Raw genomic sequence first — 57,671 nt, 5'->3', positions numbered from 1 at the left:
TATGCCACGCGAGCGGCAGTGATAGAAGATGAATTCGGAAAACAATAATGTATAAATAGAATAATGGCCACTTTCCAAATCATTCGAAGTTGTGAAAGTGGCGTTTTTTTATTGAGAGGCAGTGTCTTCATTTAAGAGGTCTTTAATATATCGTGTCATTTCTTCTTTCATAGAGGGATCATTGAGCGCAAAATGTAAGGTTGTTTTGACAAAACCAATCTTTTCACCGACATCGTAACGCGTGCCGTCAAATTCATAAGCATACACAGAATCATCTTGATTGAGACGTTCAATGGCATCGGTTAATTGAATTTCACCACCTGCACCGACATCTTGCGTGTCCAAATATTTGAAAATCTCAGGGGTCAGGACGTATCTTCCCATAATTGCTAAGTTAGAAGGCGCAGTTCCTGGAGCCGGTTTTTCTACGAACTGGCTTACTTTATAACGTCGGCCTTGTTTTGTTTTAGGTTCTACAATACCATAACGATGGGTTTCTTCGTATGGTACTTCTTGAACGCCTATAACAGACTTTTGTGTTACTTCATATTGCTCGATTAATTGCTGAATCGCAGGTGTTTCAGACTGAACAATATCATCACCTAATAAAACGGCGAAAGGTTCATCGCCAAAAAATTGTCGTGCGGTCCATATCGCATGTCCCAACCCTTTTTGTTCTTTTTGACGAACGTAAAAAATATTTGCTAAGTCGGTGGAGTGTTGGACTTTTTCAAGTAAATCTAACTTACCTTTATCTTTTAAGGTGGATTCGAGTTCTTTTTGATTGTCAAAATGATCTTCAATGGCACGTTTATGCTTTCCAGTAACGATAATAATATCTTCGATGCCAGCTCGTGCCGCTTCTTCAACGATATATTGAATCGTAGGGGTGTCGAGAATAGGGAGCATCTCCTTTGGCATTGCCTTTGTGGCAGGTAAAAATCTTGTGCCTAGACCTGCAGCTGGAATGATTGCTTTCTTTATTTTTGACATAAAAAAATAGCCTCCTAGCTCAATCTTTGTCATTAATTCCATTATAGTATAAAACTATGAGAATTACTAAAGGGAGCTAGAAGGCATATCTTATTCTAAATCATTGAATAAAGAAGTCGGTTGTTTATAAATATAAATGACTTTGAGTTGTGTCGGTGGCACCTTAATTTCTAAGGGGCCATTATTAAAATCATGAATACAAATATTTTTTCTTAAATGTTGCGTTTGTTGAATGTCTTGAATATGTTGTATTGGAATGTAAGTTTGATCATCAAATTGTATCAAATTCCGGATGTTCATTGTTTCATCATCATAAGTCCGAATAATGACCAAATGTTTATCTCGAATAAAATCACTTGAGAGTTGATAGTAGGTGGGTTCATTTTGAAATTCTCTTTGACCGCCTAGCGTATTTGGCGTCAAAAAGATTGTATAATCAATATCTGTTTGTTTGTACATCGTATGATGCTGAATTTTAATATAATTATCTGTAAAAGGATGTAACAACTCTGAGATGAATGGCAACATCGTTTGCATATGGCGTGCGGTCAAGTAACCAAACTTATTCGTGTCGTCTGTTACTAACGGGATATTCATCGAAGTAAATGTTGGTGCCGTATGCATCATAAAATGCAACCAATCGCTAGGTTGATGACTGATATTTTTGTAAAACAATTTTTCAAACGCTGTTGATGTCAACCCGATTAAGGATAATGATGGCACGGATTTTTGAAGAGATGGATAGCTCATCAATTGTTGCCATTCATGCGTCATATGTTGGAAAGAGGTACTCGCATAAAGCTCATCATTGATAAAGTCGTTCACATCAAAAGTGTAGCCTGAAATGGTCGTATTAAGTTTTTGCGCTTCTTCTAAAAAAGCATTTCGGTGATGAATCACGTCATGTGAGACGAGTAATTCGACTTCATATGTGTGAAATACACGAGCTAAGCGTTCTGATAAATAATCAATATCTTTAAATGTTAAAAAGCGCATATCAAACAATACGTTAACTTTAGGTAGCGCATGAGTTAAGGTAGGAATGTAATGTAAGAGCTTTTTCACCCCGTTTAAAAATTGTACTTCGAGTAAGTCAAACTCATAAAGTGAAGCAATCTTAAAGCTAAAATGTAAATGATGTGCGTTCATAAATTGAATGAGATGTTCTAATTGCTGACCTTTATTATGGGTGAGTGTCACATGTGATGCTTCTTCAAAATATAAGTAGTGCGGTTGTTTGGCGAGAACGTCTTGCATCGAATCGAAAAATTGTTGATAATGCCATAAGTCCTCCAAGCGATTCAAAGCGACTCTTATTTTAGGTAATTTAAATCTTGAGGGCTGAAGGATGGCATCAAGATCCAATTGAACTTTAGCCCCTTGTGTATGCGCTACAAATTGTTGATAGAGTCGTTGGAAAATATCTGAATTTTTTTGATGTATGACTATTTTTGAATTAACATTGGCTTGTGTTTTTTTATAAGTATAAGGACTTACGCCAATGTAATTTTTAAATTGTTTAGAGTAATTACTGTAATTTGAAAATCCAAAGTTCTGCGCAATATCATAAATTGAGTCATTATTCCATAGTAAATGTGGTAAGGATAAACTTAGCTTTAAAGTGACGGTATAGCTTTTAAAATTAAACCCGAGTTGTTCATTAAATAATATAGAGATGTAAGATGAAGACACAAAAAAACGTTGTGCTAAATCTTGAAGGGTGATTTTTTGTTCAATCTTTTCATGAATAATATTAAGGACATTGATGAGCATGTCAGATTCAACATGCATGTATGGTAAGTATACGGTATCACAAGGAATGTAGCATTCTTTTAACATCAATTGAATGAGCGTATGTAACGTCTTAGATTGGTGTTCTGGGTTGTCATATATTAGCATAGACTGAATGTGTTCACGGAGTTGTTCATGTGCGTACAGTTTTGTATCATCAAAAAAGCCATTCATAAAATTAGACTGAACATCCATTAATAAATGGAGGGGGAGTGTTACTTTTATTAAAGCTTTTGCATGATGAATTTTAACCAAGTCACTATGATTAATAATGGCAACTTGGTAATATTGTTCTTTATTTAATCCGTTATGTTGAATTTTTAACTTTCCATCGAGAGAAAAATACAATTCTACAGCATTAAAGCAACGATATGAATCTGATTGAAATTGTTCAAATAATTCAATATGAACGCTTTGCATGTATGTGACCTCACTTACTCAAAATGTATTCTTTTGGATGACGTAGTTTAAATTTTTGCTATAAATAATTTGTATTATAGGACTTAATATATTGATAAACAATATTCTCTCTTTTATTTTAATTTTTTCAGTACTTATTGATATAATTAGACATATAAACTTGACGTTCAAGTTAAGATAAGGATTATTTATTAAATTTGGATATAAAAAATAAATATGGAACTTCTATACGGAATGATGGAAATTGAATTTTAGAATAATGTATCTAAAATTAAGTTTTTGATGTAAGATTAAAGGCATTTGAGGAATGAAAACGAAGTGCAAGATGTCTAGATTTTAGTTTGTATTTTATAGAGAAGGCAAATAGCGTATTAAAGTAATATTTATGCAGCGAATTAAAAGTGATTTCTACGAGAAACTATCGTTGCGTGTGGCTATTATATATCATCAACGCACAACATAAGGTGAAAATTAAGCATATGGGATGCTGATTTGGAAGTTGGGAAAGAGATAAGCGAGAGGAAATAGCTGTTTTAGTGAAAAAATAACGAATTGGGAACGGCCCCAATTCGTTATTTTTATTTGAGCCGGTTACTGTGCCATAATAGAACTGAAGTTACAATGACTAAAACGAGCGAAATCGCAATGACGATAATCCAAGATAAACCTGATTGCGCATCAATTGGTAATGGCACGTTCATTCCAAAAAAGCTGAAAACAAGTGTCGGTAATGTCAGTAACACGGTAAAAATAGTTAATGTTTGCATCGTAGTATTTAATTGGTTTGAGAGCAATGAAGCATAGGAATTTGTCATACTCTCAACAATACGTAAATACAATTCTGTTGTTTCTATCGCTTGTTGATGTTCATTTAAGACGTCTTCCAACAACTCATCATCTTCAGAAAATCGCTTTAAAGTGGATATTCGGTACAACTTTCGATGAGTTGAGGCATTTGTCTTGAGTGATGCAATAAAATAAACAAGGCTTTTTTCAATTTCACTTAAAAAGTAAAGACGTAGATTTGTGACACGCTTTTGTAATTTAACATCGACTTGCAAACGTTCTTTATTAAGTAAGCGTAGTGCACGGTTAAACTCAGAAGACATTTCGTATAATAAATTTAAAGCAAAACGACTTTTGAACTTGAGATTAATACGTTGATAGAGCAAATGATCAAAATAATCAAAGTTGCGACTACAAATGGTAATGATCACTCCTTTACCGATAATAATCCCTAAGGGGGCAGTATGGTAACTTTTAATTTCATATTGATCATCTTTTAAAATAGGAAAGTCGCTAATAATAAGTGAATATCCGCTTTCATCGTTTTCAATACGTGAACTTTCCTCACTATCGAGCGCATCTTCTAAAAAGTCTTTTGGAAACGGAAAGTATTCTAATAAGGCCTGACTTTCCTCTTGCGTAGGTTTAACGACGTTAATCCATTGGGCATGAGACCATTCACTTGTTTCCACAATAGATAAATCTTCATTGTTACGATAGGCTTTAATCATGAGTGTCTCCTTCTTCATGGTTTGATTTTAAGTGACGTATATCTTGAAAGCCTTGCCTCACTTCTGCAAAGCCTTCCATTATGTCGTACCAATTCTCACCACGGGCATTTTTTATCTTTTTAAATAACTCACTTTGAGCTTGGTTTAACTTTGCAATCAATGCTTTACCTTTTTCTGTAGGATATAAACATTTTAGTCGTCGATCCCTAATATCTGGTTCTTCGTAAATCAAATCACTTTCTTTTAATAACTTTAATGTCGCATGTGAACCTTGTTTTGAAATCTCTAAGTTCTCAAGTAGTTTTTTAATTGTAATCCCTGGAAGTTTATTAATGAAAAACAAAAAGCGGTGATGTTGTCGGCTTAAACCGTATTCCTTAATGATATCATCCGCAGTTTCTGTAAAAGTCATATAGGCATAATAAAATAATAAGAGTTCATAATCATTTTGTTGGCTCATAATCGACGTCCTTTTTTTCGATAATGATTTTATTATAATGGAGTTTACGCTTGGTGTCATGGTAAAGTCGTAGGATTTTTGATTTTGGATTGTGTATTTTATGTAACTAATGTAAACTCAAAAGATGTGTCATATTTATAGTAAATTGTTAGTTAAGACGAATGACTTCACATTATTAGTGGCATAATCCACGCAATGTAATCATTTTTTACGTAATCTTAACATTAAATTTACAAATATAAGCGATAATCGAACTATAAAGCTTAATAGAGGTGAAATAATGGAAATGTCGGTTATGGAAGTCATCTTTTCCTTTTTAGGCGGTTTAGGGATTTTCCTTTACGGTTTAAAAGTTATGGGAGATGGGCTTCAAGCTTCAGCAGGAGATAGGCTACGAAATATTTTAAACAAGTTTACTTCGAATCCTATATTGGGTGTCATCGCAGGGATTGTAGTAACAGTTTTAATTCAAAGTAGCTCAGGAACAACAGTGATAACAATTGGACTCGTCACAGCAGGTTTTATGACATTGAAACAAGCCATAGGGGTCATTATGGGCGCCAATATTGGTACGACTGTCACAGCTTTTATTATTGGTATTGATTTAGGAGAATATGCAATGCCAATATTAGCACTTGGAGCTTTCTTAATCTTTTTCTTCAAACGATCTAAAGTGAACAATATCGGCCGCATATTATTTGGTTTCGGTTCTTTATTCTTTGGTTTAGAGTTTATGGGCGGTGCTGTAAAACCTTTAGCAGAGTTAGATGGATTTAAGCAATTGATGCTGGATATGTCGTCTAATCCATTACTTGGAATATTTGTGGGTACGGCATTAACAGCCGTCGTTCAAAGTTCAAGTGCAACGATTGGTATTTTGCAAGAGTTCTACCAACAAAACATGATCAGCTTAGATGCTGCGATCCCTGTGTTATTAGGAGATAACATTGGTACAACGATTACAGCCGTACTAGCAAGCTTAGCAGGCTCACTTGCAGCAAAGCGTGCTGCATTCGTACATGTTATTTTCAACGTGATTGGTGTCATCATCTTTTCAATCTTTTTACCTATCGTCACCCATCTGGTTGGGTTGTTACAAGAAACGTGGCATTTAAAACCAGCTATGGCAATTGCTTTTGCGCACGGTGCATTCAACGTGACAAATACATTAATTCAATTGCCGTTTGTGGCAGTGCTTGCATGGATTGTTACTAAGATTGTTCCAGGTAAAGATATAACTGAAGACTATAAACCGCAACATTTAAATAAAGACCTTGTTTACCATGCGCCTGGCGTGGCTTTACAAGAAACACAAAAGGAACTACAAAATGTAGGGAATATTGTGACTTCAATGTTTGATGACGTGAAACATACGTCAAAAGTTGACAAAAAGCTTGTCAAAAAACTAGAACAAAAACATCAAGCGGTTGAAACCATCAACGACAGTATTCGCAGTTATCTCGTTCGAATTTCGACTAAAGATATCAATAAAGGAGATGTCGAACGCTTAGCCGTGATGTTTGATGTGAATCGCTCAATTTTAAAAGTGGCCGATTTGATTAAAGAGTATGTTGAACAAATTGACCGCAAACATCAAAAAGAGATTTATTTAACAGATGATGCGCAACGTGGCGTTGAAAAGTTACTGCATCATGTTACGGAATCTTTTGATAAATCGATTGAAATGCTAGACGTCTATGACACAACGAAAAAAGATGAAATCGTCGAGCGCAGTCGAGAATCATTTAACATTGAACATAAATTACGTAAAGGGCACATTAAACGTCTGAATCGTGGGGAATGTTCGACTGATGGCGGTTTAATCTACATCGATATGATTGGAGTATTAGAACGTATCGGTTACCATTCACGAAATATTTCTGAATCATTAGTAGGATTAAATGATGACGTACCTACAGATGAAGAAATTGCGACACATGAAATATAAAATTTCAAGAGACTTGACTCACAAAAAGTGAGGCCAAGTCTCTTTTTTACAATTCTTTGAACGTTATTAAAAGTTATTGTTTTCAATAAAGGGTTTGATAAAATTGTGCTTATGTGAACTTTAAGGGGGGTTAAGATGAAGCATTTTCAAATGTACATAAAAGGGTTGCTTTTTGTGTTTATGCTCGTTTTTGGGATAGGAGGGCAATTCAATGTCGCGTCCGCGCATGCATCACTTGAACATGCAGAACCGTCAGAAAAAGCCGTTGTCTCTTCTTCACCAAAAGAAATCAAACTTGAAATGAGCGAACCGGTCAATACGACCTATACACATCTAACGCTGTACAATGATCGAGGAAAAGAAATCAAAGCGATTCAACCCAATGAAAAAAACTATTCCAAGGTGATTACGTTTTCTACAGAGGAATTACAAGAGGGGACTTATCTTGTGGAGTGGGAAACGGTGGCACAAGATGGGCATGATATGAAAGGACACTACCTCTTTTCAGTGGGGCATGAGACGGCCTCTTCAGTTGAGCCGACCTCTTCGCTTTTAACGGATACAACATTTTGGTGGGGCGCCATGCGTTTTATTTTGCAAAGTCTCTTACTCGTACTTGTGGGATTCCATGCTGTGAATCGTCTCATGGAAAGACAAGAATTACCAACTTATTCCATCAAATCTCGTGCGATGACGTGGATTTTATTTATGGTGACCTTAGCCACAGGAATTTTGTATTTAATGACGTTACCGCAACAAGTGATTAATGAGATTCTGACGCTTAATTTTGGCACGTGGAAACAATTTCCATTTATTATTTCAGTCGTTGCGCTTATGACACTCATCGTTTTATACGCTTTACGGAATATGGAAAAAATTTGGTATGATTTGATGCCGATTTTAATCATCATAGCGATGGCGATTTCTGGACATGTTTGGGCGCAAACGTATCCGATATATTCCATTCTTATTCGCTCATTGCACCTATTTGCAATAGCGTTATGGTTAGGGAGTTTAGTCTATTTAGTATTTTACATATTTGCACGACATCGTCATTCATATGTACTAATTTTGAAAGATATTTTATTTAAACTCAACGTGACTGCAGTGACAACGATTATTTTAACAGGTTTACTCATGACGTTAGATTTAACGTCTTTACCACGTTTATTAAGCCATTTCTCGACGTATAGTGGTTTATGGTACACAAAACTTATCGTGACTTTTGTGATGATGGCACTAGGAGGCTTCCAAACGTTTAAAGTCATGAAAAATAAAAAATCCATACATGGGCCATTACTCTATATTGAACTCGGATTAGGAATACTTTTAATTCTTGTCGGCGTTGTGATGAGTCAAATTGAGATTTTATAAATGAAGAGGTGGACAAATTGAAAAGTTTAAAGATGATTGGTAGTACTATTTTTGCGAGTATTTTATTAGGGACATTTTCTCAAGCGGAAGCGCATGTGACGTTAAATCCAAACCAAAGTGAACCGGGATCATATGATGAATATAACGTGCGTGTTCCAGTTGAACGCTCAGTGCCAACGATGAAACTTGAACTAGAAGTCCCAGATGAGCTCTCTTTATCTAGTGTAGAACCTGTACCAGGTTTTAAACATTCTTTTAAAAAAGACAAAAAAGACAATATTAAAAAAGTGACATGGGAAGCGACGGGAAAAGGAATTGGAGAGCATGAACATGTCGATTTTCCTATTGTGGTTGCTAATCCCGAAAAAGAAGGCGAGTATAAATGGAAAGCTATTCAAACATATAAAGATGGTAAACAAGTAAAATGGGTCGAAGATAATCCGGATAGTGAGCATCCGGCTCCCGTAACGGAAGTTAAAAAAGGAAGCGGTGATGGCAGCGGGCATTCACATCATCAGGAAGAAGAGACCAAAGCACAATCACAAGCGGTTAGTCCAGCACTGTGGATCGTTTCAATATTAGCCTTAATTTTATCGCTAGTAGCCTTATTTAAACGTTATTTACCTAGAAATAAAGACAAATAATTGACATTGACACGTCTTTGGGGAGTCGTCATAATGAATGTGAATAAGATTGGAGTTGAATCCTAAATGAAACGTATTTTGTACACATTCATGTTTTATACGACACTCGGCTTACTAAGCGGTTTTGCGTATCGTGAAATTACAGTTCATTACAATTTTACGGGTGACACACAGATGAGTGTTATGCATACCCATCTACTCACATTAGGAATGTTTATGTTTTTAATGTTAATCCCTATCGAAAAACTCTTTAAAATCAGTAGTTATTATCTGTTTAATTGGTTTTTCATCATTTATAATATCGGGGTACTTGTGACGGTAGGCATGCAGTTTACAAAAGGATTTATGCAAGTTTCGCACCAAACCATATCACCAAGTCTTGCTGGTTTTGCAGGCATCGGACATGTCACAATTACAGCAGGATTTATTTTGTTGTTCTTTTTATTAAGACAAGCGATTTTAACAGAACCTCGTGACGGCGAACCTCTCGTAAAACGAAAAAAGAAGAAAAAATAATGATGAAACATGAGAAAGCGTGGCACAGACTTCTTATCCAAGAGGTTTGTGTCACGCTTTTTTTGAAAGTAGATGAAATTTTAAGAATGGTATGTATAATGATAAGACATTCCTCTTGAGAGAGGTTCAGTCAAGCGAAAGCCAAATTGTGCGTATAAATTTTCAGCTGGATGATCTGCGATGAGGCTAACATAGGTGCCGGGAAGCTTAATGTTGTCGATATAGTTCATGATGTCTTGCATGATTTGTTTGGCATAACCGTGACCTTGATAATGGGGATGCACCGCAATATCGATAATTTGAAAAGCTGTGGCGCCATCTCCAATAATACGTCCCATTCCGATGAGTTGTGTATCGTCATAAAGCGTTACCGTATGCCAAGCGTGTTGTAGACCTATTACCGCTGCCTCAAGACTTTTTTCACTGAGCCCGCATACTTTACGTAAAGCGCAATAATCTTCTGGCATTGGAATGTGGTGGGTAAGCTGTACCGACATTGTTAATCCTCTCCTTTATTTAGGTAAAAATGCTTTGTTAGCCTGTTTGAAAACAGGGTTATGGCTAGACACATAACCTTCTTTTGGGTCTTGTGGGCTAATATAATTTTTAGCGCTATTCGCCGCATGACCGGCATCACTAAAGGCACTTGTGATGAGATGAATTTTTGCTGGGTGTTGTAAAATATCGCCACATGCAAAGACACCGTCAATATTGGTTTTAGAGTTGCCGTGACCTTGAATATAAGTGTGATCTACCATATTAATTTTGAGTGAAGCCTCGTTCAATAACTCGAGTTGGCGATCAAAACCATGGCTAATAATCACTTCGTCAGCTTGGACTTTTATCTTTTCCCCTGTGAACAGGTGCGTTAACGTAACCTTCTCAATCAAATGGGAAGCGTTTGATGGGCTTTCTAAGTCGGTAATCATCATATTCGAATGACATTTCACCTTTAAAGACTTCAAATTTTGCATCGTCGCTTCATGACCGGAGACGTCGTTACGCCGATAGACCAATGTGACTGATTGCGCAATAGGTGCGAGTGCTTCTGCCCAATCAAGCGCTGTATTGCCTCCTCCAGAAATCAAGACGTTTTTGCCTCTGAAATGCTCATATCGAGGGACTACATAGTGTAAATTCGTGAGTTCAAATCGATGGGCATGTTCAATTTCAAGGCGCTGGGGCTTAATAATCCCAGCACCAATCGCAATGATGACAGATTTTGAAGTATAAACTTTCCCAGATTCAGTGACGACTTCAAAATGATGCTCGGCCATTTTTCTTATATCAGTGACTTTTGTTTCTAAAATAACTTCAGGATTGAAATGTAGCCCTTGTTCAATAATATCTTGTGTAATGGCTTCACATGTTTTAGGTGCCACACCCCCAATATCCCAAATTATTTTTTCGGGGTATAAGCGCATTTTTCCGCCTAGTTTCTCTTGAGCGTCAATGATTTGCACGTCCATTCCACGTAATCCTGCGTAAAAACTGGCATATAAACCAGCAGGGCCGCCCCCGATAATTGTGACATCTTTCATAATGATTCCCTCATTTCTTATAGTGCTTTTATTATCTTATAAATGAGAATAATTATCAATGAAGAGACTAAAAAAGCATCTGCCTACTTCACCCGAAAGTGAAAGGCAAATGCTTTGTCTAATTATTTTTGTACAGATTGACCACGTAAATCCGCCTCAATTTGTTCTAAGCTGCGACCGCGTGTTTCCGGTAAAAACTTCATTACAAAGAAGAATGCAATAATACCAATAACAGCAAAGATGAGGAAGACTTGTTGGACGTTTAAAACACTGCTGATAATTGGGAACAAGTAAGCTACGAGTAAACTTCCGATAGATAACACAAGTGCTGCAATCCCTGTTGCCGCACCACGTGCACGCATTGGGAATAACTCTGGTAACATTACCCATAATACTGGACCCCAAGAAAGGCCAAAGAACACGATAAATAACGCTAAGCAAACAATGATAATCCATACGGAAGCATCAACGCCTAAAAGCCAAATCAGTAAACTCATCGCTAATAATGAGAAGACCATGCCTAAGTTACCCATCATTAACAATTTCTTACGGTCAATTTTATCAATGATTAAAATCGCTACAATTGTAACGAGTACATTCACTACACCGATACCTACAGTACTTAAAATAGATGCGGAGTCACCGAGACCCGCTTTATGGAAAATCGTCGGTGCATAGTGAATAATCGCATTAATTCCAATCAATTGTTGAAGTAAAGCAAACACAGAACCAATAATAATTGTTGTACGTAACCATGGTGATTTCAAGACATCCCAAGTGCTTTCTGAAATAGAACTGATTTTTTTCATGTTCGCAATTTCGATATCGATTTCATGATCAGGATATGTGAGTTTCATCACATCACGTGCTGCTTTTTCTCCACGTTTTTCTAAAAGCCAACGTGGACTTTCAGGCATAAAGATAACACCTATCATTAAGATAAAAGAAGGGACGACAGCTAAACCTAACATCCAACGCCACGCTTCAAAGGGTGATAATGCATAGTTGACGAGGTATGAAGATAAAATCCCAATCGTAATCATAAGTTGGTTTAATGAACTTAAAGAGCCACGCGCATCGGTTGGCGCAAGTTCAGATAAATACACAGGAACAATAGCTGTTGAACCCCCAACAGCGAGTCCAATAATGAAACGACCTAAAACAACGATTTCAACCGTTGGTGCTAAAGCGAGGACGAGTGTGCCAACAATAAAAATGATAGAAATTATAAAGACAAGACGACGACGTCCTAATTTTTCTGATAAGGGTCCGCTAAATCCGGAACCAAAAATAGCACCAAATAACATTGAAGCAACCACGAGTCCTTGCATACTTGGTGTTAACGGAATGTCATTTTTCAAATACAATAACGCCCCTGAAATGACGCCCATATCATACCCATAGAGCAATCCGCCTAAAGCTCCAATAAAGAATATAAGCTTTTTATTGATTTTCATCAGGTAACCTCCAATTAATTCAGTATGGATATAAGTATACGCTTTCAACAATAATACGTAAATTATAATTTTCCAACATATGAGAATAATTAGTGTTTTATTTTATCGAATTTATGACAATTGAAAACGCTAAAAATAAATACTTTCGTTTGTTAGATGTATGAAATGAAAAAGTGAAACACAAATGATATTAAAAGTGCCCTCAAAATAAGTTATGAAAACTAATGATGAGGGCAAATATACGTGGTTTAAGTTGTCATTTTAACGACAATACGACCATGGATTTGATTATCTTTTAATGCTTGGAGATGTGTTTCTAGCTCTTCAAAAGGTACAACTGTTTTTATGTCATGTAACTGTTGTGGTTTTAAATCAGTAGCTAAGCGGCGCCATAGAAGAAGACGACGTTTCATTGGGAAATTCACCGAATCAACGCCTAATAGTTTCACGCCGCGTAAAATGAATGGGAATACAGAACTTTGGAAATCTACACCACTCACATTCCCGCTTAATGCAATCGCACCATGGGGTAAAACATGTTTTAAGCATTCTCCTACAGTGGGCCCCCCTACTGGATCGACAATCGCTTGCCATTGTGATGATTGAAGCGGTTTTTCTGTAACTTCTTCTAAACGGTCGATGACTTCACGTGCACCGAGTGATTTTAGCCAATCATACTGTTCAGTTTGACCTGAGCTTGCGGTCACTTTATAGTTTAGCGTATTGAGCATCATTGTAGCGAGCGCACCGACGCCTCCAGTTGCACCTCGGACAAGCACAGGGCCACCACCAGAAGTGATTTTATTATCTTCTAATAATTGAATCGAAACGGCTGCAGTAAATCCTGCCGTACCGATAATCATCGCTTCTTCTAATGTTAGTCCTTTTGGAAGTGGCACAAGCCAATCTCCTTTTACACGTGCGATTTCACTATATCCACCTGCATGCGCAACACCTAAATCATATCCAGTAGCAATGACTTCATCACCTTCTTTAAATGACGGATGATGTGAATCAATGACAACCCCGGCAAGGTCGATACCCGGAATCATCGGGTAATTGCGAATGATTTTGTTATCATTTTGTACTGATAACATATCTTTATAATTTAAACTTGAATAATGCACCTGAATCGTTACGTCACCTTCAGGCAAATCAGACATGGTTAATGTTTTAAAGGAACCTTTGATATTTCTGTTTTGCTCATTTAATACATAAGCTTTAAATGAATGTGTCATAAGCAACCCCTCTCAAATTTTTACTTTCACACTTTACCATTTAAAATAGTGTATGACAACGATGTTGCAACATAATTTACTTTCGAATATAGTTAGGCAAAAGAATGAAGGGGATGAAAACATGGATTTTAAAATTAGAAAAGTAGAAACACATGAGATTGAAATATTAAGAAGGGTCAGTATAGAAACATTTCATGAAACTTATGCTGAAGATTATGATGAAAAATTATTTCAAGACTATTATCAAGATGAAATGTCGCACGCACAATTGTTAAAAGAATTGGAAAACCCACAATCTGTGTTTTATTTTGTATTGTACCAAGAGGAGATTGCCGGTTATTTCAAAATCAATATTGGAGAAGCACAAACAGAACCTTTTGGGGTAGATTATGCAGAACTACAAAGAATTTATTTATACCACTCATTTCAACGTATGAAATTAGGCCAATATATGTTTGAACAAGTAAAACAAATCGCAAAACAACTCCATAAAACCTACTTATGGTTAGGAGTGTGGAGTGAAAATCATGCAGCTATCGCATTTTATGAAAAACAAGGACTGATGAAAATAGGGGAACACGAGTTTAAAATGGGGGACCACGTAGACATTGATTGGACGATGGCACTTAAATTGTAAAAGTCTTCAGATAAATTTATAAAAAAATGTTATAATACAAACGAAAGTAATTTTTTTATCATAAAGGAGGCACAATGTTGTGAAAAAATGGTTAGCAAGTTTTATGGCACTGTCTTTGATTTTAGCTGCGTGTGGTCAAACCGATGACGATGAGACAAAGAAAAATGATTCCTCTTCATCTAAAACGGAACAACATCCATCTAAAGACCATTCAAAAACTAAGGATAGTAAAGACAAAACAACAAATGAAAAGGCGACATCCCAAGAAGATGAAAATCAAGCAACTTCTGATAGTTCTGATCACCAAGAAACAACGCAAAGCAACTCCAGTTCTCCTCAGTCCACACAAGACAATCAAAATATGAATCGCACAGAACAACATCAATCAAATTCTAACGCTTCAAATCAAGAGAATACACAACAGGGTCAATCCTATGTGGCGCCTTATCACGGACAAAACGTTGTTCCTGTGGCACAAAATTTAGCGCAAAATCCTGTAAATCAACAACAAGCATTAAAACAACTTCCGAATTTCCAAACGTCATTAGATGTTGCACAAAAAGAAGTGACAGCTTTAAATGGACAACAAAATCCGTACAATGATTATGCTATTCAAGGCGAAGGTGAAAAATATCATTATATTTTTAGCTTTTTAAATCAATCGCAACCCGGAACATATATGATTGTTACCGTCGATCAATCTGGAAATCCTCGTATTATTGATCCTGCATATCGTCAATAATATTGGAAACAATCTTAACAACGGGGAAGGATATTTCATCTTTCCTCGTAATTTTACATATCGCATGATACATAACGCTCTATACTTGAGGGTGTCGTTTTAAAGGAAAAGAAGGGGGAGCGTTGGGCATTTTCAACGTTGCCATTCTAAAATATTAAGCAAGTTACAGGTACTTTTTACACGTTCCATTCTAAATTAATTGAATTGTAAAAATAGTGTAAAAAGGGGCTAAAAAAATGCCTTCAACCTATTGAATTGTGTACAAAGCAATGGTATATTCTATATGTGAAATAATTCACATTAAAAAGTAAGTAATGACACAAATATAAAACAAAGGAAGATGATTTAGGATGTTAGTTCACAGTTATGATCCATTTCAAAACCTTGCAATTTCTGCATTAATTGCAAGTATCCCCATTATACTATTTTTACTATGTTTAACCCTATTTAAAATGAAAGGGATTTACGCAGCGATTACAACATTAGCTGTTACAATCGTTATCACATTATTTATATTTAAACTTCCAGTAGGCAATGTCTCTGGTGGTATTATTGAAGGTTTCTATCAAGGTATTTTACCTATCGGTTTCATCGTAATGATGGCAGTTTGGTTGTATAAGTTAACGACAGCAACGGGTCAATTTTCTGTCATTCAAGATAGTATTACGGCGATTTCGGAAGACCAACGTATTCAATTATTACTTATCGGTTTTGCCTTCAACGCATTTTTAGAAGGTGTTGCTGGTTTCGGTGTGCCGATTGCGATTTGTGCCGTATTATTAATTCAATTAGGATTCAAACCTTTACAAGCAGCGATGCTTTGTTTAGTGGCAAATGGTGCTGCAGGTGCTTATGGTGCGATTGGTATACCAGTAGGTGTTGTTGACACATTAAATTTACCTGGTGGCATTACAGCATTAAGTGTGTCTCAAGCCTTAAACTTAACATTACCTATTTTAAGTATTGTAACACCATTCTTATTAGTCTTTATTATTGATGGTTTTAAAGGCATTAAAGAAACGCTCCCTGCAATTTTAGTCATGGTCATTCCATTTGTAGCGTTACAAATTATTTTCAACCAATTTTTAGGACCTGAACTCGTAGATATTATTCCACCACTTGCAGCAATGGGGGCGTTGGCTTTATTCTCTAAAAAGTTCCAACCGAAACACATTTTCAGACTCAATGAAAACGAACAACATACAACGACAAAACATGCTTTCAAAGACATTGTATATGCATGGAGTCCATTTATCATATTAACAATTTTAGTATTAATTTGGAGTTCTAAATCTTTCAAAGGTTTATTCCTTGAAGGTGGCGCACTCTCGTTCTTAAACATTCAATTTCCAATTCCTGGCACAATGAATGATGTGACAAACCAACCTGTCATGTTAACATTTAACATCATTGCACAAACAGGTATGGCATTATTAATTGCAGGTATTATTACGATTTTACTTTCAAAACAAGTGAATTTTAAACAAGCGTTCTCTCTATTAGGAGAAGCCTTTAAAGAATTATGGTTACCAATTCTTACAATTTGTTTTATTTTGGCAATTGCCAAATTAACAACATACGGTGGTTTAACAAGTGCAATGGGACAAGCGATTGCTAAAACAGGTGTCATCTTCCCATTCTTATCACCTATTTTAGGATGGATTGGGGTATTTATGACAGGTTCTGTTGTGAATAACAATGTTCTGTTCGCACCAATTCAAGCTTCAGTAGCACCTCAAGTGGGTACGAGTGGTGCATTACTTGTAGGGGCTAACACAGCGGGTGGTGCGATTGCGAAATTAATTTCACCACAGTCTATAGCGATTGCCACAGCAGCTGTTAAAGAGGTTGGTCAAGAATCAGCATTATTGAAAATGACACTTAAATACAGTGTAGGTTTACTCGTCTTCTTCTGTATTTGGACACTGATCTTATCTTTCTTCCTTAGCTAATTAAAAAAGGGTTCGGACAATGATTCGTCCGAGCCCTTTTTGGCTCTCTGTCAAATTGAACTGGTCATATTAAATTAAGGAGTTAGGCAATGATGGATTGCTTAACTCCTTTTTTCGTTATGCGAGCATAACGTCTTGAACATTTATGCCATGACATAATCAATGACTTTTTTGAACTGATGATAAATATGGTCTGGTGAATAATATTCTACGGTTTTATAAGCATTTGAAAGGACAGGTCCAATTTGTCTAGCATGATGCATCTCAATGACTTCAAGTATTTGATGCGCAAGTTTTTCGGTGCTCTTTGCCGGCACGAGAAACCCATTTTGGCGATGTGTGATGAGCGACTCAGGACCAGTATTGCCATCAAAACTGATGACGACGCTTCCTTGATTCATCGCTTCTAAAATCGTCATGCCGAAACCTTCATTTCGCGAGGGCACTACTGTAATTTTACTCATTGCGATTTTCGTACTTAATTGATCGGTCGTAGATTTGAGAAAAATTAAATCTTGTAATTGGGCGTAGCCGATATGTTGCGCTAATGCTTCTTTTTCTTTACCATCTCCGTAAATATCTAACGTATAGCCATAATCTCTTAGCTCATCTTGAATGTTGTAGATGGCATCTACTAATAAATCAAACCCCTTTTCGTATTCAAAGCGCCCAGCAGCTATAATTTTGTTCTCTTTCATTAATTTGAGACGCTTTTCATCTATCATGTTGGAGACGACAAAAATAGGGGTATTGACGGAAGATTGATAACGTTGTCGATCACTTTCAGTTAATGTCGTCACGGCATCTAATCGTGCATAGCTTTCTTTAATTTTTAATTTAAGCGCAGCCGAATGCGCATCGAAGTTCATATGTTCCATCCCAATCGTTTTTTGCGAGGCATGGGCATATTGCGCAATTAACAGATTATGACTAGGACGCGTACCGACTAAAATATCACTTTGGTGATGTTGAATCGCAGAGATGATTTTTTTCTCAATATAGCTAGAATACTGCTCGAAGCCTGGCTCAAGCTGGGTTAAAATTTTGGGCTTAAGAAGAGGGGTATATTTACGAATACGGTTGGCGAGAAGCGGTATCGTGTTACGTGGATGAAGTTGATAATTGACAAGCGTTTGAACTTTCACACGTTCATCTAAAGGAAAATAAGGCTTAGATTTATTGCAGAATATAGAAATAATCGTGACCTTATGACCTTGTCGCACTAATTGATTCGCTAGATTCGTAATTGTTTTTACAGTGCCACCGACCGCATAAATATTATGCATTAAAAAAGTGATAGACTTCATGACGCATCCCTCAATTTGTATATTTTAAGTTTATTATAGCATGCATAATTTCATAGGTGATAATAAAGTGCGATTAAATTGTATTGAGGGATATATAAAGATAAGCTTGCCTTTTTAATTCACCAGAATAGGTATATAATAAAGTTAATGCATGATAAAATAAAAAGACAATAGGGGCATTCGTTTTGTCCATATAGGGATCACTTTGTGAAAGCGAGCAAGCACACAAATGCGCCTTTTAAGCTGAAAACGCGTTTTATATAGCGATTCACAAGGTTTGAACCATAAGGGGACAAATGATGACTAAGATTCAAAACATGATGATAAAAAGGGGGACTGGATTGTTGTGGAAAATTTACATAACAAGACAGATGTAGTACTTATCGGCGGAGGCATTATGAGTGCTACATTAGGTGTATTATTCAAAGAATTACAACCAGAATGGGACATCAATGTATTTGAAAGATTAGACAGTTGTGGTAAAGAAAGTTCAAATGTATGGAATAATGCAGGGACAGGACACTCTGCTTTATGTGAGTTGAACTACACAAATGAAATGCCAGACGGCACGATGGATATCAAAAAGGCAATTAAGGTCAATGAACAGTTTCAAATTTCTAAACAATTTTGGTCTTACCTTGTTAAAGAAAATAAATTGAAAGATCCACGTGCTTTTATCCGTCCAGTACCACATATGAGTTTCGTCACAGGGGATAAAAATGTTGCGTTTTTAGACGCTCGCGTCAAAGCATTAAAGGAAAATGTCCTGTTTAGTGGTATGGAAATCACTAAAGACAGAGACACCTTACAACAATGGGTGCCATTAATGATGGAAGGTCGCTCAGATGAGGAGCCAGTCGCTGCAACACGTGATGAATCAGGGACGGATGTAAACTTCGGCGCATTAACAACTCAATTAATGCAACAACTGAAAAATAAGGGCGGATCTTTATATTATGAGCACGAAGTTCAAACATTAAAACAAAATAAAGATGGCTCATGGCGCATCAAAATTAAAGATTTAAAAGAAGATAAAACCTTCACTGTAGAATCCCGTTTTGTTTTTATTGGCGCTGGGGGTGCAAGCTTACCATTATTACAAAAAACACATCTTCCAGAGTCTAAACATATCGGTGGCTTCCCAGTAAGTGGCTTATTCCTTGTTTGCAAAAATCAGTCGATAGTGAACCAACATAAAGCAAAAGTATATGGCAAAGCTAAAGTCGGCGCACCGCCAATGTCTGTGCCACATTTAGATACAAGATACATTGATGGTGAGCGCGCCCTCTTGTTTGGACCTTTCGCTGGTTTTTCACCAAAATTTTTAAAGACTGGGTCTTATTTCGATTTAATCAAGTCAGTAAAACCAAACAATTTAGGCACGATGCTTGCAGCAGGTGCTAAAGAAATGGGCTTGACTAAGTATCTTATTCAACAATTGATGTTAAGTCACTCAGAACGTATCGAAGAATTGCGTGAGTTTGTTCCTGAAGCAAAAGAAGAGGACTGGGAAGTTGTTGTGGCGGGTCAACGTGTTCAAGTGATTAAAGATACAAAAGATAAAGGTAAAGGGACATTACAATTTGGAACTGAAGTCATTACATCTGAAGATGGCACGCTTGCGGCATTACTTGGGGCTTCTCCAGGTGCATCAACAGCTGTTGCAGTCATGCTAGATATTCTGCAAAGTGCATTTAAAGAAGAGTTCAAGCAATGGGAACCTAAAATTAAGGAAATGGTGCCATCATTTGGAAAAGAGTTAACAAATGAAGTAGAACTTTTCAAATCTTTAAATCATGAAATTTCTCAACAACTTAAATTAAATGAAAAAGGTAGTTTATTAAGTTAAACCTCCCATAAATAATACGAAAGCGTGATTTACGGCACGCGCAATGAGAAAGCCATCCAAATTTATCAGAACATAAATTTGGATGGCTATTTTATATTATTTTAACAAAGGAAGTGTTAATGTGAACGTCGTGCCTTCTGATGGACGACTTTGAACAGTGACCGTTCCATGATGGTGCTTCATAATATCTTGGGTAATGGCCAATCCTAAACCATTACTATCTGTGTGCGCTGAAGATTTATAAAAACGTTCAAAAATATGAGCTTGTGTTTCTTCAGTTATTCCTGGTCCATCGTCGGTGATGGTAATGACGGCTTGATTAAATGTATCTTTGAATAAATTAATTTCGATAGTGCCTTCCTCTTCTGTATACTTAATGGCATTGCGCACAATGTTTTCAATGGCCTGAATAATTAATCGTTCATTACCTCTTAAATGGACAGGCATTAGATCATGCATTAAAACGATATTTTTGTAATCTAGCATGTATGAGGCATGTTGGATAATATCTAAAATGACGGTTTTAAGGTTGATGTCATCGTCAAATGTCAAATGCGCATCGTTATCTAATTCGGATAATAAGAGTAACTGACGCGTGAGTTGACTGAGACGATGCGTTTCGTCATAAATTTGTTTGATATATTGCGCACGTTGCGTTTTAGACGATACAGATTGAAGCTGACCGAGCAAATGATGAATATGTGTTAAAGGTGTTTTAATTTCATGTGAGACATTTTGCACAAAATGTTGGCGCATATCATCAAGCTGTTTTAAAGAAAGGCGCATGGAATCAAAATGACTTTGTAGAACGCCAATTTCATCTTGACGTGTTTTGGCGATAGGGGTTTTAAAATCCCCATCCATCATACGTTGCGTCGCAAATTTGAGTTGTTTGACGGGTTTTACGATGGAGTAGGTAGACCAAACGACAAGACTCATTGAAAATAAAATAAGCAATAGTAACAACACAAATAAGAAGATACGAAACTCTCCTAAAGCATGGCCCACATCTTGACGCATAAACACAGCATACGTTTTATTTTTAGTATGAAACGAGGTGCCCACCGTATTACGCGTTTCATTATCAAAAAAACCGGTAATGACAGGGTTAAAAGGACGCTCTTTAATCCCATGATAATCTTGGCCTTTTAACACTTGGTCTACGGCCCTAGCATCTAAATTGTCCTTACGAAACGGCTGACCGTAAAATCGGCTTTGATGATGGGTATCATAAACTTTTAATTGATAGTTGAGTTGACCTAAAAGCTGAAAATATGCATCTAACTCTTTTTCATTAGAAGCGCGATCATAATCATGTGCATGTTGGAGTGTCCTCATTAACTTTGCATCATTTTTTTCTTTTAACTCAAAATGATAATAAATGTTACTAAGTAAAAAACTGGCTATAGCGCTAATGATCATTACCGTAATCGTGTATAGTGCAACGCGTGAGTATAAGGATTTAAGCATCGGCAGTCACCTTATACCCGAGGCCACGCACGGTTTCGATATGTACGTTCGCGCCTAATTTTTTTAAGCGTGTGCGTAGACGTTTGACATGTACATCGACGGTACGCGTATCCCCTTCATAATCAAATCCCCAAATTTTTTCAATTAACGTTTCTCTTTCAAACACTTGGCGTGGATAAGATACAAGTAAACTTAATAACGCAAACTCTTTATTCGGGAGGATCATCCCTCTATTATTCACTTTGACTTCAAGTTGTTTTTGATCAATTTCAAGATTGCCTAAACGTAAATAGACATGCGTTTGAATTTGATAACGACGCAAAACAGCTTTTATTCTGAATAAAAGTTCTGCCACTTCAAAAGGTTTGGTGACATAGTCATCAGTACCTGCTAAAAAAGCACGCTCTTTATCGGTTAGAGCGTCACGCGCAGTAAGCATAATGACAGGATAATTATAGTCATATTTCAATATTTTACATAATTCGAACCCATCCATATGGTCCATCATGATATCAACAATGGCAATGTCTATGTCATGATGCATCACATAGTCTTCCGCTGCCTCACCACTCGGTTGAGTAACGGCGTGATAGCCTTCTTTTTCAATATGCGATGCGACATATTCTAGAATTTCAGGGTCGTCATCGACAATAAGGCAAGTGACTGACATCGGTTGCTCATCCTTTCCAGTCGTTTTTTATTCATCTTACCATATTCGAAGGTCATCGTTGAAAGCGCGCGAGTAATTGCTTAGATTTTGCTCGTGATAGGGTCGCTTTAAATTTATTTTTACCAGTTCATATTGAGTTCATACTTTCTTTCTATACTGTGATTACGATATTAAAGAGAGGGAGTTATGTTATGAAAATCGCACTGAATGAGCTTAAATTTTATAAATTCAAGTATTTACTCATTACCTTTATCGTGATATTACTCGCGAGTATGGTATTGTTTATCTCCGGTTTAGCGAAAGGATTAGGACGTGAAAACATTTCATTGATTAATCAATTTAAATCAGAACAATTTGTGATTCAAAAAGACGCGGATCAACAAATTCAACGTTCAAATATCAATCCTCAACAACAACAAGAAATTGAAAAAATAGTGAAGTCTGAGCCACTTAAAGCGAGCATGTCGACAGCAGAATATAAAAATACCAATAGTGATCTGTTATTTGCCTCGATGCAAAAAAGTGAAACACCTGCTTTAAAAACAGGTCATTTACCAAAAAACGAGAATGAAGTTGCATTAAATAGCAAATTAGAAGGTGAAGGTCTTCAAGTCGGAGATAAAATTAATATAAAAGGGAAAGAGGAATCACTCAAAATTACTGGATTTTTCGATCATGCGATGTATGCGCATACGGATTTGGCAGTTGTAACAGATGCAGGTTTAAATCGAGTGACGGGGGATAAGTCGCCAACTTCGATGTACTTTTTAAATCATGTGAGTCATGCGGACCAACAAAAATTGAAAGACATCCAAGGAATCAGTGTAGTCAACAAAGAAGCGCTAACTGATGGCATTCCAAGTTATCAAGCAGAACAAGCCCCACTCAACATGATGATTGTCAGTCTATTTGTAATCACAGCGATAGTTTTAACGGCCTTTTTCTATGTGATGACGATTCAAAAAACATCCGAAATTGGTATTTTAAAAGCGATAGGGATTAAAACAGGTCACTTATTAAGTGCACTTTTAATCCAAATATTATTTGTCACATTACTTGGTTTGGTCATTGCTTTAGCATTAATTGCGACATTATCCGCCTTTATGCCTGTGACTATGCCATTTCACCTAACACCACAATTGATGGGATTAATGGTCGTTGTATTTATTATCGTGGCCATCGTTGGTGCATTGCTATCACTCGTTCGTGTACTTAAAATAGATCCGATTGAAGCGATTGGAGGCGGAAACTAATGAGTTTAAAAGTGAAACATCTTACAAAAAGTTTTGGCAAAGGTGAGGCACAAACACAAGTTTTAAAGGGCATTGACTTTGAAGTACAGCCTGGAGAATTTATCATTTTGAATGGCGCGTCTGGTTCGGGAAAATCGACGTTGTTAAGTATTATTGGCGGATTATTGTCACCTTCAGAAGGACAAGTGATTTTAAATGGTGAAGACATGAGTCAATTATCATCTAAAGCCTTAACGGCGAAACGTTTAAAAAACATTGGCTTTATTTTTCAATCTTCACATTTATTACCTTATTTAAAAGTGAAAGATCAACTCGTCTTAGTTGGAAAAGAAGCGGGGTTGGCAAAAAAAGAAGCAGAAGAACGGGCCAAACAATTGTTAGAAGATATTGGGTTAAGTCATCGTCTTATTTCCTATCCACATATGCTTTCAGGAGGGGAAAAACAGAGAGTGGCGATTATGCGTGCTTGGATGAATGAACCGCAATTGTTACTCGCGGATGAACCGACGGCAAGTTTAGATGCTAAACGTGCGACAGAAGTGGTTGAAATGATTAAAAATCAAGTGAAAACAAAAGGAACGATTGGAATTATGGTAACACATGATGAACGTTTATTTGAGTATGCGGATCGTATGTTGTATTTAGATGAGGGAAATATCGTTTCAAAATCATAGTGAAAAAGACCCATAGGCGTAACAAGAGATACGTTTTGCCTATGGGTCCTTCTTTTATTTGTGTATAGGACCCCCTGGGCCGACAGGTAAGCCTAGAAAATACCAAATGAGTAAGAAAGCCGTCCAAAAAATGGATAAGAATATTGTGTAAGGCATGAGACTAGAAATAAGTGAACCTAGCTTCATATTTTTATCGTACTTTTGCGCATAGGTGAGCAATAAAGGTAAATAGGGCATCATAGGTGTGATGGGATTCGTTACTGAATCTCCTACGCGATAAATCATTTGTGTAAATGCGGGATGAAACCCTAATAAAAGTAGCATCGGTACAAAAATGGGTCCGAGTAATGCCCATTTGGCAGAGGCGCTACCGATTATTAAGTTAATCAGACCACTTAAAATGAGTAGGCCTAAGATTAATACGACACCATTTTGATTTTGTAAACTTTCAGCGCCCTTCACCGCAATAAAGATTCCTAAATTACTCCACGTTAAAAACGCTAATAACTGTGCTGCAAAAAAGACAATCACGATGAAGTTACCCATTGAAGCCATTGAATCTGTAAGCATTTGTCCAATATCTTTTGAGCTTTTAATGGAACCTGATTTAAAACCATACACGAGGCCAGGAATGACAAAGACAAGAATAAGGATAATACCAATCCCATTCATTAACGGCGCATCTTCAATCAGACTCCCGGTTTTAGCATTACGTAACCAACTATGTTCAGGTAATGCTAAAAGTGCTATTGCTACCAAAGTAAGGATGAAACTGATGTTGGCCCAACGTACCGCCTTGGCCTCCTTAGGCGTGATAGTGGTGTTTTCAAATGATTCCGTATCATCGATTTGTGAAGCGTCATACGGCCCTAAATGTGGGATAACAATCTTTTTCGTTACATACCACAAAATAGGAAGAAGAAAAAAAGTACTCGCTGCAATGAAATACCAGTTCATTGCAACATTCATTTTAATATTTTTATCGATTAAATGTGCAGCCGGTTCTGTAAAAGCATAAACAAGTGCATCTTGCATGCCAATGAATATATTCGCTGCAAAGCCCCCTAAGGTTGCCGCATATGCCAGTGCTAAACCTGCCACAGGATGATAGCCGAGTTTCATAAAAATCATAGCGACTAAAGGGGGTAAAACGATAGGCGCTGCATCGCCCGCGACATTTCCAATCATTCCTACAAATATAATCACCGGTAAAATAATTTTTTCAGGGGCAATGGAAACGACGTGAATCATTAGTTTATCGAAATAGCCACTTTTTTCAGCCATCCCAATCCCTAACATGACCGCTAAAACGATGCCGAGGGCAGGGAAGGTTGAAAAGTTTTTGACCGCATCATTTAAAAACATCACAAAGCCGTCATGACTTAAAATATTTTTGACTGAAATTGTTTCTTTCGTACCTGGATGAACCACGCGGGTATCAAATTGAGAAACAATCGCCGTCACGATAGCTAAAATAACACACAAACTAAAAAACAATATGATAGGGTCTGGTAGTTTGTTGCCAGTTTTCTCGACAATGTTTAAAAATCGCGTCATCAAAGATTTCTTTTGAACAGTGTTACTCATTACATCCCCTCCATTTTGATGGATTGGGTAGAGTATAACAAAAATCAATGACAGTGAACATATATTTTCGGAAAATTAAGACAAAATATACAAGAGCCGAATCAATACTATTAGACTACCGAAGCTCCACCATAATAAGGCATATTTAAACAATAAACCGCAATAATCTCTTATTAAAGAACGTGCACGAAAAACAATAGGTGAACTTGCGCCATACCCAACAAGTGAGAGGCCTTGTTGTTGACCGATTTTCAACGCACGTAAGATATGAAATTCACTCGTCACACAGACCCCTTTTTGATGAGGAAAAAACGGCTTTGAATAGGCCATGTTTTCGACTGTATTAGTCGATTGATCCTCCATAAGGATTTGTTTTTTGGGAACGCCTTGTGCCAACAAGTAACGTTGCATCGCTAGAGCTTCTGAAATGGGTTCATCAGGCCCTTGCCCGCCAGAAACGATAAATATAGGAGAGGATTTTGACTGATTAGCCAGCGATAAAGCTGTATCAAGACGGGATTTTAACATCGGTGTCACTTGCTCAGTAAAAATGCCTGCGCCTAAAATAATAAATCTATTGGATGGCACTTGTGGAGGGCGCTGTGCAATGAGAAATGTAAACCACAAGTAAAAAGGCCAAGTTAAGACAAAACAAAGTGCCAATGCCCCTAGAAGATAGAAAGGGAGTGACCATCCCCCAGGCATGAGTGACGCTAGGAAATGCGTACCAACGCATAGACTTAAAATCGCTAGCGTGTATCCATTGATTTTTTTCATAAATTTGAGACCGCTTGAAGAGGTAATGTTATCGCGCATTTTCCAAATAAAGAAAAGATAGAGACAGAAAGAGAAAACATATTGACTCCACGGGTGAATATGTGTAAATTGTTGAAATGCGATTAAAACCATATGCAGTACAAGAATAATAGAAAAAAATTCGATACGGAAATTCAAGTTTTGTTTTACATTAATAATAAAAAACAAACTTAAGAGGATAGATGTTATAATAAACGAGACTAAAATCATTATTTTGAACCCTTGACCTTTCAATTCGTAATGATAAAAAATTTTGTGGTGCGTTTTAAGACGATAAGGATGAACTCAAATGATAGGAAATATACGTTTGTCAAACTGATACGAATATTATCATGATGTCTTGTATCGTCATTATACATGCTTATCAGTAGATACTAAACATATGCAAGACCTTCATATTAAAATATACTATGGAAATTAGACGAGGTGGAACGAATGACCAAAGAAATGGCGAAACATGTTGGATTTATGGGAGAATTTATGACTAATTTAAATGCCCTCACCGCAGCGCTATTAAAAGATTTGCGGAATAAATATGGAATATCCAATGAACAATCGAGTGTATTACTGATGCTTTCTCATGATAAGGCACTGACGCTTACTGAGATTACGTTACGTCAAGGAGTGAATAAAGCAGCAGTGAGCCGACGAGTCAAAAAATTGGTAGAATTACAACTTGTAAAATGGGTTCACTTAGAACACTCTTATGACAAGCGTTTAAAGTATATTTCCTTAACAGAGGCTGGTGTTCAATATGTGAGAGAATCACGACGCATTATTTCGGATTTAGCTTCAGAAATGCTTTTTGATATTCCACTCGACCAAATTGAACAAACATATGACGTCTTAGCACAAATTGATGAGCGTGTAAAATCTCATCTTAGAAAAATGTAATCAAACGACAAATGTCAAAGCGTATGAGGTCGGTCTTTCGCATGAGGTTAAATTGAATGATTTCATGTAAAATAGACATTCTAATATTTTTAAAGCGAGGAGGTGGCCACATATAATGGAACAATGTCCGCATTGTCATTGCAACCGACTAGGTGACGACATGAGATGTAAACAGTGTCAATGTCAAGTTTCATTTTCAAAAAGTACATCGAAACCGTCTGCATCAAAGCTTAAAACAAGAGAAGAAGCCGAACAGAAAGAGAAGCAACTCAAGTTGAAGCGCATCATTCCGCTCGGCATAGTTGGTTTTATTTTGATTCTTCTTGTCATATTATTTTTATTATTAAGAAACTACAATTCTCCTGAAGCACAAGCAAACTTATTGATTAATGCGATTGATAATGATGATGCCTCTCGTGTTGGGAGCCTTTTAAGTTCAAAATCGAATAAAGTAGGTAGAAAAGAAGCGGCTACTTATATTCAATTTATTAAAAAAGAAATAGGGATGACGCAATTTGACAAAGAAGTTCATCAAACTATTCAACATTTAGATCAAAATAGCACTGTGGCCCAATATATTAAAACAAAAGATCAAATTGACGTCTTACGTATCAGTAAAAATGGACGACGTTATTTTATTTTTGATAATTTAGGGTTTCAAGCACCGACAAAACAAGCAGAATTAAAAGCCAATTTAGATGCCACTTATCGTTTTGAGTCCGATGGTCGGGAGAAAAAAGTTGTTGCCAAAAAAGGTCAAACTGTCTCACTCGGTCATTACATACCCGGAGAATACAGTTTATCTGCCAAAAAAGAAGCGAAGAGAGGCACTTTCGAAGGGCAATTACGCTTTAGCTCTAAATCAAGTCATAATGAAACAATGCCAGTGACGGAAGATTTTGATGCGGCACAAGTTGATGTGAACTTAAAAAATGCGAGCGGATTAGACGAGAAAAAAACTATAATCATAAATGGAGAACGTCTTCCTTACACAAGTGCACAAGGTTTTGGCCCGTTTCCAGTGAATCAAGACTTAACGGTTCAAGTGGAAGGAGAAAGCCATGGAAAAACGTTTAAAACGGAAGAAAAAACCATTAAGAAAAATGATTTAAAAACCGTTAATGCGGTTACGTTATCCTTTGATAAAGATGAAATTGAATCCCATAACAAAGAACAAGAAGATACGATTGTGAATAAAATTAATGATTTTTTTAAATCATACACGAGTTCACTTAATGACGCTGTAGATGATCGCACAGTAAAACCCGTATCAAGTTATGTTTTGAAAGAGAGTCAATATTATGATGTATTGAATGACAGCGTAAAAGAACGCCGTTTATCCTCTTTGAAATCGTCTAATGTGGAGAATGTGAGTCGTCAAGGTGATTTTTATTCTGTGATCGTAAATAATGAAAATACGAACGGACAAGTGCAACAAGGTCATTATTTATTAAAGGGAAATGCAGACGGTGAAGATTTAAAAATTGTTAACTATGAACCGTATCGTTAATTTAAAATGAGAAATATTTTATATAGAAGAGCCCTTGATGTGAAGAACATTAAGGGTTTTTTTATGATTGAAGTGTAATAAATGCGTATGATAATCGCTAAAATGGGAATAATAATCATGCATATCTTTAGAAATATACTAGTGAATCAGTTAATATAGGAGAAGTTAGTTTTTTTAATAGTTGATTAAAACACAATTTTTCTACACATTAGATTGATTGTTGAATTATGTATGAAGTTATTAAGAGAAAAAATAATGAATGGCATTATTAATTATAGTAGGAAATTCATAATCAAAATTAATATATTTTCAAAGGGGGAAATGGGTTGGTTAGGATGCCAAAACAAGACTTACGAGTGAAAAAAACAATTGCCAAATTGACAGAAGTACTTATCATGTTATTACAAAAGCAACGATTTTCTAAAATTACCATTAATCAAATTTGTATGGAAGCAAGTGTACATAGAACGACCTTTTATAAGCATTTCAAAGATAAAAATGAACTGTTGATGCATGTGCTTGATGCAACGACTAAACCTTATTTTAATAATGATGTAAATAAACGTATGTTGGAGCCTTTTTCGTGTTTGGAACAAACATTAAATGTTGTGATGCGAGACATATTAAAACGACAAGAAGATGATCCCGTCTTTTACAAATTGCTCGTTCAATTTTTTACCCAGTCTATCAATACAGACGTGCAAGTTTATATTAAAAAGTTACCTAAAGACCAACGTTTCCCATATGAAGTGTTTGGATACGTGCAAACGGCTATTATTTCCTCACTTAATCAATGGCGTATCGATACAAATACGGAATTTGACGCTACGATGCTAGACCATATTTATCAAACATTAATGCGCTATCGTCTTTCTAAGTTATAGTACATACAGCATGAAATTTAATATTTCGACAAACTGTCTTCAACTTTGACGTTGTAGGCAGTTTTTTAGGTTCTATAATAAATCGGACTGATGTATAAATAACTTCATTTATTTGATTGTTCCATAAAGTCTCGCTTTTCTAGGCGCCTCACCTCAACTAATTTTAATATTGAGATAATCTCAATATTAAAATGGATTTTCGGTTTCGGCTAGATGCCTCAGAAGTCTCGGCTTAGGAACTAATCAAATATGCTATATATTCACAAGCGTTATAAAATCTATTTTACGACTCAGTTTTACTGATTTAAAGAGTATTAAAATAACCAACAACGTTCAAGAATTTATACTCTTACAACAAAAAAGGAGTTTACTCCTTGATTTAATGTGACCAGTCCAATTTGACAGAGAACCTTTTTTTAATGAAGATGAGAAAGAGCGTATGCATAAAAACTTAATACAACGTTTTAGTTCATTAAAGGATAACGTTGAATCATAGCTATAAATAGAAAGCCATCAAAATTTACGTTTAGATAAATTTTGATGGCTATTATAATACCATTTAAGAAAGTATATAAGATTCAGACAAGTTTTATTACATAAATTAATGAACAAATAAATGCAATAGTTTAGGTCTTATTTCACCTTAACGTTATTTCATTTTAGGACGTCGATTTCTAAAGAATAAACTTATAAAATAGAGTGCAGTGGCAATGCCAGAAAAAATAATCGCATTATGAAGTCCATTCGCTTCAACAAGTAATGTGGAAGGATCGATATGGCCTAAATATTGCTCAACTTTCGTCGCCATTTCTTTTGCAGCTTCACGGACAATATATAAAATAGCTACCGGAATCAACGTGGCACAAACAGCGATAATGAAGTTAAGTATTTTGATTAACGTTCGATTAAAGACGAGTGTTAAAATAGCTAAAACAACATTTAGAAATACAAGGATAAAAAAGACATGTATCATTGTAAGTAATATATTTAAACTATTTTCAAGATCACTCGTATCAATATACGATTGTTGGGTTAAATTTTGAATCACTTCTTTAAATTGATGATAATTCACAGTTTGGTCTAAAAAGTTAAGTTGAAATAGCGTATTGTAAAACATGTGATAAGCTGAAATGACTGAGAGTGCCAAAGCAATCAGCGTTAAAATGAAACTCACCCAAGAGCGACGCTTCTTAGCATAGAGATGGTTTCGATGAAGAGGTTGATCATTGAATTGTTGATCAAAATCTTCACTGCGTGGTTGTGAAGATTTCATAAATGACTCCTTTCAGTTTCGATGTTTAATCTTTCGTACAAAATACAACCCATATTATAGTATATTCATATCTAAAATCATAGTTTAACTTTATCTTTAGGAGATGGAAAACTTATGAAATACGAATTAAAATCTGTCGCAGAATTAGAAAATTGGCTTGAGGAACATCCATTAGCTGTCGTCCACATTTATAGAGAGACTTGTAGCGTTTGCCATGCGGTCTTACCTCAACTCGAGGCTTTAATTGACTATTATCCAGGTGTAGATATCGGAATGATAAGTGCGGATACAGTTCCTGAAATTGCCGGGGCTTTATCGATTTTTACTGTGCCAGTTGATTTGATTTTTTATGAATCTCATGAAGTGCATCGTCAAGGACGGTTTATTCGATTTGATGAGTTTGAAAAACAACTTTCTCGAATTTATGAAAGCATTCATAGTTAAAACGTATTATAATGAAAATAACACAACTATTACTGCAAAAGTGAGGGATCCAATTGAAACGTTACGTCATGAGTAACTTGATGGGACGCTATTTATCTCATCAAAGACATATTAAGTTTAAATCACAAGCTGAAATCGATGCATTTTTAGAAAAGAGAGAAGCATTAAATAAAGAAAAACATAAACAACCGGATCAAATTAATATAAAGTCCAATCTCGTCAAAGACATGTTCGATGATATGCAAGTCTTTCGTTTCAATTTTGGTCATCATATAAAAAATAAAATTTTATATATTTATGGAGGGACATTTGTGCTTCAGCCTTCTGTCTTTCATTGGCGCTTTATGGATAAATTAGCTTACGAGACGTTACATGAAGTAGTGCTTCCTATTTATCCGAAAGCTCCTGAATATACTTATAGAGACACTCATGAAGCGATTGAACAGGCCTATCGCCGTTTATTAAAAGAAACGGAACCTTCAAATATTGTCATTATGGGAGACAGTTCGGGTGCAAATATGGCACTCAGTTTTGTTCAAAAACATTTGAAGGAACAAGAATTACCTTTACCAGGTCAAGTTTATCTTATTTCTCCGTGGTTAGATTTATCACTTTCTAATCCGGACATTACAGAACAAGTCCAGAAGAAAGACCCACTGCACAATGTTTCAAGTTTACAAGCCATTGCTAAAGTTTGGGCGGATGATTTAGAGATTAAACATCCACGTGTGTCTCCGCTCTACGGGCCAGTGAGAGGCTTGCCACCTGTTTATATGTTTGGGGGAACCATTGAACTATTTTATCCAGATATGTTGAAATTAGAGTCCTATTTTCAAGCAGAACAGCAACCCATCCATTTTTATCAATATAAAGATATGGTGACAGCATTTCCGTTATATCCAATCGTCGAATCTAGAAAAGTACTCAAACAAATCCGAAAAACAATCCAACATCCCTAATGGCAATGGGAAGTGTTGGGCTAAGGTTCAAACGTCCCACTTATTCCTATCGCAACAATTAAAATAGAATGACGAACATTTTTTATTATAATATATCTCAATACATGATTGTTCCGTGCAATCATGTATTTTTTTTAGTAGAATAAGAATTGTAATTCATGTGACCCTTTTATGTGTGAGTGAAGTGATACTATTGAACAATGATTATTGATTCCGGAGTTAATATTAAGATAACGGAACGTTTTCATTGGTTATGAGCATATTCTGGGGCACTTACCCGACTATGTTATGCATAGGGATGGGATATTTTGGAAAGGGGATTGTTATGGATTTATTGATAGGAACATTGTTTTTAGTTCTTGTACTTGTTATTTTTACATTATTTACATATCGCGCGCCTAGTGGCATGAGAGCTATGGGGGCATTAGCGAATGCGGCTATTGCGTCATTTTTAGTCGAAGCTTTTAATAAATATGTGGGGGGCCAAGTGTTTGGCATAAAATTTTTAGAGCAACTTGGAGATGCTGCTGGAGGCCTAGGTGGGGTTGCCGCAGCTGGATTGACTGCACTGGCAATTGGTGTTTCCCCAGTTTATGCGCTTGTTATTGCAGCTGCATGTGGGGGCATGGATTTACTTCCAGGCTTTTTTGCCGGATACATTATCGGTTATTTAATGAAGTATACAGAAAAATACGTCCCAGATGGCCTTGATCTTTTAGGTGCAGTTATTGTGATTGCACCGCTCGCAAGACTTATTGCGATGGGATTAACCCCAGTTGTTGATAATACGCTTGTAAAAATTGGAGATATCATTAAAAGTTCAATGGATATCAATCCGATCATCATGGGTATTATTTTGGGAGGAATTATTACGGTTGTCGGCACGGCGCCCCTTAGTTCGATGGCACTGACTGCTTTATTAGGATTAACAGGCGTTCCTATGGCTGTCGGGGCAATGGCCGCGTTTAGTTCCGCGTTTATGAACGGGACTTTATTCCACCGATTAAAATTAGGAGATCGTAAATCAACAATCTCTGTGAGTATCGAACCGTTATCACAAGCGGATATTGTCTCGGCCAATCCGATACCTGTCTATATTACAAACTTCTTAGGTGGGGCCACTGCTGGACTGGTAATCGCTATGAGTGGCATGATTAATGATGCGACAGGAACAGCAACACCGATTGCAGGATTTTTAGTCATGTTTGGATTTAATCATTGGATGACGGTGTTGATTTATGGAGTTGCAATGGCGATTATAGGTGCTGTTTGGGGCTTTATCGGATCGATCATTTTCAAAAATTACCCGATTGTGACAAAACAAGATATGATAAATCGTGGCGCGACAGATGCATAAATAAAACAAACCCAAGCAAATTTTGCTTGGGTTCGTTTTATTTTTTAGGGATGCCAATGGTGTGGCCTAATTGTTCAGGAAAAGTGATATCTCCTTGTGAAGCTTGATATGTTTGAATATGGGCATAAACATCATCCGGAAAAGGCGCAGGTTTTCTAGTATTTCGATCCATTCCCATCATCATTGTTTCTGCTGTAGCACAAACTTCTTGTGTTGTGGCATTATATAAAGTTTGGAAAAAGTGCGTTCGTTTTTCATCCATATCATAAATAGCAATTTCAACTTTAAATGGTGTGTCTTTTTTTAATTCTTTAATATACGTAATATGATTTTCAAGTGTGAAAACAGTATAATTTCTAGCATCTCGTTCGCTGTTTGTTAATCCGACTTGATCATGAAAATGATCGATGGATAAACTAAAGACGTGTGCATATTCAGCATCGTTCATATGGCCGTTACGATCGATCCATGCCTCATGGACGTGATCTTTATAAAAAATTGGATATTTTATCATTACAGTTCCCCCTTGGATATGCATGGAATACTTTTATCATAACCTATTATTCTCGTTTTATGCATTTCTTAGTGCGTTAAATATGATATAGTTGAAGTATCAATGGAATGATGGAGGAGATATGGGGTGGCCAATCAAAGAGAAGTAAGGAAAAATGAACATGTGAAGCTCGCGTTGGCACAAAATACTTCAAATATTTCGGATTTCGACCGTGTTCATTTTGTCCATCATGCGATTCCAAATATCGACATGAATGACGTGGATTTAAGTGCGAACTTTCCAGATTTTAACTTGTCCAAAGCATTGTTCATCAATGCCATGACGGGTGGTTCTGAATGGACGATGGAAATCAATCAAAAGCTCGCCCATGTTGCAAAAGCAGTCGGCATCCCCATGGCAGTAGGGAGTATGCATGCGGCATTGAACAATGAAGCGGTAGCACATTCCTTTAAAATCGTGAGACAAGCGAATCCAGAAGGTATTGTATGGGCCAATGTGAGTGCAGATATCACTTTGGAGGACGCAAAACGGGCCATTCAAATGATAGAGGCCAATGCACTACAAATTCATGTCAATGCACCTCAAGAATTAGTCATGCCTGAAGGAAGTCATAACTTTAAACATTGGTTACAGTCAATCGAAGCAATTGTTAACGGTGTTGACGTACCTGTGATTGTTAAAGAAGTCGGATTTGGAATGAGTTATGAGACAATTATGCAGCTCATTCAATGTGGCGTCACATACGTAGACGTAAGTGGCAAAGGCGGTACAAATTTTGCCTCTATTGAAAATGAACGGCGCTTAAATAAAGATATGTCCTACATGCAAGATTGGGGTCAATCCACAGTCATTTCGCTTTTAGAAGCTCGAAATTTAAATAATCGCATTTATATTTTAGCTAGTGGAGGTATACGTAACCCTCTTGATGCGATTAAGGCGTTACGTTTAGGAGCCGAAAGTATCGGCATGTCACGAAATATATTGCAAATTGTTCAAGAAGAAGGCGTCGATGCCGGCATCGATTATTTAAATGCCTTTCATGAACAAATGAAAAAAATAATGACATTGCTAGGTGTGAAAGACATCAATGAATTGCGTCAATCTTCAATTGTAATAGATGATTATCTTAAATCCTGGATGCAACAACGCCAGTTGTATTAAAAGAAGACAATATGCGACAAAGCCTTTTTACTTTGTTGTGTATTGTTTTTTTTATTTAGAGTCTTGCATTGTGAGATAATGTGGCGTATACTTTTAAATCGTAATAATTACGATTTAAAAAAGTGGAGGGTCTAGGTATGAATAAAATTCCAGTAACTGTCTTAAGTGGTTATCTTGGATCAGGGAAAACAACGTTATTAAATCATATATTGAATCAACGTGAAGGACGTCGCATTGCGGTCATTGTCAATGATATGAGTGAAGTTAATATTGATAAAGATTTGGTTGCTGAAGGTGGGGGACTGTCACGCACAGATGAAAAATTAGTGGAACTTTCGAATGGCTGCATTTGTTGTACATTGCGTGAAGACTTATTAAAAGAGGTAGAGCGTATCGTTAAAAAAGGGGGCATTGATCATATTGTCATTGAATCGACAGGAATTTCTGAGCCAGTGCCTGTTGCCCAAACATTTTCTTATGTTGATGAAGCGTTAGGGATCGATTTAACCGAAATTTGCCAATTAGATACGATGGTGACAGTGGTCGATGCCAATCGATTCATTAATGACTATCAATCCGGAGATATGTTGTTAGATCGTGATCAAGCTGTTGGAGAAGAAGATGAAAGAACGGTTGCTGATTTATTGATTGATCAAATTGAATTTTGTGATGTGCTCATTTTAAATAAAGTTGACCTCGTGTCTGAAGAAGATGCGAACCGTTTAGAGGCGATGTTACGCAAATTGCAACCTTCAGCAGAAATCATTCGCACTGTAAATTCTGAAGTTTCATTAGATAAAGTGCTAGATACTGGGAAATTTGACTTTGAAAAAGCCAGTCAATCTGCGGGTTGGTTACAAGAATTAGAAGCAGGTGGACATGAGACACATACACCAGAAACAGAAGAATACGGCATTTCTTCATTCGTATACAAACGTCGTTTACCGTTTCACGCTGAACGTTTCAACCACTGGTTAGAAAATATGCCAGAAACGGTAGTCCGTGCAAAAGGGATTGCATGGCTCGCGCAGTATAATCAAGTAGCTTGTTTAGTATCACAAGCAGGAACAGCTGTTGACATTCATCCGGTAACTTTTTGGGTGGCAGCCATGCCTAAAGCTGAACGCGCAGCAATTCTACAAGAACGTGAAGATGTTCGTGCGGATTGGGATCCAGAGTATGGAGACCGACATACGCAACTTGTAGTGATTGGCATTGATTTAGATAAAGAAAAAATTGAACAAGAATTAGATGCGTGTCTTTTAAATCGTCAAGAAATTGATGGAGATTGGTCTCAGTTGAATAGTCCTTACGGCTGGGAAATTGTAAAACAATCATAAATTAGAAGTGACTTCAAACTGTCCTCAAAGTTCAACTTTGTGGGCAGTTTTTTGTATCCTTTTTTGCAACTTTAGCTAGAGGGGAAGTAAATGAAAAAAAGAATCTGGCGTGTAGCCAGACTCTTTTTATGGTTTAAAAATGTTAATAAATGTCGTAATAATAGGAACCCCTAATAAGTCTACTAAAAAGGCACCTACGATAGGAACGACAAGGTAGGCTCTTGGTGAGTTTCCAAATTTTTTCGTAATAGCGTCTAAGTTTGCCATCGCATTAGGTGTTGCACCTAATCCATGACCGATAAACCCACCAATCATAACAGCCGCATCGTAGTCTTTACCGAGTAAGCGGAAGACAACAAAAATTGAGAATAACGCGACAAAAATGATTTGGCAAATTACAATTGCTACAAGTGGTAATGCGAGCTCATAGATTTCAGTAATGTTAATACTCATAAGTGCAATAGATAAGAATATGCCTAAAGAAACATCGCCAATATGGTTTGTGAATTTTAAATCGATTAAGTTGAGATTACCATATTCTGAAATGTTACGGATAATTACGGCGATAAACATTGAAACCACATAAAGTGGGATACTAAAGCCTGTCATATTTGTAAATAAATCCCCTAAGTAGGTTCCAACGGCCATACAAAATAATAAAATCGCAATTTGAATGAAAAATATTTCTGAAAAATTAAAACGTTTATGTAAATGTGTATTTTTTTCGATTTCTGAGTAATCTTTTTGTTCAGCAACAGATTGCTTTGGAGCGAGGTCATGCTTTTTAATGAGATAACGCACTACGGGTCCACCGATAAGGCCGCCAGCCACTAATCCTAATGTTGCTGCAGCAAGTGCTGCTGTGACAGCAGATTCAATGCCATAAGACTGAATCGTTTGGCCGTATGCAGCGGCATTACCGTGTCCACCTTCCATTGACATGGCACCTGCAGTTAAGCCAAGCAATGGGTCAATACCTAAGACTTTAGATAGTGAGACACCAATGACGTTTTGCATTGTTGCAAGGACACCACAAAGAATCCAATAAACAATTAAGACTTTTCCACCAAGTTTCAAGAGTTTGAATGAAGCGCCTAGTCCAATCGTTGTGAAAAAGGCCAACATAAAAAAGTCTTGGAAAAACTTTCCATTTAATTTAATAGTTAAAATACCTGTGCTAGATAAAATCGCTGTTAAGATTGCAAATATTAAACCACCAATTACCGGGGACGGGATACTCAAACGGCTAAATATAGCGACCCTGTTGACAATGGCGTTCCCGATTAATAATAGAAACACTGCCAAACACAAGGTTGATATTTCATTTAATTCAATCATGCTGGGTGATCCTCCTCGTATAAATAATGAGAGCGCTTTAAAACGCTCACGTCATTATATTATACTATACCTCACCTGAAAATCTATATTAAATTCGTGTTAAATACATTAATATATTTTTACGTGTAAAATATCTATTATGCTAAATATAAATTATTTATACTTTTTGCGGTAAGTAGAGGGAGGCATATCAAAGTGTTTACGAAAAGCTTTTGAAAATAATAGCGCATCATTATAACCGACGGCGTGGGCCACTTCTTGTATCGACTTTGAAGACGTCATTAACATTTGAGAGGCGTGGTACAAACGCAAATAGATTAAATATTGTTGAGGAGACTGATCCATCCATTTGATAAAGAGTTTATAAAGATAACTACGACTCACTTTTGCATGGAGTGCCACATCATCAATCGAAATAGGCTTCATATAGTGACTATTCATATAATTCACGGCAGCTTGTACATTCGAATAGATTTCGATTTGATCACTTTCAAATGATTGCGGGCATAATTGTGTCAGCAAATATAATAAGCGATAGAGATCACTCATGTGCTGAATATCATCTGAATTTGCAGTTTCATAGGTAATGGCACGGGTGCAAATTTGATAGATAATTTTAGATATATCTGATGTATCTTGATTAACTACGACAGGATGGTGCATCAGTGTCGTGCGTGCTAAAAAATCGAGGGCTAGATGTCCACTAAATCCAACCCAGTGATATGTCCAAGGATCATCCGTAGACGCTTCATAGTGGACTTGCATGCCTTCTTGTAATAAGAATAAATCTCCAGCTTTAAGCGCGTAACTTTGATTTTGGTAAGTAAATGTACCTGTGCCTGACATAATAGTATGTAATACGGCAGGTTTAACGACGCGATATGAGTAACTGACATTCGGGGTGCCGACTTCGATGCCGCATTCATCAATATTTGCTTCAAAATGATTTTTTTTAAATAACTTCCATAATAATTGCATGAGAATGACACCTCATTGATTTAATGGAAACATTTTACCATATTTTGGGTCGATGATTATATATTCGGAGTGAAAAAGGTGTGCTAAATTATGAAAGTACAAAAATAAGTAATGTTATTATTTGGAGGATTATTATGTATATAGAAAAAAAGACCATTGAACAGTATAGAGATAAAAATCGTTTAACATCTCCTAGACACATTACACCTTATATGAGTCAAAACGAATATTTCAATACTTTTTGCGAAGAAGAAGCCGCTTCAGTCATTACAATTGAGAATCAATGGACGATAGAACAGCATCAATCATTTATAGTCACAAAGCCATCACAAGGGGAAGGCTCGAACGCACCACAAGATGTGTTATCGCGTTGTTATACATTGCAATCTCACTTTCACGTGAATGATTACAATCGAGTTAATGACTACCACCTCATCATCAATGAAATCAAACTTCCGACATTTATATTTATTGATGAGCAAATGGTGACTTATATTGAGCCTGAAGACACTTATCATCGTATAAATGTAACGCCATTTGTTCAAGAAGGCCATAATCACTTAAAAATGATCTGTTTTCCAGTAGCTCATTGGTATAAACAAGCTCAAATCCATGATTTTTATGAATCTATGCATATCGTCGCACGTGGCTATGATCGTATTGAAGATTTTGATATTTTTTGCCAATTTTATCCGACGTTAGGCGTCATGCAGCCGACACTCCATATCAAAGATATTGAAGGTGCACCTCAAATTACCTATCAATTGTTAGACCAATTTGGGGACATCTTGCAAAAAGGTGACATCGATATTGATACGCCGAATTGTTTAGATATGGACACGATTTCAATTGAAGAAACACATATTCATCATTTAACTTTAATGCTTGAAACACAAGATGAAGTCATCATGCATGATATCCAATTGCACTTTCTACAACCTTTAGCACATCAAGCAATGACGAAGGTGATTTCATGCTAAAGAGAGAAACAATAGCAGTGTCTAACTAAGTGTACATTTATTATTTTGAAAAAATGGGTTATTAAATAAGATATTTTATGTTCTATATCTTAGAACTCTTGTCAAATTTAAAGAAGCGTGTATAATTCATATCATAAAACTATGATTTGAGGAGAAATGACCCATGTCAAATGAATTAAGAAGTCAGAAACATTATGGGGCTTTAGCGTTATTGCCTTTAGTAGTGTTTCTTGTTATTTATGTGGGCGTTGGTTTATATTTTACTGCTATTGGAGCAAAAGATGCTTTTGATAAATTACCACGTCACGTCGCTATTTTTATAGCAATTGCAATTGCATGGCTTGCGTATGATCGACGTACCCCTTTGCATAAAAAGGTTAAAATATTCACAGAAAATGCGGGTTCCTCTGGAATTGCAGAACTTGGTCTTATTTTACTTCTTGCAGGTGCGTTTGCAAGTGCAGCGAGTGCTTCTGGGGGTCAAGATGCGTTAGTGAATATGGGCTTATCTATTATTCCTCCTAGTCTACTCATACCTGGAATATTTGCGATGAGTGCCTTTGTCGCTACTGCAATGGGAACTTCCACAGGAACACAAGCAGCCTTTCTACCGATTGGTGTTGCGGTTGCACAATCTGCAGACTTGAATGTGGCGGCTGCGGCTGCGGCTGTGATTGCAGGGGCTTATTTTGGAGACAATTTATCCATCATTTCAGATACAACGATTGCCGCAACTACAGGCGTAGGGGCTAACATGAAAGATAAATTTAGAGCGAACTTCCTTATTGCACTTCCAGCAGCGATTATCACATTTATTATTTACGCGATCGTTGGGGGAACTGGAAAAGTTAAAGGGGATTTATCTTATAATATTATCGATGTGATCCCTTACTTGTTTGTCCTTATAGCCGCTATTGCAGGAATGAATGTGATGCTTGTCCTTCTTTCAGGGATTGTGATGACAGGTATCTTAGGGATGATTCAAGGTAAAATTCAATTTTTTGAATGGACGTCTAAGGTCGGAGAAGGTATGGAATCGACCTTCAGTATCTTTTTAGTCGCATTTTTAATTTCTGGACTTGTTGCGCTCATCCGATACTATGGGGGTATCGATTGGATTGTTGAAACGATGAAAAAACAAGCCCGCGGACGTAAAAGTGCTGAATATTCAATGGGGATTTTATCTGGTGTATTATCAGCCGCGTTAGTCAATAACGTTGTTGCCATTTTAATTGCAGCACCTATTGCTAAAGAAATTGGTGAAACGGCGCGCATTGCACCGAAACGAATGGCCAGTATCCTTGATATCTTTGCCGCATGTGCTTTGATGGTTTTACCACATGACAGTGGGATGTTAATGGCAGAACAATTTGGCCACGTCTCTTATATAGAAGTTTTACAATTTTCATTTTATCCCGTGATTTTGATTTTATGTACAGTGATATCTATTCATTTGGGAATGTTTAAAACAAAAAAAGCATCATAAATAGGCATATATTTTAAATAAATGAGCGCTCAAAATTCAATTTGTTAATGAATTTTGAGCGCTTTTTTAGTGCATTATTTCCAAGTGGCCTTCGGTTCGACACAGTCCCGTTTTCGCATATGAGAGACAAAGGGATTGCCTTTAACGGTATATCTTAATGGCGCCTCAGTCCATGTACCTTTGTTAGGAATACCGATACGCGGACTTTCCAAAATTTCCCTCGGATATTTACGCTGTCGTGTATCAATTTTGAGACGACCTTCATTAAGACGTGAGCCATCAATAGATCTCGGGATATTTAAGGCAGTGGTCCATTTTCCAGGACCATTTGTGATTTCGAAACCTGTTTTCCCACGATTTTTCTTCATGATGTCAATGCCGTCTTCCGGTTCTATCGCACGAATTAAGACGCCTTCAGGAGTACCTTCAGCTTGAGTGACAAAATTAATAAGCAAGTAACGGTGCATCATATGACCATAAATCGTGCCTCCTAATTGATATAAGGAGTTGACTTTTGGCGTGCGTTTACCTTGAAAGCCGTGGGCAGCACGGTCTTTAATACCTAAATAAGCTTCAGTTTCAACGATATATCCACTAAAAGTTGTTTGAGTATCTTCGTAAATCAGTTTAACGCCAAGTAAATCTTTCGCAATTTCTTCGGTCGTGCGTTGTATAAAATCCATCAAACTGGCCTCCAAAATATATTTACCTTTAGTGTATCGAAAAAAGAGATTGTCCTTCAAGAATGAAGGTGCTTTTACAAAATCATTAAAATACGTTTTTGTTTTTTGAAATTCAATATTTATTTTTTACAAAAGTTTAATATACTTGTGTTAAGATTTTAAATGTATAACAACTTTAGGGGGACATGAGATATGAATGTAACGCAACAAGTTGGTTTTCTCGAAGCGTTTAAATTATTTTGGACGAATTATTTGAATTTTAAAGGGAGAAGTCGACGTAGCGAATATTGGTGGGTCGCCTTATGGCATCTCATCATTACTTTGACGCTTCTTATTTTAGGTGTTTTAACGCTATTCGTCCTTCTAGTCGTAGGTGTTGTTCTTTTATTTGCGTTGGCTTTGTACGTGCTCGCAACCATTATTCCGAACTTAGCTTTAAATGTTCGACGCTTCCATGATCGTGGCTTTTCGATGTTAATACCGATGCTTTCATTTGCAGTTGGCATAATCTATAATATTATCAATGCTTTTACAAAACGTACAGAAGTAGCAGAGATTGGCCATTCAACCATTACAAACCATACTGGGTTTATTCCATGGCCCGTATTAATTATATTTTTAATACTTTTGTTAGGATTAAATATCTTTGTATTTGTAGTCAGTTTATTAGATAGCCAAGAAGAGACAAATAAATATGGACCGTCTCCAAAATATGTCCCTTATTCAGGGGCTTACAGACAGATGCATAATGAGGGTGTATCAAATGAAAGAAGCATGACGTAATAAACACAGGAACCTTTACATCCAAATGATGATACATCATCTCAAAAAAAAGATAACTTCATGAAAGATTAAAACATTCAATAAGGATACGTGCAGAACAAAAATCGATATGATGGATGTTCTGCTTTTTATATTTATAAAATCATGAAGAGGACTATGTAAAATATACATGTCTTTATGACAAGTATATTTGTCAAAATATGAGGAGTCATGTATACTGAATTTAATAAATGAAGAAAGGGCGTTGCTTATGTCATTAAAAGTATCCAATGTCAGCAAGAGATTTCAACAAGTTACGGCTGTTAAAGATATTTCTTTTGAACTTGAAACTGGCAAAATGTTAGGGTTTCTCGGACGTAATGGAGCAGGAAAGACAACTACATTTCGTATGATTTTAGGTTTAACTGAGCCATCAGAAGGTGAAATTCATTTTAACGGTCATAAAATAAACACTTCAAATTATAATGAAATAGGTTATTTGCCAGAAGAACGCGGATTACATGCAAAATTAAAAGTGGTCGATGAGTTAACGTATTTGGCGACTTTAAAAGGTATGAATAAAAAAGACATAAAAAAAGCCATTGATTACTGGCTTGATCGCTTCCAAATTACAGAACATCGTGATAAAAAAATTGAGTCGCTTTCAAAAGGGAACCAACAAAAAGTACAACTTCTCGCAAGTATGATACATGAGCCTCAGCTCCTTATTTTAGATGAGCCTTTTAGTGGATTAGACCCGGTCAATGTAGAATTGTTGAAAAAAGCCGTCATTGACCTTAATCAACAAGGAACGACGATTATTTTTAGTTCCCATCGAATGGAACATATTGAAGAATTATGTGATGATGTGTGCATTTTAAATCGTGGCCAAATGGTCGTGCAAGGTCCGCTTCAACAAGTCAAACGTGAAAGTGGCTATCAACGTGTGATTGTAGATGCGGATTACGATTTACAAGATCTTGCGACGTTACCAGGGGTTCTCGAAATGAAAATAACGCCCAAGGGGACACTTTTTATGATTGAAAATGAACAGGTGGCACATCACATTTATCAAGAACTCCAAACAAGAGGGTTTGTCAGACATTTTGAAATATTAGACCCTACGATTCAAGAAATTTTTATTGAAAAAGTGGGTGACATTCATGAGTAAGTTTTTAGCAACGTTTAAAATGACGTATTTTAACAAATTAAAGTCTAAAGCTTTTATGATTTCAACGATACTTTTTATTTTAGTCATCGTGGGGCTAGCGAATGTTGATAAAATCATTCAATTCTTTGATAAAGGCAACGATAATATCGCAATTGTGACACAAGATGACCGTGTTTACCAACACGTGAAATCGATGGGGGAAAGCTTACATAAAGAGATTCATTATGAAAAATTAAGCCCATCCAAAGTTGATAAGGCCTTAAAAGATGAAAAAATTAATCGGGCGTATGTCATTAAAACACAAGGAGACCGTTTATCGGCGACGATTAAATCAACCTCTGAACCGTCTGAGCAAGACCAAAAAGAGCTACAAACCATTTTGACACAACTCCAATCTCAACAAATAGCCGAGAAATTGGGACTCTCTCAAGATGAACAACAGCAATTGCTGACACCGAGCACCATCGACACACATGTCGTTAAAGATGCGAAAGGGGCAAGCATTAATCAAAATGAAAAGGGGTTTAGTTCATTTATTGTCATGGTCGGTAGTCTTTTGATGATGTTTATTATCATTAATTATGCCAACCAAATCGCCATGGAGGTCGCTACTGAAAAAACATCCCGTGTTTCTGAAATGATTATTACCAGTGTGAAACCTTCCCTCCATATTATTGCAAAAATTTTAGGCGTTCTTGCTGTAGCGCTTACACAATTGCTTATTTTAGGCCTCACGGTTTTAATCTGTGCTTACGCGTTTGATTTTACGCAAACATTAAAAGGTTTAGACTTTGTGGTCACGCCTCATATTTTACGATTAATTACCTTTGGTGTCCTTTTCTTAATTATAGGTGTCTTTGCCTATGTGATATTTGCAGCTATTCTCGGCAACTTGACGGCACGTATTGAAGACATTGGGCAAACGATGATGCCTTTAACGATGCTCATGTTGGCGAGCTTTTATACAGGCTATATCGGTGGGCTTACGAACCCAGACAATATTATTGTCAAAGTTGCGAGTTATGTTCCATTTTTCTCACCATTTGTTACATTTGCACGTTTATCAATTCCTGAAACGCCAACATATGAAGGAATTATCGCAATCGTGATTCATCTCGTACTGATTGTAGTGCTCTTCTATTTTGCGACGAAATCTTATAAAAATGCGGTCCTTACTTTTGAAAAAGGTTGGTGGAAATCACTAAAACGTACTTTTAAAAAATCCTGATAACAAAAAGCGAGCGCCTAAAGATAGGTTGAGCTCGCTTTTTAAGTTGAAAACTTGCTGATTGTATCATACAGTATTGAAGAAATCGTTTTAACAACAGGTGTGAGGAGAAGAAAATATGAACTTTTTGTATCCAACTGCCATTTTTATATTAGCAGGACTGTGCGAAATCGGAGGAGGCTACCTCATTTGGCTTTGGCTGCGCAACGATCAATCCGCGTGGCTAGGATTATTTGGGGGTCTATTATTAATGGCATATGGCGTCGTCGCTACCTTTCAAAGTTTTCCAACTTTTGGTCGTGTATATGCAGCGTATGGCGGTGTTTTTATCGTACTCAGTTTATTATGGGCGTATTGGATTGATCATGAACCCCCGGACAAGTTTGACGTGATAGGCGCATTGATTTGTATTGTTGGCGTATTGGTCATGGTCCTGCCTTCAAGAGGATAAAGAAAGACAGGGAAATCATTTCCCGGGTAATAGTATATTTTAAGGGTGACATTTGATAATGATTGAGGTGGATGCGTGATTCACATTTCCTCAAGTTGAATTAATCTTTTGAGTGATGATTGGGAAAATATGATGTTGAATGAGGAGTTGTTGCCATGCGAACACGATTAAAAGAATTACGTGCGCGTGAAGGGTATAATCAAACTGAACTTGCTAAAAAAGTTGGCATCTCAAGGCAGACGGTCTCTTTAATTGAACGTCAAGAGTTTATGCCCTCGATTTTAACCGCACGGGTTTTCAACACAACTGTTGAAGACATATTTATATTCGAAGATCACGAGTTTAAAGCATAAAAATCCTCTTACACATTGTGAAGGGGATTTTATGCTTTAAAATATATCAAATAATGTTTTATGTTTATTGACAGTAGATTTTAAATGTTTATTTCAATTTTAAAATGTCGAGGATTTGTGTGGCTCGTGCTTTAAAATCAAATTCTGATTGGTTGGGCATGTGCCCTTTTTCTATGAGCATTTTTAATGCATCAATTTTGTACTGCCAACCTGCAAAATCCATCCCTAGATGTTCGATAGTTTGGGGGAGCGATTCATGGAGGTGTAGAGAAGTTTCATTTGGACTTAATGCTGTAAGTGTCATTTCAACTGTCCCTGTCGCCCATTCAAACTTTATTTGTGTGGGTTTTGTATATTCCCAAATATGCATGGCTATAGGCGTTTGGTTTTCTAATTGGAAGTAAAGCTTATCCTCATCAAAGGAAAGCTCTGGAAACCATTGTTGAATCCCTTTATTCGTACTGAGATAGTGAAACAGTGTTTGAATATCTGTTTCATAGGTTTTAGTAAGTGCTTGAATCGCATGGGTTTTAGTTTTAGAATATTGAACTTCCATGAGCATCACCTCTTCTTTTATTGCGTTGTGGAACAACGCATCAATAACGTATTTAATTTCTTACGTCGTTCCTCTGTAATAAAAGGATTTTTTAGCGCATAGGAAAGCTTCTCTTTGTTCTTTTTGTCATTATAATACACATCATTAAGTGCCTGTACGGATAAACGCGTGTCTACAGGCGCCATTTTAAGCAATTTAAGACGACTGTCAGGCGCGACTTTACCTTCTTGAATCACTCTAAAATAACATCCTGTTTTACCCGTCGCCATCATCCGCTTCATAATCCCATTATATTGATATTTTTGTTGGATTTTGCGACACGGCTCACGAATTTCTGACACTTCTATAATGGCTTCTCCTAATTGATATCGGTTACCAAAATACAATTCTGTTTCATCAATGCCATCCACTGAAATATTTTCACCGAAAAAAGCATAGGGCGGAATAGGTGAGATGACATCTTCCCACATAGCGTAATGATCCGTACTATATAAACAAACGGCTTTATCCGGGCCACCATGACCGTGATATTCCTGCTCATCGCCCTCAAATCCAAGGCGAGACAACCAAGTCTCATGTTGGAGGGGGACTTTGTTCATCGCACTTTTTAATGAGGTATGATCATAATGCAATGTTTCTATTTTACCTGTACAAATCGCTGTAATCGAATATTCCATAATTTACCTCCAAGATAAGTGTTAGTCCTATTGTATAAGAAAAATAGCAAAACGTCTTGTAGAGGATGGTATTTTATGTGTATTCATGTACAATAAAAGTAAAGGAAAAAGCGTAGAAAGGGTCGGCATAAGATGGACACAAAACAATTAAAATTATTGACATTGAAAGATGCAGTCGCGCAAATTGAAGATGGTATGACTTTAGGCATTGGCACAGGGAGTACGATTGAATTGTTAATTCCTGAAATTGCAAAATTAATGGAGCAAGGCTATCAGTTACGAGGGGTATGTACTTCGGAACGAACAGCGTATCAAGCGAAAATGTTGAATATTCCAATCTTAGATATTAATGATGTTCAAAAGATAGATTTAGCCATTGATGGCGCAGATGAAATTGACCCAAACTTGAATCTCATCAAAGGCGGGGGTGGCGCCTTATTTAGAGAAAAAGTGATTGATGCTTTTGCAGAACGCTTTGTGGTACTTGCGGATGAATCGAAATGTGTAAACTACTTAGGGGAGACATTTAAACTTCCTGTAGAGGTGGATACGTTCAACTGGTACCAACTTGGAAAGCAAATTGAAGCCGCATATCCGGTAAAAGCTTATCGCCGCATGGTCGAGGACACGCCGCTCATTACGGATAATGGAAATTATATTTTAGATGTCGAGATGTCGTCAGCTCAAGATCCTTATGAGTTTCATGAATTCTTAATTCATTTAACAGGCGTTTTGGAGACAGGATACTTTTTAGACCTTGCAGATGAAGCTATTATAGGAACAAAAAAGGGCGTCAAAATATTGTCTAAGTCAACAAAATAACAAAAAGACCGAGGAGGCATTTGTCTCTTCGGTCTTTTGATTATCGACGTAAACGAGAAGCACGTTCATTTGTAGCGTGGTCATTCTCTGTAGGTGCTTCATCTTCTTGTACAATTGCACGCGCACGTGTTTCTTCATCTACATCCATGTCATGATTATGGGCTTCATGATGCTCATGATTATGTGTGTGCTCATGATGATGGTTGTTTAATGCATGATGACGCGTTTCATGATGATGCGCTTCATGATGATGCGCTTCATTGTCTGTTTCTTCAATATCATGTTCACGTTGTTGGTCATAAAACATCGGTGTGTCATCGTCATCACCTTTATGACGTGGCGTCAATAAACGTTTGATTAAACTTACAACAATGACTATAACGGCGATAGCAGCTGTCGCATAGGCGAGGACTTGCATCGAAAACACATCGCCAATTTCTTCACTGAAGAAGAAAACTTTTGCGAAAGACATAAATGCATGAAATAGTGTCGCAATATAAATAGAATGGCCGCCTGTACCGCGCACAAGCTCACCGACAATCATTGAAAATGAAAATACATAAATGGCACTATACATCGTGTATGGCATACCAAAAGCCGTATTCACATCCCAAATTAAGTACAATAAGCTGACGCCGATATTTGCGAATAAAAATGGTAATCTGCGTTCAACAATATTCAATAAATATGAACGGAATCCAAATTCGATGAAAAAGGCCATGAATAAGTGTCCAATTAAAATGGTCCAAATGGATTCAGATAAGTCTTTAGCTTGTAATAGAATAAAGCTATCAGCAAATGTGTTAAAGCTATACATACCAATAATAAAAATTACAAATGGTATCGTTAAAGCGAGTAAAAGGCGTTCAATGACCTTTAAATTAATGCCTAATTTGAAACCTTCTAGTTGCTCTTTTTTATGTTTGAAAATCAATAAGCAAATAATAGCGGCAATAAATGGGCCTAAACTATTTAATGAGAACACGAAATTTTTCAAGCCGGATGCTTCTTGAAAATCTCGTAAAATCACGGGACTGGCATATGCGATGACAAAGAAGACAAAGATTGTCATTGCCCATTGAAAGCCTGAAATACGCGAATGGTTCATAATTAATCCTCCATATTCAGGGTACGCAAAATAATAGTAAAAGCGATGTGTAAATATGTAAAATTCTATCACATGCTTCATTTCATAATCTAGCTTACATTATAACGGTATATATACAATAAATAAATTGATGCGTGAGATTTATCATCTAATTGTAATAAAAGTAAAATGTTGAAAGCATTTTTATTAAACATTTTTAAGGGTATACTTGATATGTAATAGTTCATTCTTTTTTTAGTTTGAAGGAGGATTCATCATCATGTATCTTGAACCAAATACACAATTGTGGACAGGCAGATTGGATAGTGAAACGGATCGACAAGCGTTTCGACACTTTCAAACCGTTCAGTTTGAAAATGTTGAGACCATTCAAAATCATCCAGACAGTGTTGCATTACTAGGCTATGCGATAGACAAAGGTGTGGAGCTGAATAAAGGACGCATCGGCGCTAAAGAAGGACCAGATGCGATTAAGAAAGCTTTTGCGGGGTTGCCTGCAGCGTCTGAGACCCCCATCATTGATTATGGTAATTTTGCCTTTAATCATGACTCGTTATTTGAGGCGCAAAAAGAATATGGAAAATATGTCGAACAATTAATACTCAATCATAAGCGTACATTTTTATTAGGGGGCGGACATGATATTGCCTATGCTCAATATTTAGGTGTACGTGCAGCCCATCCTGAAAAGTCGATTGGCGTTATTAATATTGATGCTCATTTTGATAATCGTAAAGAAGAAAGTTCTACTTCGGGTACAAGTTTTCGTCAAATGTTAGAACAAGACGACAACTTAGATTATTTTGTCATCGGCATTCAACGTCCAGCCAATACGCCTAGTTTGTTTGAGTATGCAGACCAAACAGGAACGCAATATGTGCTTGCAGACGAAATTACGGAACACATTGCCCCACAAGTTAAAGATAAAATTGAACATTTTATCCATGATCACGATGTGATATTATTTACAATTTGTATGGATGTGATTGATAGTGCCTATGCGCCTGGCGTAAGTGCAAGTGCAGTGCTCGGGCTCACGCCACACTGTGTATTAACATTAGCAAAACGTATTTTACAGTATGATCATGTCACATCTGTGAGCATTGCAGAAATGAATCCTCAATACGATGTTGATCAACGAACAGCTAAACTCATTGGTCAATTCCTCTCTTATTTTATTCATTATTGATGTGTTAACACTGAAAGACGTCGTCATGAACGCTATTCCTCAAAGGCGTTCATGACGATTTTTTATGTTGTTTTAAATTGCCAAAATTCACGGATATCATTTAACAACGTGGTCATTTGGGCTGAAAATTGTCTGTTTTTAGCATAATTGATATAAATGGTGCGCTCTATTTTAGGTTGTATCGGAATGGCATCGAGATGACTCGTCTTAAAGGACTGATAATAAATGCGGGGTATGACCGCATATCCCATTCGTTGATGCACAAAATTTGTCGCAACTTCAAACCTCTCAACTTCCATAACAATATTTGGACGCGCTTGCATATGGGTAAAATAATCGTCGATATGTTTGCGGACTTGATAAGGCTGAATGGTGAGAATAAGGGGCAAGTCCTTAATAGAAAGTGCCTTTTGATTTTGGAATTCATTTTGCGAGGTCAACACCACATAATCTTCTGTGTAGAGTGGCAAGGAGATAATTTCCTCATTTTTAATGACATCATTCGAAAGACCGAAATGAATCTCAAAATCTAATAATTTTTGCGTCAATGTGTTTAAATCTAAAATTTCTGTAATTTGATAATGTTGATCAGGATGTTTCATATTGTGTGCTTTAATGACTGTGGCCACCCAATGTGCTGTAGATTCTAAAATAGAGAGTTTGATTTTAGGTGTATGACTTAATTTTAAATCATACATTTGTTCCATCGTTTGATGGTAGTGCTGTACTAAGGTTTGCGCATAATTATAAAATTGAATGCCTTTTTCAGTAATAGAAATATCTTTCGTAGTACGTTTGAGCAAGGCATAGCCTAATTGTGATTCCATTTTTTTAATTGTTGCGGTTAACGAAGGTTGACTGATATGCAAAGTACGAGCCGCTTTAGTAAAACTATTCTGTTTAACGACCTCGATAAAATACTCTAATTGTAAAATTTTCATTTTGACCTCCATTTATAGTTTCAAGCTATCAATAATTAGTTTATTTATATTGGTCATTAATATCTTACCATATTACAATGAAATTGTTGGGGAATCACCCACAGAACATATTAAGCGTGTTGATATAAAGAAAAAGGGGCTTTATCGACACGGGAAATTTAATAATAATTGGGAGAAATATGGCAAATTAAAAATTTCAGAAACTACTCATAATGGAGGTCGTTAAAGGCTCATAAGGCAAAGTTCAAAGGGGTGTATTATAAAAATGAAAGAAACAAAGGGAGTTCAGTCCACACGTGGGCGTAACATGTGGCAGTTTTGGATCTTCAGCATTTTAGGAATTATTTTCTTTTTTGTTCCGATGACGATTAATGGCAATCAAACCATACTCGTCGATCACGCGCACTTAGGCGTACGTGCTTTACTAGGAGCATTCATGCCTTATGTGGCATTGGTGATGATTTTGTTAGGCGCAGTGTTGCCTATAATACGAAAAGATTACCGAAAATCGATTACAGAAGCCGTTATTGTCTTTTTTAAAATCTTGGGTGCCGCTATCGGTGTAATGTACGTTTTCAAATGGGGACCCAACCTATTATTTCAACCTGACTATGGTCCGTTTTTATTTGAAAAGCTGATGTTACCGTTAAGCATACTGATACCTATTGGTGCTGTTGCTTTATCTCTATTAGTAGGTTATGGATTACTAGAGTTTATAGGTGTGCTCATGCAACCGATTATGCGTCCAATATTTAAAACACCAGGAAAGTCAGCCGTCGATGCCGTCGCCTCATTCGTGGGAAGTTATTCGCTCGGATTATTAATTACCAATCGTGTGTATAAGGATGGCATGTATAACAAAAAAGAGGCGGTCATCATTGCCACAGGTTTTTCAACTGTTTCTGCGACATTTATGGTCATTGTGGCACGTACACTGGATTTAATGTCCCATTGGAACCTTTATTTTTGGCTTTGTCTCATCATTACATTTATTGTGACAGCCATTTCCGCACACTTACCCCCAATTTCCAACGAGAGCGAAGCCTATTACGGGGGACAAGAAGGCGAACAAGAAGTCAAGGTCAACGGAAGTCGCCTAAAAGCGGCTTGGAATGAGGCTAAAAGACAATCACATCATTCATTGCCGTTATTGAAAAACATCTGGGTCAATGTCCGCGACGGTTTAGAAATGACTATTGCCATTTTGCCTTCCATCTTATCAATTGGATTTATCGGATTATTATTGGCAAATTTCACACCTATTATCGATTGGGTGAGTTATATTTTCTACCCATTTATTATGATTTTTCCAATTCAAGATCAAGCCCTTTTGGCAAAAGCTTCGGCCATTTCAATTATTGAAATGTTTTTACCTTCATTGCTTGTGGCTAAAGCCGCTTTAGAGGTGAAATTTGTCGTTGCGATTACAAGTGTCTCAGCGATTATCTTCTTTTCAGCGCTAGTGCCTTGTATTTTAGCGACGGAAATTAAAATTCCTATTTGGAAGTTAGTGGTCATTTGGTTTATTCGTGTTGTTTTAACATTATTGATTACCATTCCAATTAGTCTACTATTATTTTAAACAAAGGAGAGATTCATGATGTCAAGAGAAATTAAAGCGAAAAAAGGGTTAGAAATTGAATGTAAAGGTTGGGAACAAGAAGCGGTTTTACGTATGTTATATAACAACTTAGATCCTGAAGTTGCTGAACATCCTGAAAAATTAGTAGTATATGGCGGAATAGGGAAAGCAGCGCGAAATTGGGAAGCTTTTGATGCAATTGTTGAAACATTACGCCGTTTAGAAAAGGACGAAACAATGCTTGTGCAATCAGGAAAACCTGTCGCTGTATTCAAAACACATGAAGAATCACCACGTGTATTATTATCTAATTCAGTGCTCGTTCCTAAATGGGCAAATTGGGAGCACTTCCATGAATTAGATAAAAAAGGACTCATGATGTATGGACAAATGACTGCAGGGAGTTGGATCTATATCGGTTCTCAAGGGATTGTTCAAGGAACTTATGAAACGTTTGCAGAATGTGCGAATCAACATTTTAATGGTTCATTAAAAGGAACAATCACTTTAACAGCAGGTCTTGGCGGAATGGGAGGCGCACAACCTTTAGCAGTAACAATGAATGAAGGGGTTGTCATCGGTGTAGACGTGGATGAAACACGAATTCAAAAGCGAATTGACACGCGTTATTGTGATATCATTACCCACTCTCTAGATGAAGCTTTAGAAAAAGCTGAAGAAGCTAAAAATAAAGGTGAAGCCTTATCCATTGGTTTAGTTGGTAATGCAGCTGAAATTCACCATGAGATTTTAGAACGTGATTTTAAAATTGACATTGTTACGGACCAAACTTCTGCGCATGATCCATTAAATGGATATGTCCCTGAAGGCTATTCTTTAGAAGAAGCTGCAAAGTTACGTGAAGAAGATCCAGAAAAATATGTCCAATTATCTTCTGAATCAATGAAAAAACATGTCGATGCGATGTTGAAATTCCAAGAAAAAGGCGCGATTGCTTTTGACTATGGAAATAACATTCGTCAAGTCGCGTTTGACCAAGGACTCGAAAAGGCGTTTGATTTTCCAGGCTTCGTTCCAGCCTATATTCGACCACTATTTTGTGAAGGTAAAGGGCCTTTCCGTTTTGCGGCTTTATCAGGTGATCCTAAAGACATTGAACGTGCAGATCAATTAATGCGTGAACTTTTCCCTGAAGATGAAAAGCTCATGCGTTGGTTAGATATGGCGAGTGAAAAAATTGCGTTTCAAGGTTTACCGTCACGTATTGCATGGTTAGGATATGGTGATCGTGCCAAAATGGGCTTAGCTTTAAATGAATTAGTACGTAAAGGTGAAATTTCAGCACCTATCGTTATTGGTCGAGATCATTTAGACTCAGGGTCAGTGGCTTCTCCTAACCGTGAAACAGAAGCGATGAAAGACGGTTCCGATGCAGTAGGGGACTGGGCAATTTTAAATGCACTTGTGAATACAGCAGCCGGTGGATCATGGATTTCTGTGCATCATGGTGGCGGCGTTGGTATGGGATATTCTCTTCATGCGGGTATGGTTGTCGTAGCTGATGGTTCTGAACGCGCTGATCGTCGATTAAAACGTGTATTAACTACAGATCCGGGTATGGGAGTAGTAAGACATGCAGATGCAGGTTATGACATTGCTATCGAAACTGCGCAAAATAAAGGTGTAGATATTCCAATGATTACAGATAAAGGTGATGACAAATAATGAATGATTTAATAATCCAAAACATTAAAGAATTAATTTTACCCAAATCAACTGAACGCCCGTTAAAAGGCGCAGAATTAGACGAACTCACAGTCATTGAAAATGGGACTGTTGTTGTAAAAGACGGAAAAATTGTTTATTCTGGTCCGCATTCAGAGGAATATGAAGCGAAAGAAACGATTGATGTGACAGGTAAGGTGGTTTCTCCTGCGCTTATAGATGCCCATACACATTTGGTGCACGGGGGTTCTCGTGAACACGAAATGTCGTTGAAACGACAAGGAGTTTCTTACTTGGAAATTTTAGAGCAAGGTGGCGGCATTCTTTCAACGGTTGAAGCCACACGTCAAACGAGTGAAGATGATTTATTCAAAAAGGCAGAACATGATTTGTTGACTATGATTCATCACGGAGTTTTAGCCGTTGAAAGCAAAAGTGGTTATGGCTTAGACAAAGAAAATGAGTTGAAGCAACTTCGTGTTTCACGTCGATTACAAGAAAAATATGCGCTTGATATGAGACATACATTTTTAGGACCTCATGCAGTTCCAAAAGATGCAACCTCAAACGAAGCTTTTTTAGAAGAGATGATAGAATTGCTTCCAGAAGTTAAAAAATATGCAGATTTTGCGGATATCTTCTGCGAAACAGGCGTTTTTACTATAGAAGAATCTAAGCGTTACATGGAAGCGGCTAAAAAAGAAGGTTTCCAAGTGAAAATTCATGCAGATGAAATTGATCCTTTAGGCGGCTTAGGGCTTGCCATAGATGAAGAAGCGATTTCTGCAGATCACCTTGTGGCTTCTAGTGATGAAGACAAGGCCAAATTAAAAGATTCAGATACGGTTGCGGTCTTATTGCCGGGAACTACGTTTTATCTAGGTAAAAATGACTATGCAGATGCACGTGGCATGTTAGATAACCATGGTGCAATCGCCATTGCGACAGATTTTAATCCAGGCAGTTGTGTGACAAATAATTTACAAATGGTGATGGCCATTGCAGCCCTTAAACTTAAATTATCACCAAATGAAATATGGAATGCGGTCACTGTTAACGCAGCGAAGGCGATTAATGTAGATGCGGGAACTATCAATGAAGGGGATAAAGCAAATATCGTCATTTGGCATGCCCCAAACCATGAATACATTCCTTATCATTATGGTATAAATCATGCAGAAAAAGTGATTAAAGACGGTAAAGTGATTGTCGATCATCAATTAGCACTTTAATAAAAAGGCGCGTGATGATACAAATAAATACTTGTATGTAGGACTACCATATAGAACGAGTTGGGCGATTTCCTAACTCGTTTTTTTGATTGAATGATGCTTTTAAATGGCACTATAGAGGTTATTTTCCGCGTTGTTCAACTTACTTTGATACAATGAAATAGAGAATGAGGGGGAGGGAGTGTGTAATCATGGGGCAGTCGTAGCATATATGAAATCATGGAAAGGTCAATACGAAGCCAATAGCCTTGCAGGCGTTTTAGTCGCATTAGCCATGGTCCCAGGGGCGATAGCTTTTGCGCTGATTGCAGGTGTGAGTCCAATGATTGGGATGATGAGCACAGGACTCATGATGGTCATCATGAGTATATTTGGACACCGACGTTTGATGGTCTCAGCGCCGAGTAGTGGCGTATCGCTCGTTGCCATTATGGTCACAACGCGTGATGATATATATGTGCTTGCTTGGGCGACACTTGTAATGGGTATAATTCAAATAAGTCTTTCCTTTTTGAAATTAAATAAAGTTATTGCCTATATCCCGCAACCTATTGTCATTGGGTTTATGAATGCATTAGGCTTTTTATTATTAACGTCGCAACTCCCACATATATTTGGTAAAAATCTACAAACTTATCTCTTTGCAGTGATGAGTTTTATGATTATTTATACAGTACCGAAATGGACACGAAAAGTACCCGCCACACTTGTTTCAATCGTGATTTTAACGGCTATCAGTATGCTTTTAAAACCTAATATTGTTCGAGTGGAAGATCTTGCAAAAATTAAATTTATTTTACCCGAATTTGCACCTTTTCATCTTTCTATCATACCTCAACACTTCTTAGATATTCTTCTGTTTGGGGTAATGTTAGCTGTGGTTGCAACAATTCAAACAAGTTTGACCGCACAAATGATGGATGATTTGACGGGGAATCCAAGTGATAAACGTAAAGAATCTATGGCGCAAGGTATTGCCAATGCTACTCTCGGACTACTTGGTGGACTTGGCGGTAGTGCGCTCGTTGGACAATCCAAATTCAATTACAAAATGGGGGCGACCTCTCGCTTATCTACCTTAGTGACGGGCGTTACGATACTTTTATTTTTAGTGTTTTTAGGAGATATAGTAGGTCAAATCCCAATCGTTGTGTTAGCAACGGTACTCGTGACGATTTCGTTTGGTACGTTTGATCGGCAAACGAAACAACTCATAAAAAGAAAGCGCTATAAGGATTTAAGTCTCATGGCTTTTA

The 57,671-nt window shown here is 36.9% G+C and carries 54 protein-coding genes and 1 pseudogene (2 of these 55 only partly in view); 32 read left to right on the top strand and 23 right to left on the bottom strand.

Going from position 1 to position 57,671, the window contains the following annotated elements:
* Positions 1–48: the 3' end of a CynX/NimT family MFS transporter gene (locus G8Y84_RS10945; protein ID WP_107366855.1), read on the top strand. Its footprint begins 1,158 nt before the window's first position; 48 of the gene's 1,206 nt are visible here — the last part of the coding sequence; its start codon lies off the left edge, out of view; the stop codon is at positions 46–48.
* Between the two features lie 60 nt (positions 49–108).
* Here G8Y84_RS10945 and galU read toward each other — a convergent pair whose 3' ends face one another.
* The 4 genes from galU to G8Y84_RS10925 form a co-directional block, all read right to left on the bottom strand.
* The gene (gene galU / locus G8Y84_RS10940) at positions 109–993 is read right to left on the bottom strand and encodes a UTP--glucose-1-phosphate uridylyltransferase GalU (RefSeq protein WP_107363957.1); all 885 of its coding nucleotides are present in this window, start codon (positions 991–993) and stop codon (positions 109–111) included.
* Positions 994–1,083: 90 nt separating this feature from the next.
* Positions 1,084–3,204, bottom strand: coding sequence for a helix-turn-helix domain-containing protein (locus G8Y84_RS10935; RefSeq protein ID WP_165806361.1), 2,121 nt, complete (start codon positions 3,202–3,204; stop codon positions 1,084–1,086).
* A gap of 578 nt (positions 3,205–3,782) precedes the next feature.
* A complete protein-coding gene (locus G8Y84_RS10930) occupies positions 3,783–4,721 on the bottom strand; it encodes a magnesium transporter CorA family protein (protein ID WP_103159531.1) in 939 nt (312 codons plus the stop codon).
* On the bottom strand, positions 4,714–5,181 hold the full coding sequence (locus G8Y84_RS10925; RefSeq protein ID WP_103159530.1) for a MarR family winged helix-turn-helix transcriptional regulator: 468 nt from the start codon (positions 5,179–5,181) through the stop codon (positions 4,714–4,716). Before G8Y84_RS10925 ends, G8Y84_RS10930 begins: the two co-directional genes overlap by 8 nt.
* 286 nt (positions 5,182–5,467) lie before the next feature.
* Here G8Y84_RS10925 and G8Y84_RS10920 point away from each other — a divergent pair, with 286 nt between their 5' ends.
* The 4 genes from G8Y84_RS10920 to G8Y84_RS10905 all read left to right on the top strand — a co-directional run bounded on the left by G8Y84_RS10920 (position 5,468) and on the right by G8Y84_RS10905 (position 9,663).
* A complete protein-coding gene (locus G8Y84_RS10920; protein ID WP_103159534.1) occupies positions 5,468–7,129 on the top strand; it encodes a Na/Pi cotransporter family protein in 1,662 nt (553 codons plus the stop codon).
* Positions 7,130–7,264: 135 nt separating this feature from the next.
* Positions 7,265–8,503, top strand: a complete 1,239-nt coding sequence (locus G8Y84_RS10915) for a copper resistance CopC/CopD family protein (protein WP_105996822.1) — start codon at positions 7,265–7,267, stop codon at positions 8,501–8,503.
* Positions 8,504–8,535: 32 nt separating this feature from the next.
* Complete coding sequence (locus tag G8Y84_RS10910; RefSeq protein WP_165806373.1) at positions 8,536–9,147, top strand: YcnI family protein; 612 nt, start codon at positions 8,536–8,538, stop codon at positions 9,145–9,147.
* 66 nt (positions 9,148–9,213) lie between these two features.
* Complete coding sequence (locus G8Y84_RS10905) at positions 9,214–9,663, top strand: DUF2871 domain-containing protein (protein WP_037575041.1); 450 nt, start codon at positions 9,214–9,216, stop codon at positions 9,661–9,663.
* An 80-nt stretch (positions 9,664–9,743) separates the two neighbouring features.
* Here G8Y84_RS10905 and G8Y84_RS10900 read toward each other — a convergent pair whose 3' ends face one another.
* From G8Y84_RS10900 to G8Y84_RS10885, 4 genes are all read right to left on the bottom strand, one after another.
* Positions 9,744–10,160: a GNAT family N-acetyltransferase gene (locus G8Y84_RS10900; protein ID WP_103159528.1), complete on the bottom strand. Its 417-nt coding sequence runs from the start codon at positions 10,158–10,160 to the stop codon at positions 9,744–9,746.
* A 15-nt stretch (positions 10,161–10,175) separates the two neighbouring features.
* The gene (locus tag G8Y84_RS10895; RefSeq protein ID WP_037575037.1) at positions 10,176–11,204 is read right to left on the bottom strand and encodes an NAD(P)/FAD-dependent oxidoreductase; all 1,029 of its coding nucleotides are present in this window, start codon (positions 11,202–11,204) and stop codon (positions 10,176–10,178) included.
* A gap of 122 nt (positions 11,205–11,326) precedes the next feature.
* Positions 11,327–12,661, bottom strand: coding sequence for a glucose transporter GlcP (glcP, locus tag G8Y84_RS10890; RefSeq protein WP_165806360.1), 1,335 nt, complete (start codon positions 12,659–12,661; stop codon positions 11,327–11,329).
* 248 nt (positions 12,662–12,909) lie between these two features.
* A complete protein-coding gene (locus tag G8Y84_RS10885) occupies positions 12,910–13,899 on the bottom strand; it encodes an acrylyl-CoA reductase family protein (protein WP_105963199.1) in 990 nt (329 codons plus the stop codon).
* A gap of 121 nt (positions 13,900–14,020) precedes the next feature.
* On the opposite strand from G8Y84_RS10885, the gene G8Y84_RS10880 reads away from it, so the two are divergent.
* The 3 genes from G8Y84_RS10880 to G8Y84_RS10870 all read left to right on the top strand — a co-directional run bounded on the left by G8Y84_RS10880 (position 14,021) and on the right by G8Y84_RS10870 (position 17,230).
* Complete coding sequence (locus G8Y84_RS10880; RefSeq protein ID WP_165806359.1) at positions 14,021–14,536, top strand: GNAT family N-acetyltransferase; 516 nt, start codon at positions 14,021–14,023, stop codon at positions 14,534–14,536.
* Positions 14,537–14,615: 79 nt separating this feature from the next.
* On the top strand, positions 14,616–15,278 hold the full coding sequence (locus G8Y84_RS10875) for a hypothetical protein (protein ID WP_105963197.1): 663 nt from the start codon (positions 14,616–14,618) through the stop codon (positions 15,276–15,278).
* 350 nt (positions 15,279–15,628) lie between these two features.
* A complete protein-coding gene (locus G8Y84_RS10870; RefSeq protein WP_105967381.1) occupies positions 15,629–17,230 on the top strand; it encodes an L-lactate permease in 1,602 nt (533 codons plus the stop codon).
* 143 nt (positions 17,231–17,373) lie between these two features.
* Here the strand turns inward: G8Y84_RS10870 and G8Y84_RS10865 are convergent, their stop codons facing one another.
* The gene (locus G8Y84_RS10865) at positions 17,374–18,537 is read right to left on the bottom strand and encodes a glycosyltransferase family 4 protein (protein WP_107363537.1); all 1,164 of its coding nucleotides are present in this window, start codon (positions 18,535–18,537) and stop codon (positions 17,374–17,376) included.
* A gap of 346 nt (positions 18,538–18,883) precedes the next feature.
* Between G8Y84_RS10865 and mqo the strand changes: the two genes are divergently transcribed.
* The gene (gene mqo / locus G8Y84_RS10860; protein WP_105963195.1) at positions 18,884–20,386 is read left to right on the top strand and encodes a malate dehydrogenase (quinone); all 1,503 of its coding nucleotides are present in this window, start codon (positions 18,884–18,886) and stop codon (positions 20,384–20,386) included.
* Between the two features lie 96 nt (positions 20,387–20,482).
* Here the strand turns inward: mqo and G8Y84_RS10855 are convergent, their stop codons facing one another.
* Entirely contained in the window at positions 20,483–21,856 is a 1,374-nt protein-coding gene (locus tag G8Y84_RS10855) for a sensor histidine kinase (protein WP_037575019.1), read from the bottom strand.
* Entirely contained in the window at positions 21,849–22,526 is a 678-nt protein-coding gene (locus G8Y84_RS10850) for a response regulator transcription factor (RefSeq protein WP_107372081.1), read from the bottom strand. Before G8Y84_RS10850 ends, G8Y84_RS10855 begins: the two co-directional genes overlap by 8 nt.
* A gap of 191 nt (positions 22,527–22,717) precedes the next feature.
* Here G8Y84_RS10850 and G8Y84_RS10845 point away from each other — a divergent pair, with 191 nt between their 5' ends.
* A complete protein-coding gene (locus tag G8Y84_RS10845; RefSeq protein ID WP_037575016.1) occupies positions 22,718–23,779 on the top strand; it encodes an ABC transporter permease in 1,062 nt (353 codons plus the stop codon).
* Positions 23,779–24,453 carry an ABC transporter ATP-binding protein gene (locus tag G8Y84_RS10840; protein ID WP_037575014.1) on the top strand — a complete coding sequence of 225 codons (675 nt, stop codon included), beginning with the start codon at positions 23,779–23,781 and terminating at the stop codon, positions 24,451–24,453. The genes G8Y84_RS10845 and G8Y84_RS10840 overlap by 1 nt, the downstream gene beginning before the upstream one ends.
* Positions 24,454–24,507: 54 nt before the next feature.
* Here the strand turns inward: G8Y84_RS10840 and G8Y84_RS10835 are convergent, their stop codons facing one another.
* Positions 24,508–26,040 (bottom strand): AbgT family transporter, encoded by a 1,533-nt coding sequence (locus tag G8Y84_RS10835; protein ID WP_107372080.1) that lies wholly within the window; start codon positions 26,038–26,040, stop codon positions 24,508–24,510.
* Between the two features lie 75 nt (positions 26,041–26,115).
* A complete protein-coding gene (locus tag G8Y84_RS10830; protein WP_182470773.1) occupies positions 26,116–26,817 on the bottom strand; it encodes a YdcF family protein in 702 nt (233 codons plus the stop codon).
* Between the two features lie 474 nt (positions 26,818–27,291).
* Here G8Y84_RS10830 and G8Y84_RS10825 point away from each other — a divergent pair, with 474 nt between their 5' ends.
* From G8Y84_RS10825 to G8Y84_RS10815, 3 genes are all read left to right on the top strand, one after another.
* Positions 27,292–27,750, top strand: coding sequence for a MarR family transcriptional regulator TcaR (locus tag G8Y84_RS10825; RefSeq protein WP_037575010.1), 459 nt, complete (start codon positions 27,292–27,294; stop codon positions 27,748–27,750).
* Positions 27,751–27,865: 115 nt separating this feature from the next.
* A complete protein-coding gene (locus G8Y84_RS10820) occupies positions 27,866–29,260 on the top strand; it encodes a membrane-associated protein TcaA (RefSeq protein WP_037575008.1) in 1,395 nt (464 codons plus the stop codon).
* Between the two features lie 335 nt (positions 29,261–29,595).
* A complete protein-coding gene (locus G8Y84_RS10815; RefSeq protein ID WP_103158955.1) occupies positions 29,596–30,144 on the top strand; it encodes a TetR/AcrR family transcriptional regulator in 549 nt (182 codons plus the stop codon).
* A gap of 649 nt (positions 30,145–30,793) precedes the next feature.
* Here G8Y84_RS10815 and G8Y84_RS10810 read toward each other — a convergent pair.
* A complete protein-coding gene (locus tag G8Y84_RS10810) occupies positions 30,794–31,417 on the bottom strand; it encodes a hypothetical protein (RefSeq protein ID WP_037575004.1) in 624 nt (207 codons plus the stop codon).
* 114 nt (positions 31,418–31,531) lie between these two features.
* On the opposite strand from G8Y84_RS10810, the gene G8Y84_RS10805 reads away from it, so the two are divergent.
* Both G8Y84_RS10805 and G8Y84_RS10800 read left to right on the top strand, forming a co-directional pair.
* The gene (locus tag G8Y84_RS10805) at positions 31,532–31,861 is read left to right on the top strand and encodes a thioredoxin family protein (protein WP_165806358.1); all 330 of its coding nucleotides are present in this window, start codon (positions 31,532–31,534) and stop codon (positions 31,859–31,861) included.
* Positions 31,862–31,914: 53 nt separating this feature from the next.
* Positions 31,915–32,820, top strand: coding sequence for an alpha/beta hydrolase fold domain-containing protein (locus tag G8Y84_RS10800; RefSeq protein ID WP_037575000.1), 906 nt, complete (start codon positions 31,915–31,917; stop codon positions 32,818–32,820).
* Between the two features lie 318 nt (positions 32,821–33,138).
* On the opposite strand, the pseudogene G8Y84_RS11440 reads toward G8Y84_RS10800, so the two are convergent.
* Positions 33,139–33,237: pseudogene (locus G8Y84_RS11440) on the bottom strand (hypothetical protein); the annotation flags it as partial.
* Here G8Y84_RS11440 and G8Y84_RS10795 point away from each other — a divergent pair.
* On the top strand, positions 33,191–34,177 hold the full coding sequence (locus G8Y84_RS10795) for a PTS sugar transporter subunit IIC (protein WP_229717311.1): 987 nt from the start codon (positions 33,191–33,193) through the stop codon (positions 34,175–34,177). The pseudogene G8Y84_RS11440 and the gene G8Y84_RS10795 overlap by 47 nt on opposite strands.
* A 37-nt stretch (positions 34,178–34,214) precedes the next feature.
* Here G8Y84_RS10795 and G8Y84_RS10790 read toward each other — a convergent pair whose 3' ends face one another.
* Positions 34,215–34,691, bottom strand: coding sequence for a thioesterase family protein (locus G8Y84_RS10790; RefSeq protein WP_103158957.1), 477 nt, complete (start codon positions 34,689–34,691; stop codon positions 34,215–34,217).
* Between the two features lie 126 nt (positions 34,692–34,817).
* Between G8Y84_RS10790 and fni the strand changes: the two genes are divergently transcribed.
* Positions 34,818–35,852 carry a type 2 isopentenyl-diphosphate Delta-isomerase gene (gene fni, locus G8Y84_RS10785; RefSeq protein WP_165806356.1) on the top strand — a complete coding sequence of 345 codons (1,035 nt, stop codon included), beginning with the start codon at positions 34,818–34,820 and terminating at the stop codon, positions 35,850–35,852.
* 137 nt (positions 35,853–35,989) lie between these two features.
* Positions 35,990–37,192: a GTP-binding protein gene (locus tag G8Y84_RS10780; protein WP_151364714.1), complete on the top strand. Its 1,203-nt coding sequence runs from the start codon at positions 35,990–35,992 to the stop codon at positions 37,190–37,192.
* A 126-nt stretch (positions 37,193–37,318) separates the two neighbouring features.
* Here G8Y84_RS10780 and gltS read toward each other — a convergent pair whose 3' ends face one another.
* Both gltS and G8Y84_RS10770 read right to left on the bottom strand, forming a co-directional pair.
* Positions 37,319–38,530: a sodium/glutamate symporter gene (gene gltS, locus G8Y84_RS10775; protein ID WP_037574992.1), complete on the bottom strand. Its 1,212-nt coding sequence runs from the start codon at positions 38,528–38,530 to the stop codon at positions 37,319–37,321.
* A 153-nt stretch (positions 38,531–38,683) separates the two neighbouring features.
* A complete protein-coding gene (locus G8Y84_RS10770) occupies positions 38,684–39,508 on the bottom strand; it encodes an AraC family transcriptional regulator (RefSeq protein ID WP_105965502.1) in 825 nt (274 codons plus the stop codon).
* Between the two features lie 134 nt (positions 39,509–39,642).
* On the opposite strand from G8Y84_RS10770, the gene G8Y84_RS10765 reads away from it, so the two are divergent.
* A complete protein-coding gene (locus G8Y84_RS10765) occupies positions 39,643–40,488 on the top strand; it encodes a hypothetical protein (RefSeq protein WP_105965503.1) in 846 nt (281 codons plus the stop codon).
* A gap of 163 nt (positions 40,489–40,651) precedes the next feature.
* Complete coding sequence (locus G8Y84_RS10760) at positions 40,652–41,974, top strand: Na+/H+ antiporter NhaC family protein (protein ID WP_037574985.1); 1,323 nt, start codon at positions 40,652–40,654, stop codon at positions 41,972–41,974.
* A gap of 74 nt (positions 41,975–42,048) precedes the next feature.
* Here G8Y84_RS10760 and G8Y84_RS10755 read toward each other — a convergent pair whose 3' ends face one another.
* Positions 42,049–42,657: a DNA-3-methyladenine glycosylase gene (locus G8Y84_RS10755; RefSeq protein WP_037574983.1), complete on the bottom strand. Its 609-nt coding sequence runs from the start codon at positions 42,655–42,657 to the stop codon at positions 42,049–42,051.
* Between the two features lie 192 nt (positions 42,658–42,849).
* Here G8Y84_RS10755 and G8Y84_RS10750 point away from each other — a divergent pair, with 192 nt between their 5' ends.
* The 5 genes from G8Y84_RS10750 to G8Y84_RS10730 all read left to right on the top strand — a co-directional run bounded on the left by G8Y84_RS10750 (position 42,850) and on the right by G8Y84_RS10730 (position 46,622).
* The gene (locus G8Y84_RS10750) at positions 42,850–43,440 is read left to right on the top strand and encodes a DUF805 domain-containing protein (protein ID WP_165806355.1); all 591 of its coding nucleotides are present in this window, start codon (positions 42,850–42,852) and stop codon (positions 43,438–43,440) included.
* Positions 43,441–43,690: 250 nt separating this feature from the next.
* Positions 43,691–44,590 carry an ABC transporter ATP-binding protein gene (locus G8Y84_RS10745; RefSeq protein WP_037574981.1) on the top strand — a complete coding sequence of 300 codons (900 nt, stop codon included), beginning with the start codon at positions 43,691–43,693 and terminating at the stop codon, positions 44,588–44,590.
* Positions 44,583–45,818: an ABC transporter permease gene (locus G8Y84_RS10740; RefSeq protein ID WP_165806354.1), complete on the top strand. Its 1,236-nt coding sequence runs from the start codon at positions 44,583–44,585 to the stop codon at positions 45,816–45,818. Before G8Y84_RS10745 ends, G8Y84_RS10740 begins: the two co-directional genes overlap by 8 nt.
* Positions 45,819–45,936: 118 nt before the next feature.
* Entirely contained in the window at positions 45,937–46,269 is a 333-nt protein-coding gene (locus G8Y84_RS10735) for a YnfA family protein (RefSeq protein ID WP_103158962.1), read from the top strand.
* A 155-nt stretch (positions 46,270–46,424) separates the two neighbouring features.
* Positions 46,425–46,622, top strand: coding sequence for a helix-turn-helix transcriptional regulator (locus G8Y84_RS10730; protein WP_165806353.1), 198 nt, complete (start codon positions 46,425–46,427; stop codon positions 46,620–46,622).
* A gap of 88 nt (positions 46,623–46,710) precedes the next feature.
* On the opposite strand, the gene G8Y84_RS10725 is transcribed toward G8Y84_RS10730, so the two are convergent.
* Both G8Y84_RS10725 and G8Y84_RS10720 read right to left on the bottom strand, forming a co-directional pair.
* Positions 46,711–47,178 carry an SRPBCC family protein gene (locus G8Y84_RS10725; protein ID WP_037574972.1) on the bottom strand — a complete coding sequence of 156 codons (468 nt, stop codon included), beginning with the start codon at positions 47,176–47,178 and terminating at the stop codon, positions 46,711–46,713.
* Between the two features lie 17 nt (positions 47,179–47,195).
* Positions 47,196–47,855 (bottom strand): MOSC domain-containing protein, encoded by a 660-nt coding sequence (locus G8Y84_RS10720; RefSeq protein ID WP_105965505.1) that lies wholly within the window; start codon positions 47,853–47,855, stop codon positions 47,196–47,198.
* 132 nt (positions 47,856–47,987) lie between these two features.
* Between G8Y84_RS10720 and G8Y84_RS10715 the strand changes: the two genes are divergently transcribed.
* Complete coding sequence (locus G8Y84_RS10715; protein ID WP_037574967.1) at positions 47,988–48,677, top strand: ribose 5-phosphate isomerase A; 690 nt, start codon at positions 47,988–47,990, stop codon at positions 48,675–48,677.
* Between the two features lie 40 nt (positions 48,678–48,717).
* Here the strand turns inward: G8Y84_RS10715 and sdpC are convergent, their stop codons facing one another.
* Entirely contained in the window at positions 48,718–49,785 is a 1,068-nt protein-coding gene (gene sdpC, locus G8Y84_RS10710) for a peptidoglycan release complex CPBP-like subunit SdpC (RefSeq protein WP_165806352.1), read from the bottom strand.
* A 259-nt stretch (positions 49,786–50,044) separates the two neighbouring features.
* Between sdpC and hutG the strand changes: the two genes are divergently transcribed.
* On the top strand, positions 50,045–50,974 hold the full coding sequence (gene hutG, locus G8Y84_RS10705) for a formimidoylglutamase (RefSeq protein ID WP_037574965.1): 930 nt from the start codon (positions 50,045–50,047) through the stop codon (positions 50,972–50,974).
* 62 nt (positions 50,975–51,036) lie between these two features.
* Here the strand turns inward: hutG and G8Y84_RS10700 are convergent, their stop codons facing one another.
* Positions 51,037–51,915, bottom strand: coding sequence for a LysR family transcriptional regulator (locus tag G8Y84_RS10700; RefSeq protein WP_119505274.1), 879 nt, complete (start codon positions 51,913–51,915; stop codon positions 51,037–51,039).
* Positions 51,916–52,222: 307 nt separating this feature from the next.
* Between G8Y84_RS10700 and G8Y84_RS10695 the strand changes: the two genes are divergently transcribed.
* From G8Y84_RS10695 to G8Y84_RS10680, 4 genes are all read left to right on the top strand, one after another.
* Positions 52,223–53,497, top strand: a complete 1,275-nt coding sequence (locus tag G8Y84_RS10695) for a YjiH family protein (protein WP_371874987.1) — start codon at positions 52,223–52,225, stop codon at positions 53,495–53,497.
* Positions 53,498–53,515: 18 nt separating this feature from the next.
* Positions 53,516–55,183: a urocanate hydratase gene (gene hutU / locus G8Y84_RS10690; RefSeq protein WP_119505273.1), complete on the top strand. Its 1,668-nt coding sequence runs from the start codon at positions 53,516–53,518 to the stop codon at positions 55,181–55,183.
* The gene (hutI, locus tag G8Y84_RS10685; protein ID WP_105996813.1) at positions 55,183–56,415 is read left to right on the top strand and encodes an imidazolonepropionase; all 1,233 of its coding nucleotides are present in this window, start codon (positions 55,183–55,185) and stop codon (positions 56,413–56,415) included. Before hutU ends, hutI begins: the two co-directional genes overlap by 1 nt.
* A 181-nt stretch (positions 56,416–56,596) precedes the next feature.
* On the top strand, positions 56,597–57,671 hold the 5' portion of the coding sequence (locus G8Y84_RS10680; RefSeq protein WP_324837668.1) for a SulP family inorganic anion transporter. It continues 92 nt past the right edge of the window; the window shows 1,075 of its 1,167 coding nt (coding positions 1–1,075); its start codon is at positions 56,597–56,599; its stop codon lies beyond the right edge, outside the window.

This window comes from Staphylococcus sp. 11511212 (assembly GCF_011394755.1).
In the GTDB taxonomy this organism is placed as follows: domain Bacteria; phylum Bacillota; class Bacilli; order Staphylococcales; family Staphylococcaceae; genus Staphylococcus; species Staphylococcus chromogenes.
The sequence above is the reverse complement of the archived record's forward strand: the minus strand, read 5'-3'. Positions and strand labels throughout refer to the sequence as shown.

Coding starts and splice junctions, on each gene's coding strand:
- galU (WP_107363957.1), bottom strand. CDS start 993: ATGTCAAAAATAAAGAAAGCAATCATTCCAGCTGCAGGTCTAGGCACA.
- G8Y84_RS10935 (WP_165806361.1), bottom strand. CDS start 3,204: ATGCAAAGCGTTCATATTGAATTATTTGAACAATTTCAATCAGATTCA.
- G8Y84_RS10930 (WP_103159531.1), bottom strand. CDS start 4,721: ATGATTAAAGCCTATCGTAACAATGAAGATTTATCTATTGTGGAAACA.
- G8Y84_RS10925 (WP_103159530.1), bottom strand. CDS start 5,181: ATGAGCCAACAAAATGATTATGAACTCTTATTATTTTATTATGCCTAT.
- G8Y84_RS10920 (WP_103159534.1), top strand. CDS start 5,468: ATGTCGGTTATGGAAGTCATCTTTTCCTTTTTAGGCGGTTTAGGGATT.
- G8Y84_RS10915 (WP_105996822.1), top strand. CDS start 7,265: ATGAAGCATTTTCAAATGTACATAAAAGGGTTGCTTTTTGTGTTTATG.
- G8Y84_RS10910 (WP_165806373.1), top strand. CDS start 8,536: ATGATTGGTAGTACTATTTTTGCGAGTATTTTATTAGGGACATTTTCT.
- G8Y84_RS10905 (WP_037575041.1), top strand. CDS start 9,214: ATGAAACGTATTTTGTACACATTCATGTTTTATACGACACTCGGCTTA.
- G8Y84_RS10900 (WP_103159528.1), bottom strand. CDS start 10,160: ATGTCGGTACAGCTTACCCACCACATTCCAATGCCAGAAGATTATTGC.
- G8Y84_RS10895 (WP_037575037.1), bottom strand. CDS start 11,204: ATGAAAGATGTCACAATTATCGGGGGCGGCCCTGCTGGTTTATATGCC.
- glcP (WP_165806360.1), bottom strand. CDS start 12,661: ATGAAAATCAATAAAAAGCTTATATTCTTTATTGGAGCTTTAGGCGGA.
- G8Y84_RS10885 (WP_105963199.1), bottom strand. CDS start 13,899: ATGACACATTCATTTAAAGCTTATGTATTAAATGAGCAAAACAGAAAT.
- G8Y84_RS10880 (WP_165806359.1), top strand. CDS start 14,021: ATGGATTTTAAAATTAGAAAAGTAGAAACACATGAGATTGAAATATTA.
- G8Y84_RS10870 (WP_105967381.1), top strand. CDS start 15,629: ATGTTAGTTCACAGTTATGATCCATTTCAAAACCTTGCAATTTCTGCA.
- G8Y84_RS10865 (WP_107363537.1), bottom strand. CDS start 18,537: ATGAAGTCTATCACTTTTTTAATGCATAATATTTATGCGGTCGGTGGC.
- G8Y84_RS10855 (WP_037575019.1), bottom strand. CDS start 21,856: ATGCTTAAATCCTTATACTCACGCGTTGCACTATACACGATTACGGTA.
- G8Y84_RS10850 (WP_107372081.1), bottom strand. CDS start 22,526: ATGTCAGTCACTTGCCTTATTGTCGATGACGACCCTGAAATTCTAGAA.
- G8Y84_RS10845 (WP_037575016.1), top strand. CDS start 22,718: ATGAAAATCGCACTGAATGAGCTTAAATTTTATAAATTCAAGTATTTA.
- G8Y84_RS10840 (WP_037575014.1), top strand. CDS start 23,779: ATGAGTTTAAAAGTGAAACATCTTACAAAAAGTTTTGGCAAAGGTGAG.
- G8Y84_RS10835 (WP_107372080.1), bottom strand. CDS start 26,040: ATGAGTAACACTGTTCAAAAGAAATCTTTGATGACGCGATTTTTAAAC.
- G8Y84_RS10830 (WP_182470773.1), bottom strand. CDS start 26,817: ATGAAAAAAATCAATGGATACACGCTAGCGATTTTAAGTCTATGCGTT.
- G8Y84_RS10825 (WP_037575010.1), top strand. CDS start 27,292: ATGACCAAAGAAATGGCGAAACATGTTGGATTTATGGGAGAATTTATG.
- G8Y84_RS10820 (WP_037575008.1), top strand. CDS start 27,866: ATGGAACAATGTCCGCATTGTCATTGCAACCGACTAGGTGACGACATG.
- G8Y84_RS10815 (WP_103158955.1), top strand. CDS start 29,596: ATGCCAAAACAAGACTTACGAGTGAAAAAAACAATTGCCAAATTGACA.
- G8Y84_RS10810 (WP_037575004.1), bottom strand. CDS start 31,417: ATGAAATCTTCACAACCACGCAGTGAAGATTTTGATCAACAATTCAAT.
- G8Y84_RS10805 (WP_165806358.1), top strand. CDS start 31,532: ATGAAATACGAATTAAAATCTGTCGCAGAATTAGAAAATTGGCTTGAG.
- G8Y84_RS10790 (WP_103158957.1), bottom strand. CDS start 34,691: ATGATAAAATATCCAATTTTTTATAAAGATCACGTCCATGAGGCATGG.
- G8Y84_RS10780 (WP_151364714.1), top strand. CDS start 35,990: ATGAATAAAATTCCAGTAACTGTCTTAAGTGGTTATCTTGGATCAGGG.
- gltS (WP_037574992.1), bottom strand. CDS start 38,530: ATGATTGAATTAAATGAAATATCAACCTTGTGTTTGGCAGTGTTTCTA.
- G8Y84_RS10770 (WP_105965502.1), bottom strand. CDS start 39,508: ATGCAATTATTATGGAAGTTATTTAAAAAAAATCATTTTGAAGCAAAT.
- G8Y84_RS10765 (WP_105965503.1), top strand. CDS start 39,643: ATGTATATAGAAAAAAAGACCATTGAACAGTATAGAGATAAAAATCGT.
- G8Y84_RS10760 (WP_037574985.1), top strand. CDS start 40,652: ATGTCAAATGAATTAAGAAGTCAGAAACATTATGGGGCTTTAGCGTTA.
- G8Y84_RS10755 (WP_037574983.1), bottom strand. CDS start 42,657: ATGGATTTTATACAACGCACGACCGAAGAAATTGCGAAAGATTTACTT.
- G8Y84_RS10750 (WP_165806355.1), top strand. CDS start 42,850: ATGAATGTAACGCAACAAGTTGGTTTTCTCGAAGCGTTTAAATTATTT.
- G8Y84_RS10745 (WP_037574981.1), top strand. CDS start 43,691: ATGTCATTAAAAGTATCCAATGTCAGCAAGAGATTTCAACAAGTTACG.
- G8Y84_RS10740 (WP_165806354.1), top strand. CDS start 44,583: ATGAGTAAGTTTTTAGCAACGTTTAAAATGACGTATTTTAACAAATTA.
- G8Y84_RS10735 (WP_103158962.1), top strand. CDS start 45,937: ATGAACTTTTTGTATCCAACTGCCATTTTTATATTAGCAGGACTGTGC.
- G8Y84_RS10730 (WP_165806353.1), top strand. CDS start 46,425: ATGCGAACACGATTAAAAGAATTACGTGCGCGTGAAGGGTATAATCAA.
- G8Y84_RS10725 (WP_037574972.1), bottom strand. CDS start 47,178: ATGGAAGTTCAATATTCTAAAACTAAAACCCATGCGATTCAAGCACTT.
- G8Y84_RS10720 (WP_105965505.1), bottom strand. CDS start 47,855: ATGGAATATTCGATTACAGCGATTTGTACAGGTAAAATAGAAACATTG.
- G8Y84_RS10715 (WP_037574967.1), top strand. CDS start 47,988: ATGGACACAAAACAATTAAAATTATTGACATTGAAAGATGCAGTCGCG.
- sdpC (WP_165806352.1), bottom strand. CDS start 49,785: ATGAACCATTCGCGTATTTCAGGCTTTCAATGGGCAATGACAATCTTT.
- hutG (WP_037574965.1), top strand. CDS start 50,045: ATGTATCTTGAACCAAATACACAATTGTGGACAGGCAGATTGGATAGT.
- G8Y84_RS10700 (WP_119505274.1), bottom strand. CDS start 51,915: ATGAAAATTTTACAATTAGAGTATTTTATCGAGGTCGTTAAACAGAAT.
- G8Y84_RS10695 (WP_371874987.1), top strand. CDS start 52,223: ATGTGGCAGTTTTGGATCTTCAGCATTTTAGGAATTATTTTCTTTTTT.
- hutU (WP_119505273.1), top strand. CDS start 53,516: ATGTCAAGAGAAATTAAAGCGAAAAAAGGGTTAGAAATTGAATGTAAA.
- hutI (WP_105996813.1), top strand. CDS start 55,183: ATGAATGATTTAATAATCCAAAACATTAAAGAATTAATTTTACCCAAA.